Annotated in this window: 26 protein-coding genes, 1 tRNA gene and 1 pseudogene; 17 read left to right on the top strand and 11 right to left on the bottom strand. The window is 28.3% G+C overall.

The window, feature by feature from the left end; all coding sequences use genetic code 11:
* Window positions 1-100 precede the first annotated feature (100 nt).
* Window positions 101-871: a YebC/PmpR family DNA-binding transcriptional regulator gene (locus A35E_RS00130; RefSeq protein WP_014888651.1), complete on the top strand. Its 771-nt coding sequence runs from the start codon at window positions 101-103 to the stop codon at window positions 869-871.
* Window positions 872-1,746: 875 nt separating this feature from the next.
* On the opposite strand, the gene ihfB is transcribed toward A35E_RS00130, so the two are convergent.
* The 4 genes from ihfB to A35E_RS03105 all read right to left on the bottom strand — a co-directional run bounded on the left by ihfB (window position 1,747) and on the right by A35E_RS03105 (window position 5,308).
* Window positions 1,747-2,028: an integration host factor subunit beta gene (gene ihfB / locus A35E_RS00125; RefSeq protein ID WP_014888650.1), complete on the bottom strand. Its 282-nt coding sequence runs from the start codon at window positions 2,026-2,028 to the stop codon at window positions 1,747-1,749.
* A gap of 86 nt (window positions 2,029-2,114) precedes the next feature.
* Entirely contained in the window at window positions 2,115-3,794 is a 1,680-nt protein-coding gene (rpsA, locus tag A35E_RS00120) for a 30S ribosomal protein S1 (protein ID WP_014888649.1), read from the bottom strand.
* A 99-nt stretch (window positions 3,795-3,893) separates the two neighbouring features.
* Window positions 3,894-4,601: a (d)CMP kinase gene (gene cmk, locus A35E_RS00115; RefSeq protein ID WP_014888648.1), complete on the bottom strand. Its 708-nt coding sequence runs from the start codon at window positions 4,599-4,601 to the stop codon at window positions 3,894-3,896.
* A 125-nt stretch (window positions 4,602-4,726) separates the two neighbouring features.
* The gene (locus A35E_RS03105; RefSeq protein WP_014888647.1) at window positions 4,727-5,308 is read right to left on the bottom strand and encodes a 5-enolpyruvylshikimate-3-phosphate synthase; all 582 of its coding nucleotides are present in this window, start codon (window positions 5,306-5,308) and stop codon (window positions 4,727-4,729) included.
* A gap of 1,794 nt (window positions 5,309-7,102) precedes the next feature.
* Between A35E_RS03105 and ligA the strand changes: the two genes are divergently transcribed.
* Window positions 7,103-9,154: an NAD-dependent DNA ligase LigA gene (gene ligA / locus A35E_RS00105; protein ID WP_014888646.1), complete on the top strand. Its 2,052-nt coding sequence runs from the start codon at window positions 7,103-7,105 to the stop codon at window positions 9,152-9,154.
* A 1,382-nt stretch (window positions 9,155-10,536) separates the two neighbouring features.
* On the opposite strand, the gene rluD is transcribed toward ligA, so the two are convergent.
* Window positions 10,537-11,484, bottom strand: coding sequence for a 23S rRNA pseudouridine(1911/1915/1917) synthase RluD (gene rluD, locus A35E_RS00100; protein WP_014888645.1), 948 nt, complete (start codon window positions 11,482-11,484; stop codon window positions 10,537-10,539).
* Window positions 11,485-11,614: 130 nt separating this feature from the next.
* Between rluD and bamD the strand changes: the two genes are divergently transcribed.
* The 6 genes from bamD to rpmA all read left to right on the top strand — a co-directional run bounded on the left by bamD (window position 11,615) and on the right by rpmA (window position 20,449).
* A complete protein-coding gene (bamD, locus tag A35E_RS00095; RefSeq protein ID WP_014888644.1) occupies window positions 11,615-12,367 on the top strand; it encodes an outer membrane protein assembly factor BamD in 753 nt (250 codons plus the stop codon).
* 1,067 nt (window positions 12,368-13,434) lie between these two features.
* The gene (rpoH, locus tag A35E_RS00090) at window positions 13,435-14,295 is read left to right on the top strand and encodes an RNA polymerase sigma factor RpoH (RefSeq protein ID WP_014888643.1); all 861 of its coding nucleotides are present in this window, start codon (window positions 13,435-13,437) and stop codon (window positions 14,293-14,295) included.
* A 2,548-nt stretch (window positions 14,296-16,843) separates the two neighbouring features.
* Complete coding sequence (hslV, locus tag A35E_RS00085; RefSeq protein ID WP_014888642.1) at window positions 16,844-17,392, top strand: ATP-dependent protease subunit HslV; 549 nt, start codon at window positions 16,844-16,846, stop codon at window positions 17,390-17,392.
* The gene (hslU, locus tag A35E_RS00080; protein WP_014888641.1) at window positions 17,385-18,716 is read left to right on the top strand and encodes an HslU--HslV peptidase ATPase subunit; all 1,332 of its coding nucleotides are present in this window, start codon (window positions 17,385-17,387) and stop codon (window positions 18,714-18,716) included. The genes hslV and hslU overlap by 8 nt, the downstream gene beginning before the upstream one ends.
* A gap of 1,147 nt (window positions 18,717-19,863) precedes the next feature.
* The gene (gene rplU / locus A35E_RS00075; protein ID WP_014888640.1) at window positions 19,864-20,187 is read left to right on the top strand and encodes a 50S ribosomal protein L21; all 324 of its coding nucleotides are present in this window, start codon (window positions 19,864-19,866) and stop codon (window positions 20,185-20,187) included.
* A gap of 4 nt (window positions 20,188-20,191) precedes the next feature.
* Window positions 20,192-20,449: a 50S ribosomal protein L27 gene (gene rpmA, locus A35E_RS00070; RefSeq protein ID WP_014888639.1), complete on the top strand. Its 258-nt coding sequence runs from the start codon at window positions 20,192-20,194 to the stop codon at window positions 20,447-20,449.
* 1,054 nt (window positions 20,450-21,503) lie between these two features.
* On the opposite strand, the pseudogene A35E_RS03310 reads toward rpmA, so the two are convergent.
* The 3 genes and pseudogenes from A35E_RS03310 to glmU form a co-directional block, all read right to left on the bottom strand.
* Window positions 21,504-21,773, bottom strand: a pseudogene (locus A35E_RS03310) (peptidoglycan DD-metalloendopeptidase family protein); the annotation flags it as partial.
* A gap of 2,418 nt (window positions 21,774-24,191) precedes the next feature.
* Window positions 24,192-26,024 carry a glutamine--fructose-6-phosphate transaminase (isomerizing) gene (glmS, locus tag A35E_RS00060; protein ID WP_014888637.1) on the bottom strand — a complete coding sequence of 611 codons (1,833 nt, stop codon included), beginning with the start codon at window positions 26,022-26,024 and terminating at the stop codon, window positions 24,192-24,194.
* A gap of 152 nt (window positions 26,025-26,176) precedes the next feature.
* Window positions 26,177-27,553 carry a bifunctional UDP-N-acetylglucosamine diphosphorylase/glucosamine-1-phosphate N-acetyltransferase GlmU gene (glmU, locus tag A35E_RS00055; RefSeq protein ID WP_014888636.1) on the bottom strand — a complete coding sequence of 459 codons (1,377 nt, stop codon included), beginning with the start codon at window positions 27,551-27,553 and terminating at the stop codon, window positions 26,177-26,179.
* Between the two features lie 6,410 nt (window positions 27,554-33,963).
* Between glmU and lptM the strand changes: the two genes are divergently transcribed.
* The 3 genes from lptM (at window position 33,964) to A35E_RS00050 (ending at window position 37,937) form a co-directional block, all read left to right on the top strand.
* Complete coding sequence (gene lptM, locus A35E_RS03020) at window positions 33,964-34,107, top strand: LPS translocon maturation chaperone LptM (protein WP_014888635.1); 144 nt, start codon at window positions 33,964-33,966, stop codon at window positions 34,105-34,107.
* Window positions 34,108-34,317: 210 nt separating this feature from the next.
* Window positions 34,318-34,521: a hypothetical protein gene (locus A35E_RS03175; protein WP_014888634.1), complete on the top strand. Its 204-nt coding sequence runs from the start codon at window positions 34,318-34,320 to the stop codon at window positions 34,519-34,521.
* A 3,328-nt stretch (window positions 34,522-37,849) separates the two neighbouring features.
* Window positions 37,850-37,937 (top strand) — tRNA-Ser (locus tag A35E_RS00050).
* A 1,075-nt stretch (window positions 37,938-39,012) separates the two neighbouring features.
* Here A35E_RS00050 and aspS read toward each other — a convergent pair.
* Complete coding sequence (gene aspS / locus A35E_RS00045) at window positions 39,013-40,770, bottom strand: aspartate--tRNA ligase (RefSeq protein ID WP_014888633.1); 1,758 nt, start codon at window positions 40,768-40,770, stop codon at window positions 39,013-39,015.
* 1,582 nt (window positions 40,771-42,352) lie between these two features.
* On the opposite strand from aspS, the gene A35E_RS00040 reads away from it, so the two are divergent.
* The 6 genes from A35E_RS00040 (at window position 42,353) to A35E_RS00015 (ending at window position 54,287) form a co-directional block, all read left to right on the top strand.
* A complete protein-coding gene (locus tag A35E_RS00040; RefSeq protein WP_014888632.1) occupies window positions 42,353-43,354 on the top strand; it encodes an AI-2E family transporter in 1,002 nt (333 codons plus the stop codon).
* 1,309 nt (window positions 43,355-44,663) lie between these two features.
* Window positions 44,664-45,959, top strand: coding sequence for a polynucleotide adenylyltransferase PcnB (gene pcnB / locus A35E_RS00035; RefSeq protein WP_014888631.1), 1,296 nt, complete (start codon window positions 44,664-44,666; stop codon window positions 45,957-45,959).
* A complete protein-coding gene (gene folK, locus A35E_RS00030) occupies window positions 45,960-46,463 on the top strand; it encodes a 2-amino-4-hydroxy-6-hydroxymethyldihydropteridine diphosphokinase (protein WP_014888630.1) in 504 nt (167 codons plus the stop codon).
* 1,884 nt (window positions 46,464-48,347) lie between these two features.
* Window positions 48,348-50,099 carry a heme ABC transporter permease/ATP-binding protein CydD gene (cydD, locus tag A35E_RS00025; protein WP_044105052.1) on the top strand — a complete coding sequence of 584 codons (1,752 nt, stop codon included), beginning with the start codon at window positions 48,348-48,350 and terminating at the stop codon, window positions 50,097-50,099.
* 20 nt (window positions 50,100-50,119) lie between these two features.
* Window positions 50,120-51,856, top strand: a complete 1,737-nt coding sequence (gene cydC / locus A35E_RS00020) for a heme ABC transporter ATP-binding protein/permease CydC (RefSeq protein WP_014888628.1) — start codon at window positions 50,120-50,122, stop codon at window positions 51,854-51,856.
* Between the two features lie 2,005 nt (window positions 51,857-53,861).
* Window positions 53,862-54,287, top strand: a complete 426-nt coding sequence (locus A35E_RS00015) for a MarR family winged helix-turn-helix transcriptional regulator (protein WP_014888627.1) — start codon at window positions 53,862-53,864, stop codon at window positions 54,285-54,287.
* A gap of 871 nt (window positions 54,288-55,158) precedes the next feature.
* Here A35E_RS00015 and dnaN read toward each other — a convergent pair.
* Window positions 55,159-56,259 carry a DNA polymerase III subunit beta gene (gene dnaN / locus A35E_RS00010; RefSeq protein ID WP_014888626.1) on the bottom strand — a complete coding sequence of 367 codons (1,101 nt, stop codon included), beginning with the start codon at window positions 56,257-56,259 and terminating at the stop codon, window positions 55,159-55,161.
* A 2-nt stretch (window positions 56,260-56,261) separates the two neighbouring features.
* On the bottom strand, window positions 56,262-57,671 hold the full coding sequence (gene dnaA / locus A35E_RS00005) for a chromosomal replication initiator protein DnaA (RefSeq protein WP_014888625.1): 1,410 nt from the start codon (window positions 57,669-57,671) through the stop codon (window positions 56,262-56,264).

Here is a 57,671-nt window from a genome sequence, read left to right as displayed (position 1 = left end):
ACTTTAGATTTTTTTATTTTTTTTAATGAGTCACATGATTACATAAAATAATTACCTATATAATAAATTTAATTTTGATTAAAGGTTTGTAGGAGAAAATATGGCGGGTCATAGTAAATGGAGCAATATAAAACATCGTAAGGCTAAACAAAATAGTAAGCGAGAAAAGGTTGTTAGTAAAATTGTTCGAGAAGTAGTTGTTGCTGCTCGTTTAGGTGGAAGCAATCTTACCTCAAATCCCCGTTTACGTGCAGCGGTAGATAAAGCATTTTCTCATAATATGATGCGTAATACATTAAATCGAGCTATTGCTCGAGGAATAAATGGTGGTGACAATATACAGACGGAAAGTATTGTAACTTATGAAGGGTATGGTTCAGGCGGAACGGCTGTTATGGTTAAGTGCTGTAGTGATAATCATGATCGTACTGCATCTTTAATACGTGATGCTTTTTCTAAAACTGGTGGAAATTTAAGTGCTAATGGTTCCGTTTCGTGTTTATTTATTAAGAAAGGTATTATTTCTTTTTCTCCTGGTTTAATAGAAGATAACATTATAAGTGCTGCAGTAGAATCTGGTGCTGATGATATTATTGTGAATAATAATGGGTCGATTAATGTGTATACCTCATTTGAATTTTTCGAGAAAGTAAAGAAAATGCTAGAAACGGCTAAATTTATACCAATAAAATCTATCATTGATTGGATCCCATTAACTTATATTAATTTAGATTTAAAGGCTACATCTAGATTAGTTGAACTTATTGATATATTAGAAAGATGTGACAATGTAAAAAAAATTTACCATAACGGGATTACTTGTAGCAGTGAAAACGTTTTTTCTAGAGAAAAGAATTATCAGTTATCTTAATAAGATTTTTATATAAGTTTATACTTATTAAGTATCTCTTAATTTACTAAGTTTTTATATTTTAAATATGTTAAATTAATAATAATAATAAAATACTTTAAAATCAATTATGATTTTTTAAAAAAAATTTAAATGCTTAATTTTATTATAAATGTTCTATAAATAGAATCATTGTTTGGTTGATCAGATATAATTATTTATATAAATATAAACATGTTTTTTTTAAATTTCGTGGTAGGTTTTCGGTAGTTCTGTTTTTTTTTGTACGATAAAGATTAACAATGAATAAAAATATTTTATAAAAATTTCTATACATATAATTAGTGTAAAATAAATATACAATTTACCACTAATTAATATTAATAAAATTAGTTAAATTTAGCTAATTTTATTAGCTTATTAATTTATAAAAAAATAAAAATTTATTTTATTCTGTAGAATAAGAATTGGGTATAACCAAATGTATATGATTAACATAAAATATTTTAAAAAACATACATGTATATATTGTCTTATAAATTATAAGATTTTTATATTTAACAAGTTAGGTTAAAAATATATTTAAAGAGTATTTTTATATGTGTAAAAATGTTTTTATTTTCATTTTTTTGTAAAAATATTTTGATTTATAGTCTATATAAAAACAATACTTAAATCTAATATAGTTAGATTAATAATATTAATTATGAATTTTTTTAATAAAAAGGATTTAAAAATATAATTTTTATTACTAGTTGTACACATAAAATTAGACGATATGTTATATATGTTTCGTATGTGACTGTGAAAAAACATTAATTTAATATTATTAGAAAATGTTTAATCTTTACTAAAGATTAATTTTATATAACTGCATAGAGACTTATCCAAATTAATTAATAGATATTAGCGCGATTTCGTAAATTTTTACCGGGTTTGAAGTGTAGTACATATTTTTCATTTAGTTTTACTTTATCTCCAGTTTTTGGGTTTCGGCCAGTTCGGGGAGATCGGTAGTGAAGAGAAAAACTACCAAAACCACGGATTTCGATGCGTTGCCCATTAGAAAGTGTAGTAGTCATATATTCAAGGATTTCCTTTACTGCATCTTCAATTAATTTTGCTTGAAGATGAACATGTTGGCAAACAAGTCTATCGATAAGCTCGGACTTGGTCATAATTTCCTCCAAGATTATTCGGCTCTTATTGAGAGCCTAATAATCTTTTATTGTTAAAGCACGGAATTACTTCCGTTCCTTCATTATTATTCGCTTTTTGTTGCTGCCTTAAAAGCTTCGGTCATTGCATTAGAGAAAGTATTTTCTTCTTGTTTATTGCTAGGAGGGTTGCTGACCTCATCTTTTTCGTCTTCTTCGAACTTAGTATGAATAGATAAGTTAACAACGCGGTTTTTACGATCCACTCCAATAAATTTTACTTCTATGTTATTTCCAACACTTAAAATTGGTATAGTGTCGTTTATACGATTAAGCGAAAATTCAGAAGCGCGGAGGTAACCTTCAACACCGTCAGATAATTCAACTGTAACCCCTTTTGTGTCAACATCTTTGATCTTTCCGGTTACAATACTACCTTTTTTATTTAAATATAGATAATTATTAAATGGATCTTCGGCTAGTTGTTTTATCCCTAAGGAAATACGTTCGCGTTCTGCGTCAACCTGTAAAACAACTGCTGCAATTTCATCACCTTTTTTATATGCCCGTACAGCTTCTTCACCAGCTACTTGCCAAGATATATCAGATAGATGAACTAATCCATCAATACCGCCATTTAAGCCAATAAAGATTCCAAAATCGGTAATCGATTTAATCTTTCCTTCAACACGTTCACCTTTATGATAAGTTTCTGCAAACTGTTGCCAAGGGTTGGGTTTACATTGCTTTAGACCAAGAGATATGCGACGACGTTCTTCATCAATCTCTAAAACCATTACATTTACTATATCGCCAACGTTTACTACTTTAGAGGGGTGAATATTTTTATTTGTCCAATCCATTTCAGAAACATGCACTAGGCCTTCAACACCTTCTTCGATTTCAACGAAGCAACCATAGTCAGTCAGATTTGTTACTCGACCGGAAAGACAAGTGTTTTCTGGATATCGTTTTGCTATAGCAATCCAAGGATCTTCACCTAACTGTTTGAGACCGAGGGAAACTCGAGTACGTTCACGATCAAACTTTAGTATTTTAACGGTAATCTCATCTCCTACTGTTACAATTTCGCTAGGGTGTTTAACTCGTTTCCATGCCATATCCGTGATATGCAAAAGACCATCAACACCGCCTAAATCTACAAAGGCACCGTAGTCAGTCAAGTTTTTAACAAGACCTTTAACTTCCATGCTTTCTTGCAAGTTTTCTAGTAGTTGATTGCGTTCAGCGCTATTTTCTGATTCTATCACCGCACGTCGAGATACTACGACATTGTTTCTTTTCTGATCCAGCTTAATTACTTTAAATTCAAGCTCCTTTCCTTCTAGATGAAAAGTGTCTCTTACTGGACGCACGTCAACCAGAGATCCTGGAAGGAAAGCGCGGATACCGTTTAATTCAACAGTAAAACCGCCTTTTACTTTTCCATTTATAATACCAACTACGGTATCCGATTTTTCATATGCTTTTTCTAGTATTAGCCAGGCTTCATGGCGCTTAGCTTTTTCCCGGGAAAGAAGCGTTTCTCCAAAACCGTCTTCAACTGCGTCTAGTGCAACATCAATTTGATCACCGATTTCAACTTCTAATTCCCCTTGAGCGTTAAGGAATTGTTCTATAGGAATAGCAGATTCAGATTTTAATCCGGCGTCAACTAGAACCATATCTTTTGCAATAGATATAACGGTCCCGCGAACGATTGCACCCGGACGAGCTTCAATTTCTTTCATTGATTCTTCAAAGAGAAGAGCAAAAGATTCTATCATATTGGATAATCTTCAGATTTTTTCAATTAACGGCCATCCGGCATCCTGCGAGATGGGGTTGTTATACATGCTACGCTGCTGTTCCTCGTGGCAGTGTAATTATTGAGTTACTATACTACCGTTGTTACGATACCAAAGAATTTTATTAGCATGTGTCAGAGCTTTAACTATTACTTCATCGGTAGTGAGTTTGGTAGAATCAAGTATAAATGCATCAACTGCTGGTACTAACGGAGCTATTATACGATTGCGATCGCGATTGTCTCGTTCTTTTATCTCCGACAAAAGATGGTCAAAATTAACATTAAAGTTTTTTTCCTGCAACTGGCGTCTTCGTCGGTTTGCTCTTTCTTTTGATGATGCATTAAGAAAGATTTTTACAGGTGCGTCAGGAAAAACAACAGTACCCATATCTCGACCGTCAGCAATTAGTCCTGGCAAGGTGCGATATGCACGTTGATACTGTAGTAGAGCTATTCGTAGGCGGGGAAATGAGGCAATTTTTGATGCAGCATTTCCGATGGTTTCATTTCGAATTGTTTGAACAAGAGGCTTTCTACAGAAAATCTCATTTAATGTTTTTTCTTTACAATTGAAGTAAGTGGTTAGATTGGAGGAGAGAGATAATAAGGATGATTCATCTTCAATACTTATTTGATTATCTATAGCAAAATGCGCTAATATCCTATATATTACACCGGAATCTAATAAATGCCACTGTAATATATTGGCTAATGCTTTACAGAGGGTTCCCTTTCCTGAGCCGCTTGGTCCATCAATAGTAATCACTGGAGCTATAGTTGTCATTCTCTTTTCCTGTAAGCACAATAATAATAGAATAAAAGCTTAATAAATTCTCCAATTATGTATAGTTTTACATTATGCATATTGATGATGCATATGAACACTTATTTTAATCACCAATAATCTTATTATACAGGGATAAAAGACGGCTTGCTTAACTTGGGCGGTTGATTGAAAAAAAATAGAAAAGTTTTATGTGTACATTTTGGGTCAATAATAGTTATAAGGATACTGGATACTGTTACTAAGAAAAAGCGTATTACCATACGGCGATCGTTGTAGGTGCTGATGCAGGAACTCGTTAGTTCTTCGGGTGGAGTAATTGTTATAAAATCTGTGGATTCAAGTACTATTATGTCTAATTTCTGCAACTCGATAGAAGTAGCTGTTAACCTATCATTTTCTTTAACTAGCCAGTTAGCGATATTACGTAACGTAGTCATCCATATGGAACTAAATAACAAACTTATTGCAATAGTCATAGTCGAATCAGGGATCTGATCCATATCCACGTCGACCAAATGCAGTGATGAATGGTTAGATTCAATATAATCTTTATCCCTAAAAATAGTTGTGTCAATGTTTTCTAAGAGATTTACAAGATGAGTATCTTCTTGCACGTTATGTGGATTAATGCCAGTTAAACACACAATACCTCCTCGAATCGATCTGTCAGCTAAGAAAATATGATGTGCTGGACGATGTATCATCTTTGTATTAGATAATTTTCAGGTACTTAGTATATACCCTATTGCTTTCCAGATAAAACACTTCATAAGTGTCGTGATGTACTTCTCAATTACGAATATTTTCATCAACGTTAAATTAGTGTCTTTATAGGGGTAAAATACTAATTTCCTTTAATATAAACGCAATTTTTTTAGAGAGTTGCGCTGAGATTATTAATAATGCATTAAGAAACTGACTAGAAAGAATACTTTCTGAGTTAATATTACAACCCTGAAAACCACCGCCGGAAGCGGAGTGGGAAATAATATTTTTGCTCTAGCTAAATTTATTTCTGATCCGCCCTATTAAAGACCATCACTATATTTTTAATAGGTGATTTTTTCATGAGGGGGCTCCAGTTAATGTGCTCTGCATATCTTTCTAAGAGAGATATCTGTAGTCAATAGACGCATACTAGTACCAGAATTACCAAGAAACAAATAATATGTGGTTTTATTTATTCGTAAAGGGTTACCTATCCTATTTATTTTAGAGTCTTCTCGATCAATTGATAGACAGTAATTTACATTTAATTTACTTAATGTTGTTAGCATATAAGAGATATATAGCCACTATTAAGAAATTCGCTAAATGAGTAATTAGTAGCGTCTGCAGTTAGTAATAACGCGTGAATAGAAAAGCTTTTAGAATCAGATGAGTTAAGCTGCGCTATGAATTCGTTTGATAGATGTTAAAGTTGGCAATTTTTAACATATAAAATATTTTGTTTAACAAAAGTTGTTTTCTTTTACCCGACAAAATGCCTTAGTTTAATAATATTAAGTGAATAACCAAGTAAAAGGAAAAATTCTTATACATGGTTATTAACTATAGAATAATCACGTTTACAGATATAATCTGTTGTTGTTAGCAATAAAAAATTATAGATTGTTAGAGAAAGGATGGTACATAGCTTATAACACAAATGTAATGTTTATAAGGATGTCTGTTTTTAAGTAAATGTTCTTCGTGTAATCTTCTAAATATTATTTCGATATTTATAATAAAATTGTTTTTTATATAATTATATTTAAGTGGTTTTAAAGATTTTAATTTGTGTGTTAACAACATTCTTTATCTCAGTGTTAATTTTAAAATGTTTTAGGTTGGTTATAAATATTTTTAATAAAACAAATAACTAAAATATTAATCATAAACACACCGTAATGTGTTACATTTATCTGAGTTAATTATGATTTACGCTCAATAAGGAACTTAAAATAATTAAGGTATTATCTTAATCTGTGTTATTTTTTTTTCAATAAAACTCTTAACTTTAATTTTTATTAATGGTATAAATTTGTTTTTTTTATTTTAAAAATGGAGATCTTTGTTGTGTTTTAAATTTTTATAATTTTTGAATAGATAAAAATCCAAAAGGTATTAGTGTAATTTTGAATTAGCATAATAATGCTTTTGATATAATTGAATTTTAAATATCCAATTTATAAAAAATATCTCTTAATTAAAATAGATAATCAATATACTTAAAATATAATCTATTTATATCAGTCTTCTTAAATCTATTTGATGAGCATTTAATTAGTTATTTTATTATTTTAAATATTTATTTTTAGGTAAACATGACAGTTTTACCTAGGAATAATTGTTTATGCTTTTAAGCTCACGTTTGAAATTACTTTTAATGGATATGCGCTTATATTGATCTACAATAAAGATTATTTTTTTTTAATTTTGAAGAATAAAATGTCAATTTTATCTTAGGCCATACCGATCAATTCAAGGTGCGAGTATGTTTTTATGGATTCTAGATAATGAAAAAAATTAAACAACATATTCTAATGTTGCGAAAGCAACTTGAATGCTGGGAGGATCAGTATTATGTGGACGCTTCTCCTGAAGTACCTGATAGTGAATATGATCGGGTTATGGAAAAACTGCATTTTTTGGAAACTAAATATCCAGATCTATGCACTACTCATTCTCCAACGCAACGAGTAGGAGGAAAAGCACAAAGTGGTTTTTCGAAAATACATTATGCAGTTCCGATGCTTTCATTGGATAATGTTTTTAGAAAAACGGATTTTTTAGCTTTCAATAAGCGAGTGCGCAAAAATATCAAATGCGACGATGAAATAACCTATTGTTGTGAATTAAAGATAGATGGTATTGCGGTAAGTCTACTTTATAAAACTGGTAAGTTAGTGTGCGCTTCTACCCGAGGTGATGGTGTTATTGGTGAAGATATTACCGATAATGTGCGTACCATTGCCAGCATCCCCTTGGTGTTAAAAACTTACAATAAGTTACCGCATTTATTAGAGCTACGTGGAGAAGTGTTTATCTCGAAAACTGGTTTTTTATCTCTAAATAAGATGGCCCAACAAAAAGGCTCTAAAATTTTTTCAAATCCGCGCAATGCAGCTGCTGGTTCTTTACGCCAGTTAGATCCTGGTATTACTGCTATTCGGCCATTAAAATTTTTTTGTTATGGTTTCGGTCAGTTAGAAGGAGGAGCATTACAAGACAGTCACTGGAAAAGACTTCAGCAATTAAAAGATTGGGGGGTTCCGGTTAGTAGACACATTTATCGCTGTAAGGGTACTGCATCTGTAATAGAGTTTTATAAGAAGATGTATAAGATGAGGTCATCTTTTAATTTTGAAATTGACGGTGTAGTAATTAAAGTTGATTCTATAATGTTTCAAAAAAGCTTAGGAGAGATTACACGTGCTCCACGATGGGCTGTCGCTTATAAATTCCCGGCTCAAGAGCAGTTAACTCGCTTGCGCGATGTGGAGTTTCAAGTAGGAAGAACTGGTGTAATAACACCAGTTGGTCGTCTTGATCCAGTGCAACTATCTGGCGCAATTGTTAGTAATGTTACTTTACATAATGTTAATGAAATCAATCGTCTAGGTATTATGATTGGAGATACTGTCGTGGTGCGTCGTGCTGGGGATGTGATCCCACAAATTGTTAGTGTAGTCATCTCTGTACGATCAAAAGAGGCTTGTCCGATAATTGTCCCTATGCGATGTCCAGTATGTGGTTCTGTAGCAGAGAAGTCATTAAGAAAAGGGGTATTACGTTGCACTGGAGGTTTAGTTTGTTCAGCTCAGCGAAAAGAGGCATTGAGACATTTTGTTTCGTGTAAAGCGATGGGAGTTTATGGTATAGGTAATAAAATAATTGATCAGTTAGTAGAAAAAAAATTAGTAAACACTCCAGCTGACCTTTTTCAATTAACTGAAGAAGTTTTGATCAGTTTAGATGGTGTTGGAATTAAATCGGCAAAAAAATTGATAGAAGCCTTAAGAAAAGCACGAAAGACGACCTTGTCTCGTTTTTTATACGCACTTGGTATTCGAGATGTGGGAGAGGTTGTAGCACTTAGTTTGGCTACCGAATATCGCACACTTGATGCACTTGTTGCAGCTGATATTGATTCGCTGATGCGTATAAAGGATATTGGCAAAATTATTGCTAAACAAGTAAATCAATTTTTTAAAGAAAAACATAATATTAAAGTAATCCGAGATTTATTAAGTTCAGGTATTCAATTTGATGCTTATAAATCTATAGCTATTTCTTTTCCTGTGAAAAGAAATTTCTTTTTTGGAAAAACTATTGTATTTACTGGTGCTTTAAAAAGCTTATCACGGGATGAGGCTAGAATTCGCTTTACTAACCTTGGAGCTCATATTAGCTCCACTGTTTCCTCTAAAAGCGATTTAGTTATTGCGGGAGAGAAAGCAGGCTCTAAATTGTCTAAAGCATCTAAGTTGAATATTCCAGTGATTGACGAGAGGGAGATGATACGTCTTCTAAAATATTCCTCGAATTGTATAGGAAGTAAATATTAGAAAGTATTAGAAGTCTATGGAAAATAGTTTTTTTTAAAAAACATATGAAGATGTTATTTTCTAAAATTTATTTTTATTTCTCTAAAAAAAAGAAAATTTTTATTCTTAAAAGGTTTGATTTTTTTAAAAAGTATTTAAATAGAGCGAATCGTATTTTAGTAAAATTTTTATAGTAGAAAATTATCAACTATTATTTGTTTTTAATCATAGTAATATATGTAAAAATTATGATTTTGTTAATGATATATCCAAATTGTCTCATCTTTAATTCAATGAAAACATGGTTATATTTTAATCATTGAAAGGAGTATTATATTTCTTTTAAAATTATAAATTCAACAAACATAATTACTAATTTAGAATAATTAACATTTTTTATTTTTAGATTTTTACAATGCTTCTTGTTTAGAATATTTTGTTATATCAGTTAGATTCACTTGATAAAGATTACATTATTATTAAATAAGATAGTTCGTTTTCTTCTTTTTTTTATAATATCTATATGACTGTTATTATCATTCAGTATTCTTGATATTTTTATTAGGTTTAATTTACATTAATTGTTTTCAGATAAATATTCTCGTTATTGTAGTATTCTAATTTTTATAATAATTAAAAATTAGATCTGAATTTAGGTAGGTATTTTGACGTTATAAATTTAAAATTATTAGGTATGGTAATAAGTAACATAGTTTAGTTGATAACAGTTCCATTAAGGTAAATATATTTTTAATAAGTATATAATAATAAGTTAATTTCTTATTAAATTTTCGTGTACTTTAACCGATAATAATTAGAATGATGTTAGTTTTTGTAAAAAAAGAGGTTGTTTTTCACTATTCACTTTAACATGCATAAATAAAATTATCCTACAATCCTATTAACTTTAATGTGTTAGTTACATTAGATGTTAGGAGGAAGGGATAGATGAGGGTTTTTTAATATCTTAATTATGACGATGTATTATGACAAATCATTCATCATAACTTTATCATTAAGAAAAAATACAATAATAATACTAAACAGCATTAAACATAAAAATAGTTCTGAAAAAGAATTATGTTATCATATAAAAATAATTATCTATATAATATAAGTTAGCATGCATTGGTAATAAAGAAACATTCAAACTAGCCATTTTTTAGCTTGTGATCATGAAGTCGATTAAATCGATACCTTATATTAAAATCATGTATAAGTGTTTTTTTAAAAATTGTTTATAAATAGTTAAATTATAAATTTTTTATTTAAAATCTACTAATTTAGATATAAAAAGTAATAAATCTGCATCCAGATCACTCTTTTCTTTCATTTGTCTTCAATAAAATTGTTTAATTTAAAAACGAAGATCGATCATTGGTCTATGCGTTGTTTAAAAATGTTTAACCTGTTTTTAATGCAGAAATTAGCGATATCATATCTTCCGGTAATGGAGCATGGCATTCTATTTTAAGAAATGTGGTTGGATGGTAAAATCTTAGCATGCTGGCATGTAGTGCTTGTCGTCGAAAATTACGAAGAACGTTATTTACAGAAGAAGACGTTTTTTTGAATGAGGTTCGTAGTCTGCCATAAAGTGAGTCACCAACTAGTGGATGATGAATATATGCCATATGCACACGGATTTGATGTGTGCGGCCGGTTTGTAGCTGTAGTTTTAGATGTGTGTGATTGCGAAAAGTTTCTATAATATGGTAATGAGTTACTGCAGATTTACCCGTTGGGTTTACTGCCATTTGAGTTCTCTTGGTAGCATGACGTGCGATTGGTTGTTCGATAACACCTCCAGCAGTCATACTACCAATAGCAACAGCTTCATATTCACGAGTAATTTCCCTAGCTTTTAGTGATTTAACTAGACGCTCCTGGACTAATTTAGATTTAGCTATCAGCATAAGACCTGTCGTGTTTTTATCTAAACGATGCACTATTCCCGCACGAGGAACATTGAGTATAGGTGGAAAATAATATAGCAATCCATTTAATAGAGTTCCAGAAGTATTGCCCGCTCCAGGATGCACTACAAGGTTATTTTGTTTGTTGATTACCAGGATATCATTGTCTTCATAGACAATACGTAGTGGTATAGCTTGAGCTTCGTATGGTGTTGTTTCTTTAATAAAATATTTTATTTCAACATGTTCGTTACCACGTATTTTTTCTTTTGGTTGTGTTTTCACTTGTCCATTTATTCTTACTAGTCCATTTAAGATCCAATTTTTTATTTGTGATCGTGAATAATTAGGAAATAATTCAGTTAAAGTTCGATCTAAGCGTTGTCCAAACTGTAAGTTACTTACTATTCCGTTAAGATGTTGGTGATGTGTCATATACCATGCATTTTATAATATTTAGGTGATTAACTAAATTTTATTTAATTTTAGAGTAATCTGTTTTATTTAGTTTTAGGTATGGTTTAATGATGGTTTTTAAAACTATTTCAAGGATAGATAAAACGTTATGATCGATATTATGATCGATATAAAGTATAGGTTGATAGCTGTTATATGTTGCTTCATACTATCGAGCTGTGCTACTCACACAGATGTTGTATTTAATCATACCCCACTCCAAATTTATAGTTCTGCTCAAAAAAAATTAAAAAAAGGTAATTATATAGCTGCGATTCAAGATTTGAAACAATTAGAACAAGATTCTATCTTCAACCATGCTGTGAAAGCGAAAAAGGTTCAGATTGATTTAATGTATGCTTATTATAAATCTGGCAATTTCTCTACAGTGACCATAGATAGCTTTTTAAAAATGAACCCAACTCATCCACATGTCGATTATGTTTTATATTTGCGTGGTTTGAGTAATATGGAGATGCATAGTGGTGGTGTAGATGGTTTTTTTGGTTTACGTGTCGCTAGTAATAGCTGTAATTTAGAATATGCGCGTGCCGCGTTTTGCGACTTTAAACAATTAGTTGTCCATCATCCGAACAGTAAGTATAGCATGGATGCTAGTAAACGTTTAATTTATCTTAAAAACTGGCTAGCTAACTATGAATTATCTGTAGTAAAATACTACGATAGACGAGAAGCGTATATCGCAGTGGTAAATCGTGTAGAAAAAATGCTAAGCGATTTTCCAGATACCCAAGCTACACGTAAGGCAATTCCTTATATGGAGTGGGCTTATCGACAATTACAATTATCGGTGTTGGCAGACACCGTGCATAAAATACAAGTGGCAAATCCTATTCAATAATTGTTGAAATAGGTGCTGTTTTTATTAAACATGCGATATAAATTAATTAATAAGTAAGTTACTTGCAACACAATCTAATGTTCTGTAAATTTTTATGTATTTTTAATAGTTGACAGCGGTGATAAGTTAATAACTTTAATGAATATATATTATGAAGTATTTTTTTTATAGAAGTTTTCTATGTCGATGAAAATCGTTATTTTTTTTCAGAGGATCTTGAATCTCATTGATTATCTGCGTTGACTGGAAGTTTATTGTTCATAAATATATTAAATTTGACAATGAAGTCGTATCCATTTTAGACTTTTTGCTTAAAAAAATCACAATTATATCATAATACTTAAGTTATCTGCAAATATATGTTTTCTTAGAGTAGGTTTTATGGTTTAGTTGTTAAAATTAGATTTTGTTGTATTGCTCGCGAAGTTATGTACAAATGGTTTTTTTTGAATTTATTTTGTTACATAGTCTATTATTAGATTAAATCAAGTTATATTTTTAAATATATTAACTCAATGTCTTTATCTTTATTTTTTTTGAGAGAGCGAGATTTTGAATAGAAAATTATTATATAATTAAACCTAAAGTTACTTTAAAAGTCAGTCTCATGAGATTAGTCTTCACTATAATTTAATATGGCGACTTGTCATTAATTTTTTATATGCCTTAGTAATGATGTGCTTATGTTTCAATTTAAAGGTTTCAATATAAAATATAATATCACTCTTAAATATTATTTATATATTATTTATCGATGTACTAGACAGTTAAAAATATCAAATAAAAATGCTTTATAAGTAAGATTAAGCAGAAAATCATATCGCACTCAGTTGTGATGTATAATTGATTTAACAAGTAAAAAGGATGGTTATTGGTTTTTTTTATTTGTGTAACCGATTACTTTTTGGCATAATTAAATTATGAAAAAAACTGCTGTGGTTTTTAATCCACCAATTAAATATATAGTTTGCAATCATTAAAAGAAGTGTTTTAATAACGCAAGAAGCAAGTGCTAGTGCAGGCGTTTTCTCTTAAATGGCATTCAATTTTTTTTAGAGAGGTCATGAATGTTTAAAGATATGCAAGTGTTAGCGAATGTTTCTCAAGGTAGTATAGAATCCTATATGAGAGCTGCAAATGTCTATCCAATGCTTACAGCTGAGGAAGAAAAAGCTTTATCGAAACGACTGCATTATTACAGTGACCTGGAAGCAGCTAAGTTGTTAATTTTATCTCATCTACGTTTTGTGATTCACATTGCACGTAATTATTCTGGTTATGGTTTACCACAGGCTGATCTTATTCAAGAGGGTAATATCGGCTTGATGAAAGCTGTTCGGCGTTTTAATCCAGAAGTTGGTGTTCGATTAGTCTCTTTTGCAGTTCACTGGATCAAAGCGGAAATTCATGAATACGTTCTACGTAACTGGCGTATCGTAAAAGTAGCAACTACTAAGGCACAACGTAAACTTTTTTTTAACTTGCGAAAAACAAAACAACGTTTAGGCTGGTTTAATCAGGATGAAGTGGAGCTTGTAGCTAAAGAGTTGGGAGTAACCACTAAAGATGTGCGAGAGATGGAATCTCGTATGGCTGTTCAGGATATGACATTTGATCCTATACCAGATGGTGATGCTGCCAACCAAGGGAATCAAGTTGTATCAATGCTTTACTTACAGGATAAAGCTTCTGACTTTGCAGGTGGAATTGAAGAAGATAACTGGGGTGACCATGCTGCTGAAAAATTAAATTCAGCATTAGAAGAACTCGATAAGCGCAGCCAAGATATAATTCGTGCACGTTGGTTACATGATGATAATAAAAGCACTTTACAGGAGTTGGCAGATCGTTATGGTGTTTCTGCGGAACGTGTGCGTCAATTAGAAAAAAATGCTATGAAAAAAATGCGCATGGCTATAGAAGTTTAGCCTAACATGATAACCTGCTATTATTAACTTACAATCTATTGTTGAGTATGTGGTGATCCTTTATGTTTTTACTATTAGTAATTTTGTATTTGCTGTAGCCATACATTTTTGCTAACTTACGGGTATTTAATATAAATTTTTGGATTGTAAGATCATTCTTTGATATTACTAAAAAGTAATCTGACTGTTTTTCTGCGAAATAATCATCTGTAATCTTGATATTAATTAAGTTGGTAGAGTTTTAGATTCTACTTTGTATCAAAAATGGTTTCATTTATCATTCTTATGATTTGTTTTTATAATTCTTGTACATGGATATAACATATTTTTAATTTATTATTACAGGGAGTTTATTAGTTATTAAGTGATAGTTATATTAAATCTTTTCATGCTAAAGATTATTTAGGTAGAATTAAACAGTCAATAAACATGACTACTCGAATAACAATTTAAGTTAAAATTTTTTACTTTAATAATTTTATTTTTTAGAATGAATTAAATTGTAGTGATAAGTAATATTGAGGAAGTAGTTATTTTTTTCGGAAAAGTTTTTAAATTGTAGAGGGGTTCATTAACTTTTTTTGATTTCTTAATTTAAAAAAAAACACAGTAACATTTAATTAATTAATAAAAAGATGTTGTATAAACATATTTTCTTCATACAAGTCTATATCCCTAATACATCGTTTGTTTTGTCAAAGAAGAATATATCTTGACGATGAAGATATAAAAATACAACAATAGTGTTATAAAACATCTTAGATTTTTAATTCAAAGAATAAGAAATGTTTATATTAATGGCCTTATGTTGATGTAATTTTTATTATTAACTAACCTTGATATTAAGGTTTTCTATTAACCAGAATAAGATAATTTTACTAAAAAAATAAAAATGAATTATTTCATTTGATGAAAAGTAAGTATTACACTTAGTATTTTTATATAACTTTACTTATCATAAATATTATTTTTTTTAAAGTGATTTCGTAAAACTTGTTTAATAAGTACATGTTAAAAATTAATAATATCTAGAATAAACAATTTTTATCAACATTTAGAGTTTAATGTGGATATTTTTTTATGAAAAAAAGTTTCTATGCATAGAACGCTACCTCTATTTTTAGATATTTGTTTTTTTAATAATTAAATTCAATGTGTAATTTATTAAAGACTTAAAAATAAATCACTGATAATGTTAAACAACACCTTTATCATATAGTAATATGCTTATTTATTATATGTTAGTTTTAACTATTTTTTTTTGATATATCTATAAAAACCATATTTTTTACTACTTATATTTTAGATGATATTTCTAGGAATGCCTGTAGATTTGATTGTTTATTAATATAAATTGATTTTAATCATAGTTTATATCTAACTATCTAGTGTTGTTATTTAGATAATAATCAATATGATTAAAGCACTAGTTTTTAGTTAAGACATTAAATATTACCTATTTATAATAGGTCACTTGTTTTTAAACCAACTAAAATCTAGTGAAATACTATTATTTGTGGTGTAATATAAAAATACTAACGATATTTTTAATATTGTATTTTAGCGACATAATAGTGTTATAAAAAGACTATGTAAGACTTAATAAATTGTCTTCTACGCGCCGCGCGATTATGTATCTTAAAAATACTCTTCTTCATCTGGATATAAGAAGACAATAGAAGTACTTTTAATTACATTTATTTTTAGTTTTTCGATATTTTAGTGTAAATAATCAATCAGAAGATATGTTATTTATATCAGATTATAATAAGAATGTTAGTAATAAGTTACCTCTACACCAAAAGAAGATTATATAGAGCTAGAAAATTGTCATAGTTTTATATAAGTCAGAAAACCACTCAACATCTTGCAATGGGGTTTAATGTCAACATAGGAGTAACATTAATTGCTTAATCAAATGAAAGCCGGAGATCAGATATTTTAAAAATCTATAAATCTATATGAATATTAGTATAATAATGAAACAGTATAATGGTAAATTTATTTTTACGTATCTAAATATATTAGATTAACCTTACTCTTTTATTTAGCAATCTGCACAAAAGAATCTAGGAATCAAAATTAATGTTTGTGGTTTTAAAACTCAGTTAAATCTAAAAAAAAATTTTACTGAAAGATAATACAATAAATTAACAAATAATATATATCTTTCTTAAAGAATAAAAAAACAATCAAATTAGAGATTGATTTAATTTACCTAACTCAATAGGATATACTTAGTAGACAATTGCCAAAAAATTAGAATTTGATTTTATTGAAAAATTGTATTAGATGAATCGCCGATTATACTCTCTTACATTAATTCATACTGGTTTTTAAATAGTAATTAAAAGTCGTATTATAAAGAACATATTAAAAATGCTATACAATTATATAGGATAAGACAGGATATCTCCTTTATAATTAAAATTTATAAAAATAAGTTTTTTTAATTATTTACTTATTAAAATACTTGTTATTTATGATAATTATCAATTTTTTAATATTTTACGAATAAATTACTGTTTCTATTTAAATGAGGTAGGTCTTGACAACAATTGTAAGCGTGCGTCATAAAGGATACGTTGCCATTGGTGGTGATGGACAAGCTACTCTAGGTAGTACGATCCTAAAAGGTAATGTACGTAAAGTTCGACGTCTTTATAATAACAAAGTTATTGCTGGTTTTGCTGGTGGCACTGCAGATGCTTTTACTCTGTTTGAGTTGTTTGAACGTAAATTAGAACTCCATCAGGGGCATTTAGTGAAAGCAGCAGTTGAATTAGCAAAAGATTGGCGTACCGACCGGGCATTACGTCGTCTAGAAGCGTTGCTAGCAATCGGTGATGAATCAGACTCGCTATTGATAACAGGCAGTGGTGATGTCATTCAACCTGAAAATGATCTCATTGCTATTGGGTCTGGCGGTCCTTATGCTCATTCAGCTGCACGTGCATTATTAGAAAATACCGAACTAAGTGCACGTGAGATTGTAGAAAAAGCATTAGGAATTGCAGGTGATATTTGTATTTATACAAATAAATTCTATACTGTTGAAGAATTAATGTCAAAAGTGAAGGAGTCAAAGAATGTCTAAGATGACGCCTAGGGAGATTGTCAGTGAACTCGATAGTTATATTGTCGGGCAACATAATGCTAAAAGAGCTGTTGCTATTGCTTTGCGTAACCGTTGGCGTCGCATGCAATTAAATGAAACACTGAGGCATGAAGTGACTCCAAAAAATATTCTTATGATTGGTCCTACTGGAGTTGGTAAGACAGAAATCGCCCGTCGTTTAGCGAAATTAGCTAACGCTCCTTTTATTAAGGTTGAGGCTACAAAATTTACAGAAGTAGGTTATGTAGGAAAAGAAGTGGATTCTATTATTCGTGATTTAACTGATGCTGCTGTTAAAATGATTCGTCTGCAATCTATTGAAAAAAATCGTTTTCGGGCTGAAGAATTAGCTGAAGAGCGGGTCCTCGATGTTTTAAATCAATTAGCGAGAAATACTTCTGATCAAATAGAAGAGAAAAGTGAATCTGCTATTGCACGCCAGAAATTTCGAAAAAAACTGCGAGAAGGTGAGTTGGATGAAAAAGAAATTGAAATTAATCTTGCGGCGGCACCAATAGGTATAGAAATTATGGCGCCCCCTGGAATGGAAGAGATGACACATCAATTACAATCTATGTTTAAAAACTTAGCAGGGCGCAAACATAAACTGAGAAAGATAAAAATAAAAGAAGCCATGAAATTATTGGTAGAAGAAGAAGCAGCTAAACTAGTCAACCCAGAAGACTTGAAAGAAACAGCAATTGAATCGGTAGAGCAGAACGGTATTATATTTATTGATGAAATTGATAAAATTTGCAAGCGGGGTGAAATTTCGGGACCAGATATTTCCCGAGAGGGAGTGCAGAGAGATCTCCTACCATTAGTAGAAGGGTGTACAGTTTCTACTAAACATGGTATGGTAAAAACTGATCATATTTTGTTTATAGCTTCTGGTGCTTTTCAGGTTGCTAGTCCTTCCGACTTAATTCCTGAATTACAGGGTCGTTTACCGATTCGTGTTGAACTTGAGGCATTGACAGCTAAAGATTTTGAGCGGATCTTAATTGAACCAAGTGCTTCGCTTACCACTCAATATATCGCACTCATGGCAACTGAAGGAGTGAATATTAGCTTTACCGCAGACGCTATTAAGCGGATTGCTGAAGCAGCTTGGCAGGTAAATGAGCGTACTGAAAACATAGGTGCTCGTCGTTTGCACACTGTGTTAGAACGTTTAATGGAAGATATCTCTTATGATGCTAGTGAGTGGAATGGTAAATCTATTGTTATAGATTCTGTTTATATTCATCGATATCTAGATGAATTAGTGTCTAACGAAGATTTAAGTCGTTTCATTCTTTAGATTTTCTTTAACCTTGAATATTTTGTTATGCTATAACAACTTGTTGTAATAGACAATTATAATTATTAGTGTATATAATTTTTTATAACATTCTGTATGTACAACATAGAATTTAAATAAAAGCAACTTTTTATAAAGTGATTTTATCAATTAAGAGTTTTATATACAAATAAGAGAGTTTATTCAAAATAGTGTATACGATTTTTTTAAGTATTATTATTAATCATTTTATATTTACAATGAATGTTTCATATAATATATGTAAGTTATTTATGTATACTTAAAAAGGTATGTTTTTAATAAAAATAATATTAACTCTTAATAAGATGTTAGATTTGAAATCTAATGTTGAGAAACATGGGAAGCAAGGTCTAAATTTATATGGTAGTAAAATGTTGTTGAAGTTAAAGAGCTACCATAAGTATGGTAAATATTTCTTGTAATTATATTGTTTTATAAATCACCCAACAAATTTTTATGATTCTTTAATAAAGAAGATGTTGAGATTAACAAATATTGGTCGAAAGACAATATAGCATCTCGAAAGAACCTAATTCGCCTTGAGCTAAAAAAGATACTTTAAAACAGACGTGATTAAAACTTTTAAAAATTATCTATTTTGATAAATAAAATATTTAAGATAAATTTAGTGGTATCTGGTTTAATAATTAAAGCGCGTGTGTATAAGTGAATTGGTTTTATATGAAAGTGTCGTTTTTTTTTGAGAAAAAACTCTATATGTCGTTAACAAATCCTATGATACAGTTTTAGAAATATAAGTTAATTAGAAATAAATGATTAATACTATAGATACAATAAGCATTAATGTATTTTTATTAAATAATTTATATTGATTGTATAAAAATGTATTTGTGTGGTATTTTTAATTTGAGATAGATGATTAAAAGATTTACTTTTCCTAAAAATTTATTTTATATTTTTGTTTCGTTTAAATAAATTCTTATTCTTCTGAGATTCAACAATGCTTTACTAAATAAGAGTAGTTATATAACTAGATAAAATTTACATTTTATGTATATTATACTTCTTATTTAATAATCTTTAACTGTATATGTATGCATATATGTTAAAATATCGAAATGTTTTGAAATGATTGTAGATGGCGTATGCAAAACTGGAGTTTTTTATGTATGCAGTTTTCCAAAGTGGCGGTAAACAACATAGAGTTAGTGTAGGGCAGACTGTTCGACTTGAAAAACTAGATGTTGAAATCGGTAAAACTATTAATTTTGAAAAAGTTATGATGGTTGCTAAAAATAATAATGTTCATATAGGTCAACCTTTTATAAAAGATATAAAAATTATAGCAGAAGTTTTGACTCATGGACGAAGTCATAAAGTAATGATTTTAAAATTTCGTAGGCGTAAGCATTTTCGTAAACAGCGAGGGCACCGTCAATGCTTTACTGAGGTTAAAATAATTGGCGTTCATGGTTTAATAGGAGTGTAGGTTTATGGCACATAAAAAAGCTGGTGGTTCTACACGAAATGGTCGTGATTCAGAAAGTAAACGACTTGGAGTAAAATGTTTTGGTAGCGAAATGGTTAATGCCGGAAGCATTATTGTTCGTCAGCGTGGAACTTACTTTCATCCAGGAAAAAATGTAGGATGTGGAAGAGATTATACGATTTTTGCCTTAAAAAAAGGAAAAGTTCAATTTGAAACGAAAGGTTTAAAGAAACGTAAATTTATTAATATAACTATTAGTTAATTTTTTTTGTTCAAAAAAAAATAATATAATTTTTTTTAAAATTTTTTTTTGTAAATTCTTTTTACTTTTAAAAAATTATAGTAGATATTATTTTTTATTTTTTTTATAAATTCATAAAGTTTATTTTTGAATTTCTAACGTTAAAAATAACTGTTTTAGTTTTTTCGTTTTAAAAAAAATTTTGTATATAAAAATTATTGTTTAATTTAGATAAATAGTTAGGAGTAGACAAAAACAAGACTGTTATAAGAATAACGATTTTTTTATTTATTGAATATAATAATGTTTGATATTTTACTAATAAAAACACGTTTTAATTTTTTTTTGTTTTTTTTAGTGTTACATCACGTAAAATTTTTTTATTAAAACGAATAAAAATAATTTTTGCCCGTATAATTTATGCCAAAATTCAATGGCTGGTGATTATTGGGTAGAAAGTTGTTATGAAAATAAGAAAATATATGTCGATATGTAAGTTAGATATATAAAAAATTTAGTTTAAAACGTGGGTATTTTAAAATAAAATTGTATAAAATTATCTAAAATTAATATTTACTTTTCAGTATTGTCAGATATTTTTGAATCTTTAAGTTATCTTAATAAAGTAAGTTCTTTAAAAATAAGATTCTTAAAAATATTATTCGATCATATATACATTATATTTATTGATAATAACTTCTTAAAAAAAATGAAAGCCGGTTTTTTACAACAATTAATGTAAAATACTCTTTAAAATAATTTTCCTATTTAAAACTTCTATGTTCTGGTGGTGTTTAAAAGATATAAAATACATACTTACCAATGCAGAACGTAAGATAATAGTTATGATAAAAGTGATTGATGAAAATATTTTTAATAATCTTAAAGCATCTAAATAACCAAAACAATACATCCGCTTGAATATAAAATTTATCTATAATTTAGATAAAATTAATTTTACTCATAATAAACATTATATGTATTTTAAGTTTTATTAAAAATAAAGTTAAATTTTTATTAACAATATAATTTTATGTTATTATTTGTATGATGAAATTATTATGGTATTAGTTAATCATCTTAACCAGAGGATAGGATTAATAGCTTGCCCTTGGCGACGAATCTCGAAATAGAGCGACGATATTTTTTCATTATTATTAGTTCCTACTAGAGCAATAGGTTGACCAGATCTTACTTTTTCTCCAACATTTACTAATGCATTTTTAGTATAGCCATAAAGGCTCATGTCGCCTTTTCCGTGGTCAATAACGATCATTAAACCATATCCTTGTAACCAGTCAGCCATTATTACACGACCAGAAGCAATAGAACTTATTTCACTACCTTCTTTAGCTGAAATTACTAACCCCTTATAATATAATTCTCCTTGTTGAGGCTCACCAAAACTATGAACAGTACAGCCTTGCACTGGCCAACATTTTCGTCTCTCTGGTCGACCTAAACCCCCAGTATAAGTGATCAAATGATCCTTATTGCGTGTCGACATATCGTTATTGTTTAAATTCTTAGTTATGTTTTTTTGTTTAACAGATGTAACAGTATTACGTAGTTGTATTTCGTTTTGGTAGAGTTTTTCTAAACATTTTTTATTTTCCACGATAGATAAATTAAGATTTTCTAAAGCTTTTTTTCGATTATTACGGTTACGTTCTAAGATTATTTGTTGTTTTCTTTGAAGTTGTAAAAATAGTTTTTGTTCATATTTTTTCTTTTCTAGTGAGTGTTTTCTTTCTTCTAAATAACTTTTGGCATGATGCAGGTTATTGATTTTTTTACTACGTTCTGCATTAAAATACCATAAATAGATGAGCATGCGTTTATTGTATAAGTTGTCTTGATTATTGAAGATAAGTTTAGATTTTGCGTCTGACTCCTTTCGAAAAGTTATATTTAATTGTAGTGCTAGCAATTGTTTGTGTTTGGTTTTATATGCATGTAATTGATGAATGGAGAGAGCAAGATGATCAATATCAGATTTTAGCTTTTTTAAAGTATTCTGTGTATGGCGCAGGACTCTTACCGACTTATTAATGGAATATTCTTGATTTTTTAAATAAGAAACTAATTTTGTATGTTGTTGTTGTTGCTTCTGAAGAGCATCTTCTTTAAAAGAAATATTTTTCTGTATAATTTTCAATTTTTCTATGTTACTGTCCGCATGGCTTATATTTAAGAAGCATAGAATACAGATATATAATAGTGCTCTTATTTTTGTGTTGCGATGTTGATTTTTTCTATAAGCAATATAGATAGTTTTTAATCTTATATTTCCTATCATACAATCGAGTATATTATTTTAATTGATGTTTTTATTGTTATTTTAATAACGAAGTATTCGTTTTTTTTGTTTTTATATTTAATAAGATCTTTCTATAAAAAGTTATTTTTATAAAATTATCAGATTAATCACAACTTCTAATATTAGTAAAAATACTATATCCTAACATAATAAATTAATTTTTATAATATACTGATGATTCAAAAACTGCTCTTAAAGTAAAATGAGTTGAAGAATTATGGAGTGTTAGCATGGTTAGAAATAGATTTAAACGGAACAGTAAATTATTAAGTTAATATTAAGATATCATTAACAACTTACATTATAGTGAATTTTTTTTCTTTTAACTTATCCTTTTAGTTGGAGGGAATCTTTTTAATTTTGTTTATAAAACGTTAAAGAAGTAGAGCTTTTTCATTTTTTTTGGTATACTATATAAGTAGAAATTTTATAAAAATAGTTTCAGGATTAATATGGAATGCTAAAACAGTTTTATATTTTTTTATTTTTTTCAATAAAAATATTCTAATTATCTTGAGATGAAGAAAAAAAAGAAAAGTTAATGAAAAAGATCTTATAGTCATTACTATTAAAGACGGTTAGTTATGCAGCTTGCCGTAATTTTAGAATTAGTGGTAATATTTACATAAAACATTAAAATAAGTATTTATCTACCGATAATGATATTTGAAAATTTTAAGAATCATATAAAAGTTAATACATCTTATATCTACATTTTTATCTTTAATAAGAATGATATTAATTTAAAGAAATATGATAATTGATAAGAATCAAGCTTTAAGTGATAGTTAAATTTTGAAAATTATCGGGAGTGCTAAAAATAAAATATTGTTTATAAAAAAAAGTATCTTTGTAGAGGATTGTGATTTTTACGAAGAAAGAACATAACAACCTTGTTGTCTCTAATAAACCTAGTATGGGTAGATAGTTTTAATATATTAGTGAATTGCTTTTTTATCCCACTGTTTGTCATTTTTTTTGAAAAATTTTCAATTAATTTAAGTGTTAATCTTATGTAAATAGTAACTTACTTAAAATAGCTATTTTATAATTTTTATATAAGATTGCAATTTATTAAAATAAAATTGATTGTTTTAAGATGTTAATGGTTAATTTTTTTTATTTTTATTTAAAGTTGATGATTTTAATCTTATAGCAATAAGATTAGAATCAATTGTTTGATATAATTACGCTATATAAAAATAAATTTTTATTTAAATAATAAAATTATATATAAATTTATATGTGAAACATTCAACTTATCAGAAAATAAAATTTTACACAACGGTTTATTTTTCTTTAAAAGAAAAATATAAAACAATTTAAATTAATATCCTTTTATATAAAACAAGTGCATGAAAACTCACTAATCATTTTAATTTGTATATAACAGAGCGTTATTAATTAATTATTAATTTTTAATTGAATTAATATTTAATAAGATTATTCTACTGTTACGGATTTAGCTAAGTTTCGGGGGTGATCAATATCAGTTCCTTTAATTAGGGCGATATAATAAGCTAATAGTTGCATTGGTATGCTATAAAAAATAGGTGCTACGCTCTGCGCTATAGTTGGAAAAGATATAACTTTCATATTTCTTTTTGGACTAAAACCAGCATTTTGATCTGAAAATATATATAATAGAGCACCTCGTGCACTTATTTCCTCAATATTAGATTTTACTTTTTTTAATAGTTTATTGTTTGGTGCTATTACAATAACTGGCATATTAACATCAATTAATGCCAGTGGACCGTGCTTGAGTTCTCCAGCAGCATAAGCTTCTGCATGGATATAAGATATTTCTTTTAATTTTAACGCTCCTTCCATCGCAATAGGATAGAGTTCGCCTCTACCTAAAAAAAAGGCATTTTCTTTATCGAAGAAGCTTTCCGCTATAATTTGAATAGATTTAGATAAAGAAAGTATATGTTTAATATGGGTCGGTAATGTTTGTAGTGCATTCACAATATCTGATTCTAGCCATTTGCTCATACCACGTAGGCGACCAATACGTAATACCAGCATTAATAATACTATCAGTTGCGTAGTAAATGCTTTAGTAGAAGCCACGCCAATTTCGGGTCCTGCCCGAGTCATTAGTGCTATATCTGATTCACGAACTAAAGAGGAATCTGTAACATTACAAATAGCCAGTGATCCGAGATAGTCCAGTGTTTTTGTTAATCGAAGAGCAGCGAGTGTATCAGCGGTTTCGCCAGATTGAGATAGATTGATTAATAAACTTCCTTGGCGGACTACGATTTTTCGATAACGAAATTCAGAAGCAATTTCAACATCACAGGGTATGCCAGCTAACGACTCGAACCAGTATCGGGCTACCATTGCAGAATGATAAGATGAACCGCAAGCAATAATTTGTATATGTTTTAGCTGTTTCCATATTGCATTTTTATCTTCATTTAATTCTGTAAGGATTACTCTTCCTTTTTTGACACGTCCTTCTAGAGCATTTGTAATTGCTTCAGGTTGTTCAAAAATTTCTTTCTCCATGTAATGCCGAAAAATCCCTTTATTTCCGTAGTTGTATTTGATATCAGATTCGATTATTGGTCGATGTACAATTTGGTGATTCTTATTCCATATCTGAACTGTATGGCAAGTTATCTCTGAAATATCACCATCTTCAAGATAAATAAAGCGTCTTGTGATTGGTAGTAACGCTAGTTGATCGGAAGCTAAAAAGTTTTCGCCAACACCTAGGCCGATAACCAATGAACTACCAGAACGTGCTGCGACTAATACATTAGGATTTCTAGCATCCATTATAACTGCCCCATACGTGCCACGGAGGGAGCTGACTACTCGTTGCATTACCGCGACAAGTATACCGTTTGTATGGGATTGCTCCCAATGAATCAGGTGAGCGATGACTTCTGTATCAGTTTCTGAGATAAAAGTATAACCGCATGATCGAAGTTGCTCACGTAAGAGTTTATAATTTTCTATTATGCCATTATGAACAGCAACGATATTTCCGGAAATATGTGGATGAGCATTTCTTTCTGTTGCTGTTCCATGAGTTGCCCAACGGGTATGGGCAATTCCAGTACTTCCGAATAATGGATTAGCATTTACTGCATCGGTTAAGTTATTCACTTTTCCTACGCGGCGTAGGCATTGTAGGTGCATGTTTTTATCTAGAACTGCTATTCCCGCAGAATCATATCCACGGTATTCAAGACGACGTAATCCTTCTAAAAGAATTTCGACAACATTACGTTGCGCAACTGCGCCTATTATTCCACACATCTCATTTATCCCTGATTAAATGGAAGTTACGTGTTGTGATGCGATAGAAAAATTTGATTGCTGCATCATACAGCAGTTTTTTTCTTTTTTATTAACATGAAAGATTAGAAATCTACCTGTAATCAAGGTATGATTTCCCCCCCCCCTTTTTTTTATGTTTTTTTAATGGGTCGTTTCCAGTTAGGTATAGGGAATTGACGTATGCGGCTGATAATCATTTCATCTTTTAAAACATCTTGTGTGACAGTGGTAGATGCACCTATAGTAGCACCGTGGCCAATAGTTACCGGTGCTATCAGTTGGGTATTAGAACCAATGAAAACATTGTTCCCAATACAAGTTTTATGTTTATTGGTTCCATCATAATTACATGTGATAGTTCCAGCCCCAATATTAACTTTTTCACCAATTTCGGCGTTTCCTAAATAGCTAAGATGACCAGCTTTTGAGCCTTTACCTAGTCGTACTTGTTTTAGTTCTACGAAGTTTCCTATATGCACCTCTTCTTCTAGTTCACTGTTAGGTCGTAGATGAGAAAAAGGGCCGAGACTACTGCGTGCCGCTACTCGAGTTCCTTCAATGATTGTATAAGGTTTTATGATCACATCATCACCTATCAACACATTTTTTAGAATGCATCCGGCTCCAATGATCACTCGATCACCTAAAGTAATTTTTCCCTCTAGAATAACATTTTGATCAATAAACACATCTCGACCATGGTGTAATTCACCGCGCAGATCGAAACGATCAGGATCTGATAAGGTTATACCTGCTAATAGTAGTCGCTCTGCTTGTTCTTTTTGAAAACATCGTTCTAGTCTAGCAAGCTGTAATCGATTATTTACGCCTTCTACTTCAGTTTTTCGATTAGGTTGTACTGTATGAATTTTACAACCTTCTTTCCAGGCTATGGAAATCATGTCTGTTAAATAAAATTCGTTTTGTGCATTCTTGTTAGTTAATCGGCTGAGCCAAGATTTAATGTCTTTAGCATTAGCAACAAGAATGCCAGTATTTATTTCTTTTATTTTTTTTTGTTCTTTATTGGCATCTTGATCTTCAATAATGCCAGTGACTGCACCATTAACACGCAAGATACGGCCATAACCTCCAGGGTTATTAAGAGTAACTGTGATTAGACCAATCCCCCCTGGAGGTTGTATTATAAGTAGACGTTGCAGTGTTTCGAGAGAGATAAGAGGTACGTCGCCGTAAAGAATTAAAACTGTTTCTTTGTCTTGCAGGTGGGTTAAAGCTTGGTGAACGGCATGGCCAGTGCCGAATTGTTCACGTTGCAGCACCAAATTTATAGGTGCACTTTGTTTAGCACAATGTTTACGCAAAAGCTCACCACCATGACCGTAGACTAGATGAATATAAGCTGGATGAAGCTTGATAACAGTGTCTATTACATGTTGCACTATCGCTTTTCCTGCAAGAGGATGCAGCACTTTTGGTAAATCAGAAAACATACGATTTCCCTTTCCTGCTGCAAGGATAACTACGTTTAATGCTCTATTTGACATGACTATCTTAATAGAACCCTATTTATCAGATTATTAGAATAGTGATAGTTACAGCGGTTTTTCTATATATTCTGCTATTCAAGGATCTTGAATAAGCGATTTACATAAGTTGAGGTTATGTAATATAAAAATATTAAACAGTATTATAGCAAGAAATTGAAAATACAATATATGTATGTTAATAGGGGGGAGACCCTCTTTAGCGATAATATAAGGTTGCTGCTAACTCCATAACTCCTGATTTTATTTTAGTAAAAATTTTTTAATTAAACTTGATTACTTTCTATCAGATATTCATCTTGAAAGAGATTGATCTTTTATCGTATAAAATTCTATTAATTAATAGTCTGTAATAAAATTAATACTTGTTGAAAAGTTTTCTTTTTTTTTGAGTTCAATAACTTTGATTTTTATTAAAAATATACTAGATCTGACATTGCTGGTAGTCAATAGTATAATGATTGTATTGTAAATAAATTTAGTAATTTAGTTTCAATTAATTTAGATTGATTATTAACAAGATGCTAGTCCTTTTTTTTGTCTATCATCCCTTTATCTTAGTTTTTCTACAAATAAGAAGTGTGGTTTTACGATTTGCATATTATAGTTGTATATTAATTAATATGGTTGTATATAATCTTGCTAAATCAAGATAATTTTTTATTATTTATGATTGATAAGAAGAAGTTGATTTCTCGTAGATTCTATTATGTCATGTAAGTGATGTTTTTTAAAATTTTTAGTGAAATTTATTATTTAAATCATATCTAATATTGCATTTTTATCTTATAGAAAAATAAATGAGCGTATTTGTTTTATTTCATACGTGAAAAGATAATCAAAGTACTACAAGTACAGTTGTTTATGCTTTTGTTAGTCTATTGAATGAATTTTATTATATAAAGTAGACATGAATGCACAATTGACATGATGGTTAAGAAATAAAATGAAATAGATTATTTTTAATTTAGTCACAAAAGTTTATAGAGGAAATTCGGGTATTCGTGATTTTTTTTCTAGGTAGTTTATTCTAATTGATGATTTCAAATAACTTTAGTTTTTTCTATGAAGATAGATATGGAACTTTAATATAAATATTATGTCTTTATTTAGATTATTACTCAATATTGATACCTATTTTAGAAAATAAGAATTATAGATATGTTGTATTAAATTGATTATTAAATAATGTTGTTTTTTTAGTTAATATAATTAATGAAGAAATTTTATTTTAAAGTTTAGCGTTTTAATATTTTAAATAAAAATATTTTATTGTAATAATTTAATGTTGAATTGCATTGAATCTTAATTACAAATCAAAGATTTTAATTCGTTATTACAGACATGATAAGGTTTTTGAATTTTATCTGCTTGAAAATCTAACATATTGATTAAAGTTGTTTTTATTTTGCGATAATTATTTGTTAATTTAAAGATTCACTAAAGTTTTATTATGTTGAAAAAACATAGATAAATATAGTATATTAAAATTTAATAAGAAAGATCAAGATAAAGAATTAATAATAACAATATAAAAGATAGATTTATGTTTAAATATGAAAAACTATCAGTTATATTTAATATAATCAATACATTTATTATTAAGATAGATTGTTCTAAAGATTTCTTTTAAGACATTGATTTATTATAGTTAAGTGAATTTATAAAGTTTTTAACTTTGTAAATTTTTAATAAAATTGTAAATATCTTTGCTATAAAGTTATAAATTTTAATGAAAAAAATAATTATCGTTAAATTTTTTTTATAAAGAAAATCTTTTGTTTTCTTGTTGAATAAATTTAGTATACTAAAAATTAGTAAAACCGTTTTATATATCTAATAACTTATTCGCTTTAGTTAAGTAGTATTATGTTGTTTGTTAATTGTGAGGATGTTTTTATTACATTTATTTTTATTTATAGATGAATAGTTTTATTTTTTATTTTTATATAATATAAAATACAAATATCTCTTAATGATTTGTTTATATAAGGATTCTATTTTTTCATTTATCTACATTTATAGGAAAAATAGAATTTTAATATGGACTATATTATTATAATATAGTATAATATATATATATATTTAAATATGATATATATATTTTTTTGCAAACGTTGCGTGTTTATATGATTAAGAGATTAATCATAATTAGTTATACTAACTTATATTATTAAAGATTGAGAGTCTTTATCGGTTGTGGTCTAACTAAAATAGGCTATTTATAAACCATTTTATCGTCAGATATATTTATTTAGAAGTAAAATGATGTTTGTATATGCACATATATTTATTTAAAATAATAATTGAGAAAAATGTAAATGTATTAAGAATGTTTAAGTCAACATAAAAATATTCTTTGATAATAATAGAATTAAAAAAAATAATTATTGATATAACAGAACTTGATTTTTTTATTATATATTACGTAGTTTAATACTATTATGCAATATAATTTTTAATATGATTTAATTAACATATAGGTGTAGAGAATGTAATTAATAAGATTATCTATGTCATTATTTTTCTTAAATCAGGAGGTGGAGAGAGATAAAATGTTTCTCATTAGGTTAAGATAAATTAAACAATATTAACCTGCCTTCTTTATAATAATTCGTTCAATATAGTTAAAATTATTCACATTTTTTATATGTTAGCTTACGATGTTTATAGAGTAATATTAAGTTTAATATGAATATGAAATTTTAGAATAAATTTAGTTGTATTTAAAAAATCTCTAATTTAGTGCATTAATATCTAAAACAGTTAAACATCAATTTAAAACCTATATAAATAATTGCATTATTTTACTTGGATATATAAAACTTGAGCACAATATGAAAGCATAAAAATGTTTTTATTTGAATATCAGAAGAATATATTGATCTTGATAATAATCAACTTATTAAAATTAAACACCAACCATTTTTTTATATCTTTTATAGATAAAATTTTACAGAAATTTATAAAAAAATTTTTGTTAGGGCAATAGAAATTATAATGTTTCTGAACATAGAGAGATACACATCTTTAGGAGAAAAATATGACAACGTTAAATAATTCTTTCTAACTTGACAATAGATTTGATTGTTAAGCGTTGTCTATATTATTACAATATAAATCAGTGCTATCAAATAATATATTAATACCCTGAACTTAAAACAAAGAAATAATTTACTATACTGCAAAAGTTGTCTTTGCTTCTTGTTGAAGCTGAAGACATAAATAGTAGGATTGCATCCTATTTAAATTAATATAATTTTATAAAAATAAATTAATTCAAGAATAAGTATTAAGCTAGCCTTTAAGATATACCAGTAATCATTATAAATGAAATTTTTAAGAATTAAGATGTGATAATTTATCTAGAGGGTATAAGAAAAACAAAAAATTAATTAAACAAGATTAGGTAAATTATTAGTTGTTCATAAAATACGGTTGTCGTGTTGTAAAATATTTCTAATGAGATAGAATGTATATTTGCATTATAAAAAAACTATATCTAGTTATGATGTTTGATAATATTTTTAATGCTTATAGTTAAATTATTACATAATAGTAATGTATATGTTTTTATTTGATTTAACATTGATGATATTAAACAGAAATATTGCAATTATGGAATAAATTAAGACTGTTTGCAATAAAAAATCGTAGGTTACTTTGATTCTTAAAGATAGTGCTCAAGCAATAGTAATTGTTTTATAAAAGGTGTTGGGATGTAGTGATGGTAAGATCTATTGTTAAGATAAAAAAATATACACATATTTTCAAATATATAAGTTAATAAGAAACTGTGTGTTTATAAATAAAAAAATAAATGATTCCAACTTTTTTAAGTCTTTTTTTTGTAAAAAGTAAATATTAACATAGAATTGTTTTTTTTACAAGGGAAAGAAAGTTAAGGTACAATAATTTAACATGTTATATTGCTATTTTTTATGAAATGTTTGCTAATTATCTATTGTTATCGTAATAAGATAGAGTTTTTTTTAATTTTTTTACCTAAAACTTTGATCACTTCCCTGTAGATAAATGTATATTGTTCTTTATAGTATAAATGTAAATAATTTTATTTTAGACTTTTTTTTGTGATGTCGGTATAAGAGTGAGATTTTTTTAATAAAACTGTTTCTGGATTTACATATAGTTATTAAAATTATCTACATAATATAAAAAATCCATAAAATATCTATTTGGTAGTATATGGATTTCGATAATTATTTTAAAGTGCTCAAATCTATCTCTCTTTAAGAGCTTTTAACATTCAAGATTTAAGTTTTACTATTAAGTAAATTATTTTATTAATTCTACCTTAATCTATGATGCTAAAGGTGTTTTATTAAGTCGATAGTAGTCTTTAGATTTCCATCTAGATTAGATTTTTTATAAACATATTATCTATTTAAATTATATTAAATAAACCTTTAAAATATACTATATGATAAACATCACTTTATTTTTTTTCGTCCATATAAAACATTAATTTTATATTAATAAAGTGGTGCTGTTTTTTATTAATTCTAGTAAAATTTATTGTGTTGCTTAGTTAAATAAATGAATATCTTAAAATAAGATGATTAGATATGCTGCTTTCAAAATCTTTAATCTAGTAATTAAAAAAATAAATCAGGTGTAATTAATTCAGTGCACATAGCAGATAGAATATATGGGATGGGTGATAGGAATAACAGTAAAGTTTTAAGACTTATATTGTTGATTAACATATTTAGTAGAATTGAATTATTCAATGATTTTAAGTTATCTGGGAGAAAATGTAGATAAATGATATTTATCGTATATTTAAATTTATTACATCAGATTATAAATATGATATAATAGTTAGTATTATAATTCTTATATAATGAGAATTATATAGGTGGTGAGTTATTCTCCAGTAGAGAGTAGATTTCATCGGAAGGATTATTCTATTTCTATTTTAGATATCGAGCGTATGCCCTACGAGTTAGATAAAAATTGCTACAGATATAATATAAATATATGGTTTTTTAAAATATTGTGCAGATTACTGAAGTGTTAATATAAAATTTTTTATGAATTACAAATAAACTCACCTTGTTATAAATGACGATATATTTCTTATCAGGGAGCTAAAATTGAAATCAAAATATTTTTTAAGTTGTATAAAAGTAAAAAATCATTGTTTTAAAAGGTACATTTAAAAAAATCGCACTATTAGAATTTTATAATAGTATCCTTACACTGAACTATGAGCAATAAAAAATAACACAATGATTCTCGTCGTTGCATGCCCTACTTTCTTCGATATTTTTATTGCATGACCTCGATAAAGATTAGTGATTTTTTTTAATTTAATAAATTATATAAAAATTTTTACATAAAAAGTTTTTTCTTTTAAAATAAAAGTTTATAAAAGTTGTTTGAAAATTTAATAGAATATATATATCATTATGTTTTCAAGAACGCTGAGAGGCTCATTTTTAAAAGTCGTATATACGATTTAAGATTTTTAGTAGTAACACTTCATTAATTAGATTGTGTTGTATAACAGATGATTGAATCTACATTCAATGTTTATTAATTATTCTAACGAAAGCAGCGCATATAATATATATTTGTTTTGGATAAACAACTATTATGTTGTATGTATAAAAGATATAATTTAGTTAAAGATTTATTATGTCAACTTATATGTAAATATTAATAAATAAAATTTATCATTATGTTAATAATATAAAGTATAATAGTAATTGTATTACTAATTTTTATTGTTTAGTTTTTTCTAAAGATCTAAGAAGTAATTTTAGAAGATATACAATATTGAGGATATCAGGATTGAACTTATGTTCAGTTTGATATTAATTATTTCTCATTTAACACGTATCAAAATTTTTTTTGGAGTTTAAGTTTGTGGACTCTTAAATAAAAGTATGTTAATTTTTCAGTGAAATATCTAATAGAAGAACTAAATGGAATTTGTTTGCTTAGATATAGAGTTAATCGTTTGATTGTCTACATCTAGATATTGAGTTTAACTTTATTAAAGTCTCAAAAAATAAATAGAAAATAGTTTATTAATTTTAATCAATATTTAAACTTTTACATCTAATAAGTTTGTTTTTTTAAAATTAATTTAATAAATGTGTTAGAATATTATCAATTATAATAGAAGTATTCAATATTGCATTATTTTGTAATTTTTCTTGTTTATATTTAATGCCGTTATTCAACAAATAGCATATCTTGATAATGTTAAGGTAGATAATATTTAATACTTATTATGACTAAACATCTTTTTAACTGTATGTTTATAATTTGTTTAATTGTTTTTTTTTTGATCAAAATATCATTGATGATATTGTTGTTATGCTAACTAAAATGATGGGAATTCAAGATAGAGTAAGAAACAGGAAAGGTAAGTAAATAGCATGAAAAGTGAATTAAGTCTTATAGGGTTTGGATTAATCCTTTTTGGAATTTCTGGTTGTGGTTTAAAAGGTCCACTTTACTTTCCCTCTCCCAACCAAAGTATGCAAAAGCATGAAATAACATCTGCACCTTTGTTACGTTAATAATAATTTTTTTGGCTATTTTATTAAAAAACATAACTTAAGAGATTATAAGAAAACAGTTTTAATCGAGAGTTGACTTTTTCGTATTAGAGGTGCTCTCTATATTATAAGATGTTAATGTGAAGTAGGAATATAGGAATCTCTATAATAAACGGTTTAAAAATGATTCTATGATCGTAGATCGTATAATCTAAAATATTTTTATCTAGAATGATTTCCCGTCTATCAGATAGACGTTGCGAAGTAGGGCTTTCGTGTTGGCAGTTAGTAGAATCAACCTATGATTTGGAGTTAGATTTTCATTATCGTGTTTTTAACCCTTATGGCCATGAAACGAGGAAGTTAGGTGATAGTGTTCGTTGTTTTTTTTTGGGTTATTCAGATAAAAAATTTAATAAAAAATGTAAAGTTTAGAACAATACAAAAAAAAAGCGACGTATAATATTAAGTACAATAACAGTCGATATAACATAAATTAATATGGGTAAATTGTATTTTTACGAATAAAAAGTGTTTCTCTTATAAAGAGCATATTAAAAAATGTATTATGTATGAGGATCAAAATATTTTTCGCTTTATCATTGCTTATCTTAATGACCTGCATTATCTAATTTGTGTAGATAGATTCATAGATAATGTTTTAATCAAAATGTTGGGTTCATTTTTAGAGAATTATAAAAGTTTTTAAGAAAGAGCTAATGTCAATATTATTTATATTTTAATAGGAAATCATATTTATTTTCGGATTTATAAATGTGGGGAGTTGAAATGAATATCAGTTTTTGTTATATCGGAGTTTGCATTACGGTTGTGGTAGGAATTTTCTAGGAGTTGGCGTTTAGAAGCAGATCGTATAGAAATAAAACTGATAGGTGCTCGATGGTGCTATTTAGTCGGAGTGGGATTTAAGTATGTTCTCTCCATAAGAGCTGAAGTTATTTATATTCATGATAAATATATTTGATATTTAGTCAATCTAGAGAATTAAAAGGGTTGATTATCTAAAATTTATTACTAAAAAATTATTTTTTTATAATTTTATAGTAATAAATTCTCATAGTTCTAAGAAAATTGATAGAAGAAATAACATGCTATTAAGCAGATTTATTTTAAAATAATTTACACATTCTTCAAAATTTCAAAGAATATTGTTTTTTTTAGTAGCTTTATTGCTAACACGATTGTATATTTTTTTATTTATAAATGATATAGTATATTTACTATGAAATATAGGTTTTTTAATAAAGATTTTTAATAAACATATAGCTTCTTTAGCAAATTTTATTGACTAGAACGGTTTATTTATAAAAACGGTATTTTACGTATATTAAGTTAATGGTATTTGTTGTCTATATATTTCGGTTATAGTTTAATTATTCTTAATCTTTATTTCTTTTTCTTGACATTTCTAGTTAGTTTAAGGATAAGCAAGTATGTACGCTCTTACCTTAGGGTAGATGTTTAAATATTAAGTTTTATTATTTTCTTTGTGAATTGGAGTACAAAAATTTTCTAATAAAAAAAACAAACATAACTAATTATTATAAATAATAAAGTCATTTATTATAACATATTTATTATTAATAATGATGACTAATAAAGTTAATAGCTAGATTAATTTTTATAAAAAATTTATTTTTATTTTATGAAAATAAAAATTTGAAAATTATTAATAGATCTTTGTTTTAATATTATTTCACTATAATTAAACATAGTTGAATCGGATTCAAAATATTTTTGTATTAAAAATATAGCAATATTTAAAGAAACTAAATTGTTCATTGTTAATATTGAGTGATAATCGTTAGATTTTTTATTTCGTTTTATTGAAAAGTAGACTTTTCTATATAAAAATATAAATTTCATATTGTTAAAGATAAAAGCAATACTATTATAAAGACGAGAAATATTAGAAGTAATTTAAAGAAAACAAGATCTAAAATTTTTTACATTTAGTGGTAAGCAGTTATTATTTCTAATATCTTAATATACCTTCCCCATAAAAATTAATAGACATTTCTTTAACATTGTCTTGCTGATCGTTTTATTATACAATATTTATTTTTTATATTAAAGATATTGAATTTTTCAGTTTATCTTTTTTCTGTAATTTAATAGAGAAATAATAAAGTTTTTTAAAACCTTGCTGTAAAATCATTTTTTATCAAAGTGATTATAAGAAAAAGTCATTTTCTTCGATTTTAGAAATTTGAGCTCTTGTAACCAGTAAGAGTGAGAATAAAAGTACAGTGTTTTTACCTTGCCTGTATCATAATTTCTTAATAAAGGTTTTAATAAAATATTAATTTATAAGAGAATAATCTTCTATTTATGTTCCGTTCTTCATGTTTTTCTTTACATAAGAAGTTTAGATTGGTAAAGATTTTTAATAAACAGCCTGATATAGATTACTTTTTTGTTATATTATGCATTGTTTAAGTGTGAAAAAGAATATAATAAAGTTGAAAATTGCCAATTAAATCGCATCGATAACAACTTAATGATTTAATAGCTTTGTTTGATAACAGGCAATTGTCTTATTAAATATAGAGATTCTGAGTCTAGATAGAAGACTTTGCATATTAGATGCTCGATTCAGGTGTTATTATGGAGTAATATAAAAATATTATTGAAAGAAAAAATAAATTTAATATATTCTTTTTAATATGATTAAAATTTATAGTTTATATATTTATCAAAATACTTATCATTTAATTCAAATTTCATGTGAAACTAGAATCTAGTAGAAAATAGTATAGTCTGTAAAGCTCATTAATAATAGTCTTTTTTTTAAATTGTTATTAAATATAAAGAATTATTGGTAAGTTTTATTACTTGTTTTAATAAAAAATATGGCAAAAATAATCCAGGATATTAGGTGGATCATAAAAATATTTAGATACTTATATCGTATAAAATAAAATTTGATCTAAAAGATTTTTAAATTATGTCCTATTTTAAATAGATCAGAGAATGCTTGTTAGTAAGTTTTGTTTTGATAAACATTGGATATAGATTACTTGATTAAACCCGTATGTAATCATTGATAATTCATTTTAAGTGTCTGAATATTATATTCATAGTGTTCAGTGTATTAGTTGTAAGGTTATTACTAATAAAGTGTTATGTTTCTTATATTTTATATCTATAAATTTAGGATTTTAATTGAATCTTGAATTCTATTAAAAATATTAAAATTTGTTTTTACCAAAAATATAAAAGTTTTATATAAATATACTTAGTTAATAATGCTTAGTTAATAACTGCTTAATGTTTAATAACTAAAATTTTTTAGTTCGTTGAGCATTCGAATCAGTTGTCATATTCATGCTCAAATAAATGAATTGAATGATCGTTTGTTTTTTTTGCATTATTTAGATATATTTTTTTTATGCGTTAAAAAAAAATAATTTTTATTTAGCTTTTTGTATGAATTTAATAGTGTTAGTTTCCTTTTTTTTTGGAGAGAAAATAGGTGTTTTTTATTTATACTAATAACCAATTAGTCTACAATAATAAAAAATTTATATAAAAATAAAATATTTATTAAAAATTTTTCTTTCTAAGAACAAGGTGATAAAAAGATCACCAAAAGTGGTGAACAGTGTTCAAACATATCAATAATTAGTTAATAAAAATTTGATTTAATAAAAAAATATTAGATAATCATAGATATTTTTAATAAAAAATTTAAAGGTGAGCTTTACAAGCAAATAAACACTGTTTATAGTGCATTTATTATGGAGGAGTGGTCGAGTGGTTGAAGGCACCGGTCTTGAAAACCGGCGAAGGGTTACCTTTCGTGGGTTCGAATCCCACCTCCTCCGCCATAATGTGGATAAGTGATACTTATTAAATAAATATATAAAATATTCTTAAAAAAGCATCTATCGAACATAAATAGGATTATAAAAATTTAAAAAAAAAAATAAAATATATTTAAAAATATACATATAATATCTATATTGCTTATTGATTGTTTTAAACATCTAATTTTTAGATCTCATTCCTTGGTATATGAAAAACTTTTAATTACATATGATTAATAGATAAAAAGATATCATAATTATGATATCTTTTTACTTTTTTATGTTAACTACCTTATTTTCTTAATCGAAATATATATATTTTTATACTTGATGCAAGTAAAATGGTAAATATAATTAAATATTAATTATTATAATTTATATTATTTGTATTTATTTTTCAAATAAAAAGGCATATGTTGTCGTTAATTATTTTATATGTTTTTCTAAAGTTACTTTAGAGTTTTATTTAGTCTTACTTTTCTTTTAATGGAAAAGTTATTGACTCATTAAACGATAATTTTAAAAAAAGTGTTATGAGATTGGTAGACACAGATGTCATGTTTCACACATGATATAGATATTAGACATTAAAGTTACATTAGATTTATTAATATTTTATCTCTGTACAAGATTTTAATTTATTTAATGAATCTTAGACGCGATTATAGATCGATTGTCAAGATTTATAAAAAATAAATTTTTACATCTTATTTTACTGAAATGTTTTATATTTTACTTAAGTAAAAACTGGTTTTATAATATTATTGGCGATCTTTCTAAAAAAGTGCAATTTTATTAATCTTATAGTCCGAATACTTTAATAGATATAGTTTATTAGACAATGCTAATATTAATATTGTATTATATTATAAATTTTGATTCTTTAAAATCAGGTTAAAGTTGGCCAAGGCAATATCTTTAACTCGAGTTTTTCAAGTATTTTAATAATTTCTATAAATTTGATAACTAATGAATAGTTATGATTTGATAGCCTTTTGAGTATTAATAATTTATTCACAAGACAAAATATTTTTAACAAATGAAACATAACGTTTTTATAAGTTGTAAAACCACCTAATCTTAAGTGGTGTTTTTCTCAGTTATTTACTATAATTGATAAGTCGTTAAGTATTTCAATACTAGCAAAACTCGGAGTTTCAGTCATTAGATCTGCTGCTGCGGTAGTTTTTGGAAAAGCGATAACATCGCGAATATTATTAGTGTTGGTTAATAGCATAACGAGTCTATCAAGACCAAAAGCAAGACCCCCATGCGGTGGAGTTCCATATTTTAATGCATTGAGTAAAAAGCTAAATTTTTTTTGTTGAACTTGTTCGTTGATCCCCAGTATCTCAAAGACTGTTTTTTGCATATCAGGTTGATAAATACGAATTGACCCGCTACCTATTTCATAACCATTGATCACCATATCGTAAGCGTTAGCAATTGCCGACATCGGTGATGTAGAAAGTGTTTTAGTGTCTAGGTTTTTTGGGGCTGTGAAGGGGTGATGCATTGGAGTGAGTTTACCTTGTTCATCTTCTTTAAACATAGGAAAATCAACAATCCAAAGAGGTGCCCAACGATCAGTACATGTAAGATTTAAATCATATCCCAATTTTATTCGGAGTGTTCCTAATACATCATTAATTAGATTTTTCGAATCTGCACCAAAAAAAATAAGATCACCATCAGTGGCTCCTGTACGTACAAGGATCTGTTCAATTACCACTTCTTCTAGTAGTGTAGCAAAAGGACTTTGTATTCCTTGTATTCCAGAAATGCGTTGATTTACTTTTATCCAATTGAGCTTCTTAGATCCACATGTTCCATTATATGAACTATATTCATCAATCTGTTTTCGACTAAGGTAAGCACCCCCGGGAACACGCAATGTAACAACGCGACAATTTGTTTTATTAGCAGGAATAGCAAATACATTAAAGGATACGTTTTTAACTAGATCAGCTATGTCAATTAACTCCATGGGATTACGTAAATCAGGCTTGTCGGATCCAAAACGACGTATAGCATCAGCATATGTTATTTGAGGGAAAACTCCTAAGTCAATTCCAATAATTTCATGCCATAAGTTACAAATTAGACGTTCCATTAATTTTCGGATCTGACTTGCTGTCATAAAAGAAGTTTCAACATCTATCTGTGTAAATTCTGGCTGTCGGTCTGCACGTAAGTCTTCATCTCGAAAACATTTAGCAATTTGATAATAACGATCAAAGCCTGATATCATCAATAATTGCTTAAACAACTGAGGAGACTGTGGTAAAGCATAAAATTTACCTTGATGAATCCTGCTTGGTATTAAATAATCGCGTGCACCTTCCGGTGTTGTTTTGGTGAGCAGAGGTGTTTCAATATCAAGAAAACCTTCCGTTTCCATAAAGCTGCGAATAAAGCTAGAAATATGCGCTCGTGTTTTTATGCGGTGAGCCATAATAGGGCGACGTAAGTCAAGGTAACGAAATTTGAGGCGGTTTTCTTCACTATTATTGTTATGATTATCAATGGGTGGTGGATTAGAGTAGTTCAGAATACATAATTCAGTAGCTAATACTTCAACATCTCCGGTAGCTATTTTTTTATTTCTTTGTTTAATTGGGCGGAGACGAACAATTCCGCTTATTTGAAGACAGAATTCATTTCGTAGTTTAGTGGCGAGAGCAAAGATATCTTTGTATTCGGGATCAAAAAATATTTGAACTAGACCTTCCCGATCACGCATGTCGATAAAAATTAGGTTACCTAGATCACGACGTCGATCAACCCAACCGCATAATGTGATTTTTTTGGTTATATGTGATAGGTTTACCTGCCCACAATATAAAGTACGCATATGATATCCTTGAAATTCATCCATGTGGTAGATGTAGAAATAATATGAGAAAGAGATTTTATTTATTAATGATTTTTCTGAGTTAAAGCAGATAACTAATATATTAGTTAATTTTAAATTATTTAAAAATAAAGACTTTATAAAAAAATCTTAAATTTAGAATAAGCTTCTTAGAGTTAGATGTACAGTAATTAGTATAATTAGCGTTTTTTAATGAAAACAAATAATGTAACCTCATTGTTTCTTATATTTAATAAATATTTATTAGAAAAAAATAGTAAACATCAATTGCTTGCTAGACTGATTTTTAGTTAATTTCATATTATTTTAGTATTTTCAATTGAGATTATTATTTTAAATTTTTCATATTAACAATGTCTTATTTGACTGCGTTAGTACTGGGTGATGATATAAATGGTTTTTTTAATAAATTTAATCTAAAAAATTATTAGTTATTTATTGATTTGTAATTATTAAAAATTGTTTTTTTAAAGGTTTTTTCTTAATTATTAGGGTGTTTATATCATAGTTATATTAATAAAATTAAACGTTATTTTTTTTATGAGTATTAGTATTTTTATCTACAAACTATACTGTAATTAAAATTAAAAAGATTCTAAGGAAGGGTGGTCATTTTTTAAACTTTTAGTAGTAAAGTGCTGATAAGTTATACAAGCAAACTAAATATTTACTAATATTTCTAGCATTAAGAAATACATAATTGTAAACAAAAATGTTTATATTTTAGTTGTCTTAAATTTATTATTTTACCTATCAACGGTTTTTATTTTTCAATTGTGATATTTATCTCGTTTTTAAGTATTTGATATAATAAGCCATTTCTTACTCTGATCAAATAATGTAAATAATATTTAATATTATTGCTTGTAAGTAAATTATATATCTGCATTTCTAATTTATCTACAAATGATTAATTGAACATCTAACTAGATTAATAAATACTAAAAAGTAAAATCAAATCAATGAAAGCAATAATATAATCTTCTATTAACTTAAAATAAAATACATGTCGAGCATAATATCATAATATAATGATATGTAATTGGTGCATGGGTTATTTACCAAATGGTATAGCGTATTTTAGTGTTTTTTTTAAAATAGTCATTTATGATTTCTTACGAGTGAATGCGTTATATTAAGACCCATTTCAGACCTAAGAATAATCCTAAGGATATTTTATCAATTAAAGTAATTTATAATTTTTAAGATTTTCTTTAGTTTTTCGATGGTTTTTAAAATTTACAAAGAGGTAACAGTAATAGGTATATAATTTCTTAAATTTAAATTTTTCAAAAACAATATATAGTTAAAATTTTTATGAAAAATAATAATAAGTCTTATGGCTACTATGCTCAAATATTTGAAAATTTTAATAATTATAAGAAATGGAGAAAATTAGTAATTTTAAACTCATAGATAAAGTTTGCGTTCTTAATAGTTAATAATAATAAATTTTTTTTGTATGATGTCACTAAATTAGGATTTATTATGCAATAAATCTACTCCCTGTTGTTTGCTTTTCCCACAATAAAGGAATCTGCAAGTAATGAAAGGAAAAAAAATGGGTGTACCTGAAATATGGCTTAAGGCAATCTCTTACCTGTTGATGTTTCTTTTTGTAACCCTGATCATTCCACTACATTTATTTCCCTGTTTTTTGGCCAGTTTTCTAGCATATGAATCGATTACCTCTCTAACACCTTATTTTGAACGTCTAGTAGGGAGTAATTGGGGTCGATGGGTTGTAATCACGTTAATTACTTTTTTCGTGGTTTTTAGCATGACCTTAGGAATCCTCAGTGTGGTTAGTTTTTTAACTTCGGACGTGCAGCGTAGTATGGATATAATTGCTGAAACTAACCGTATTTTTTCTGATGTAAAAAATCATTTGCCTGATTATCTTCCTTCGTTTTTACCAGATAGTGCAGAAGAGTTAAAGGACCAGATTTTTACTTTAGTGGAATCCAATTTCATCATGCTTAGGAATATGGGTCGTTCTTTTCTTCATGGTTTAATTACGATTTTTATCGGTTTAATTATTGGGGGAATAATTTCTTTACATAAGCCGTCTTCTTCTAATACCTATTTCATACAGCAGTTGTTAGAACGTCTTTATTATCTCTCTGAGGCATTTCGCAATATTGTTTTTGCTCAAATAAAAATATCTATCGTTAATACTTTTCTAACAGGAATGTTGATTTTAGTCTTATTTCCTTTATTCAATGTACATCTACCTTTTGGTAAAACTTTAATTGTTAATACTTTTATTTTTGGATTACTTCCAAGTGTCGGTAATCTTATTTCCAATATCATGATTATTATTTCAGGATTATCATTGTCATTAGGTATAGGTAGTATAATGATGATATATCTTATATTAATTCACAAATTAGAATATTTTCTTAATGCTGAAATTGTTGGAAGTCGAATTAATGCAAAATCTTGGGAATTATTATTAGCAATGCTTCTCTTCCAAGCGATCTTCGGTTTAGAAGGATTAATAGCAGCTCCGATTTATTATGCTTATTTAAAAACTGAATTACGAGCACAAAAATTAATTTAATGAGTGATAGTACTGAAAATATACGTTTTTATTTTTAACCATAATATATTGTTATAACAACACTTTAAATAATAAGATAAAAAGGTTTTTATATAGTCTAGTCGTCGTCCTCCTCCAAATAATGATGTTAGCTTAATTATAAGATTATTTATATAAAATTAAATTTTTTAATTAATTGTTATATTTGTAACATTATGAATCACCATAACAGTTTTTTTGTTTTATAAAAAATAAAAATTATTTTACAACTAAATTAGATTGCTGGAACAACTAGTGCTTAAAAAGCATTCGTGTTTAAAAAAATCTATCTATGATTGAGTGATTTTAAGCGAATGTATGTTGTAATAATTATTTTTATAATATTTACTTGTCTGTATCTATTGGATTTACCTAATCAATGTTATGTTTATTGCCGGAGAGAAATTAGCTCTCTCATCTCCATGACTTATTAGATTAAAATCGATAATAATATTTTTTTAGTATTATGCATAATTAAAGTTGTTTAAATTATTTGTTAGATGTGAATCTATAAAGGTTAGATAAATGTTTATTTGGCTGTATATTTTTTATTCTTATGGTTCTTTTTAGTTTTATTTTATTAATTAATCGATGTAGTTTTTTTTGCAATTGAGCTTTATACAAAAAGATGTTTTTCTTTATGTAAAAGTTGTTAGCTAATAATATTTTAAATAATATTTAAGATCTATTTAAAAAGATAAAGAAAACACTTTTTTGATATCAATCAATATCGTAACAAACAATATAGTTTTGTTTAAAAATATTTAATTTTATATTGATAATGTATTTTTTAACATCTAATGAATAGACATTCATCAATATTCTAGCTTTAAAGTCTAGTTAGCTTCAATAGTGATATTTTCACGAACACTAAGATTGTTATTTTAAGTTTTTTAATAGCTCCTAATATGAAAATATGTATGTTTATGAAAACAATTAATAGATTGATTATAAAATAGGTATAAAACAAATTTTATTTTTTTGGATATACTTGATTATTGAAATATTGTTAGGTGCTAACTGTGTTGTATGAAAAAATCTTTATTGGAGTTTAAAATTAAAAAATGGTTTATTGAAATCTAGGACTAGAATATTGTCTGTGTCACGAAACAATGTAATTAGCTTCTAAAATTTATAGAGATCAGCTATAATTATCGTTTATAGATCGGAAGATCTTACTGTTTATCTATTATTTTTGAAAAATGTGCTAAATATTGTAAGTTGATTCATATTGCCGTAAGGTGATTTGTAGTTACCTAGGGAGACGGCATCTAAGGATAGACTCCATTTTATGATTGTCCCACGTGACCAGCATAGTATTTCCCGTAAAGAGATCAGTGAAAATGCGTTAAAGGTTCTTTACCGTCTACATAAAGCGGGATATGAAGCCTACTTGGTCGGCGGTGGGGTTCGTGATCTTCTTCTTGGAAAAAAACCTAAAGATTTTGACATCACCACTAGTGCAACTCCAGAGCAGATGCGCAAACTTTTTCGTAATTGCCGTCTAGTTGGGCGTCGTTTTCGGTTAGCGCATGTTATATTTTTACCCGAAATTATTGAAGTCGCCACCCTTCGAGGGCACCATCAGATATTGCAAGCAGAAGAAGCTTCCAAGGGAGCAGCTTTAACTAATCATAATGGCAGGCTACTTCGTGATAATATTTTTGGATCTATCGAGGAAGATGCTGAGCGCCGTGATTTTTCTGTAAATAGTCTTTATTACAGTGCAGCTGATTTCACTGTGCGTGATTATACTGGTGGGCTAAAAGATTTAGAAGAAGGAACCATTCGGCTTATTGGTGATCCGGAAACTCGTTATAGGGAAGATCCTGTACGCATGCTTCGTGCAGTACGCTTTGCCGCTAAATTAGATATGACAATAAGCAATGAGACCGCTGCACCTATTCCTAAGTTAGCGGGATTACTGCATGAAATCCCACCTGCACGACTTTTTGAAGAAGCCCTTAAATTACTACAGGCTGGTTATGGTGAAGCAACTTATCGCTTGCTATGTGAATATCAACTTTTTCAGCCGTTATTTCCTCTTATTAGTCGTAATTTTACCGAGAACGGTGATAGCTATATGGAACAGATGTTAATACGCGTTCTCATTACGTCAGATAAGCGTTTTCATAGAGATATGATGGTTAATCCAGTTTTGTTATTTGCCGCTATGTTGTGGTACCCGCTACTTGCGCATACTCAAATACTTATACAGGAGAGTAGTCTTTCTTATTTTGACGCCTTTCCTTTGGCGATGAATGATATTCTTGACGAGCAATGTCGAACGTTAGCTATACCGAAACGATTAACTGTTTTAATGCGCGATATGTGGCAATTACAATTTCGTTTATCACGTTGTCATGGAAGACGAGCAAATAAGTTAATAGAGCATCCAAAATTTCGTATTGCTTATGATTTGCTTATACTTCGAGCTGAAATTGAAAAAAATACTGAATTGCAACGGTTTAGTCGATGGTGGGGTGAGTTCCAAGTTGCAACACGTCCAAAAAAACAGAAGATGCTTGTGCATCTCGATCATGAAGATTTTACATCTTTTTATCCTTTACTGAAGTCGGGTGTCTAAGTGCGAAAGTGTGTCATAGAAAATGTTTGGTTAGCGATTGGAAGTAACCTGGGAGATCCGACAAAACAAGTAAAAGCTGCTCTTATGGCGATAGGAAGTTTACCTAATACTCGGTTATTGGTTTGCTCGTCTTATTATCGCAGTCTTCCTTTGGGTCCGCAGGACCAACCAGATTTTTTAAATGCTGTTTTATTATTAGAAACAAGTTTAACACCTGACAAGTTTCTTGATTATATCCAAGCTATTGAACGATGTCAGGGTCGCAAGAAACATGTTTATCGTTTTGGACCTCGCACATTGGATCTGGATATTTTATTATTTGGAAAACGAATTATTACTACTCCTCGATTAATCGTTCCGCATTACGATATGTATAATCGTGAATTTGTCCTGTATCCTTTGTTAGAAGTTGCTCCGAACTTGATATTTCCTGATGGAACCTTATTAATACAACGTTTAAGTCGGATATCGCGTAAAAATCTCACCTATTGGGTTAAAGAGTAAAATATTTTTATTACCTTCAATTGAGATCTTTGAGTTATCTAGAAAACTTAATGTATTTTTTTAACGAAAAAGATTTCTCTACTTTGAATATTCAGGTAAAGTTTTTTTGATTTGTTTTAATCTATTAAACATATTGATTATTTTTAATAGGATTATATCGTGTAATTATTCCTCTATATTTTCAAAAATCTTTAAAAATATAATCTTAACTGATAAGATGATTTTAATAGATTGATAATAAAGATAAAGTAGATTTTTTATACTCTTTGAAATCAAAGTTTATTAAAAATAATAGTGTTTATAGTTTTATCTACTTAGGATTAGGGATGGTCGGATGAACTTGATTAAAATATTTACATTTTTCTTATTTAGATACAAACTATTCTAGTCATCATTGCTCAATGTGCAAACAAAATTTAATATTTTCAATATTGTTATTTACAGTATTTTTAATTTTCGTCTGATTGTAATTTATCATGTAGGGCGGATCTTTAGTATCAGTTATATTTTTACCTTAAGAGTTAAGTTGTTAGGGCGATATTTTTGATACAAAATAGTAGTTAAACATTTTCTTTTTCGAAATATTACCAATAATTTAAAATTTTTAAATATTTTTATATTTATTAAATTTTCGATTGAACGATTAATTGCTATTTGAAACGACTATATTTAAGAGTATATAAGGGAGTTAATTTTTTTTTTGATTTTCATTCTGAATCTATTAAGATTAAGATAATCAGATGATTTGTCAATCACGATTCCATTAAAATTATTACATAAAGTTGAAAATACGTATATCTATTTGATATTGCATATTTAATGGTTTGTGTAGATCAAAATAAAGGTAGATAAGTAACTTCAAAAAAATTAAGAATTTATAATTTTGTATAAAGATTATAGGAATAAACTATATTTAAGTATAAATATAGTGACTACAGTATATCAAATGATTTTTTAGTGACTCATCATCTGCGCTTATGGGTAACTGAGTTTTAATTTTTTATTAACGTTAACATAATTACTTATGCATATTCAATAAATATACTGCATTTTAATAAAATAACAATAAAACTATTAATCAGAAAATACATCTATTTTGTTTATTAATGTAAAATACACATGATGTGGTTTAAATTAAATCTAGTGAAATTAGATAAAATATATCAGTTTTTAAAAAACTAGATCCTGTGATGAGTAATAGTTTTTTTAGGCTTAGCGAGGAAATTTTTCATTAAAACTTACTAATAAAGATTTCCAAAATTTAAACTTAATATTGTTAATGGAGATTTTCTATATTTGTTGTGAGTCAATGGAATGTAAATTCTAGTATTAATTTACTAAAAGATATAGAATTATAAATTACTTATAAACAACATTATTAGCAATATTTAATAAAGATTTAATTTAATTTCGATCAATTTTTCTATGAGAAGAGTATGGTATTTTTTTTGCCATAGAATATCTAATTTAAGAAAGATACAATTAAAAATGTTTGTTGACTTACATAGTCAGTATGACAATATTATTTTTAATAAAATGTTTTATAGCACATGCTTTAATAACTACATAATTAAATAAAATCTAGAGCTTGACATGAGAAAAATAGTTTGCCATTTTAAATATAAATTTAAGTTTACTCTACAGTTTATTACATTGCAAAATAAAAAGTTAATGTTAACATCTATCTAGATTTATGTTTGATCTGGTTAAATGTTAATTGCATCTCGAATGTAACCTAGTTTATAGAAAAAAATTTTAACTATAATTGAATGTTAAAAATTAATGTAATCCTATCGGATTAGCTTAAAAACTAATCTCGATTTCTTTTTTTTCGTAAAATCTCAATATCAGGTATCTGCCGCTTTGGCTAGAAAAACACTTAGAATGAATAAAAATCGGCAACATACTCTTCTATGTTGGCTTCGTTTGCAAAGTAAACAAACGCAAGGTTATCTTCATCTTTCTCTTTTACTTGGATTGATAAGTGCCACGATGATTATCGGGCAAGCTTGGATGCTAGCAGGTTTACTTCAATCATTTATTATAGATAAAATACCTCGAATAATACTGATAAGAAATTTTTTTTTCTTAGCTTTGTTTTTTATTTTACGTGCATTAATTAATTATGCGCGTGAACAAGTAGGTTTTATTGCGGGGGCTCTTCTTCGGCGCCACATTCGAGTTCAATTGCTAGATCGACTTGCTCGATTGGGTCCCGCGTGGATTCATAATCAGCCCTCTGGCAGTTGGAGCTGCATGTTGCTTGAACAAGTTGAAGATATGCAAGAGTTTTATGCTCGTTATTTACCTCAATTATCTCTTGCGGTGATGATACCGTTGATGATGTTGATTGTAACTTTTTTTATGAATTGGGTTGCTGGTATAATACTTTTTTTAACTGCCCCGCTTATTCCTATCTTCATGGCATTAGTTGGTATGGGGGCTGCTGAAGCTAATCGACGTAATTTTTTAGCACTTTCGCGTCTTTCTGGTTACTTTCTCGACCGATTGCGTGGACTTAATACTTTGCGTCTTTTTTTTCGCGCCGAAGTAGAAATGCAAGAGTTAGCTCGTGCGACTGACTTGTTTCGTCAGCGTACTATGGAGGTATTACAGATTGCATTTTTATCTTCTGGAGTGTTAGAATTTTTTTCTTCTATTTCTATTGCGTTAGTAGCAGTTTATTTTGGTTTTTCCTACCTCGGAGAATTTAACTTCGGCACTTATGGAAGCGCAGTTACACTTTTCTCTGGTTTTTTAATATTGATTTTAGCTCCGGAATTTTTTCAGCCTTTACGTGATCTAGGGATGTTTTACCATGCTAAAGCTCGTGCATTAGGAGCTGCTGAATCCTTAGTCTCTTTTTTAGAAAATAATGAAGATCAATTTCAAGGAATCGGAAAAGAGGTACTGAATCCTGGATTGGTGAGTTTAGTTGCTAATAATCTATGCATATTATCTCCAGATGGAAGCATACTTGTAGGTCCATTAAATTTTTCTGTGTCTGCGGGTCAGAGAGTAGCAATTGTTGGTATTAGTGGATCAGGAAAGAGTTCAATTTTTAGGGTACTATTAGGTTTTTTACCTTACAGCGGCTCAATTTTAATTAATGGTAAAGAATTACGTACGCTTGAACTTAACTTATGGCGTAAACGTTTGAGTTGGATCAGTCAGAATCCTATCTTGCCGGCATCAACATTACGTGAGAATATATTGCTCGGAGCACCACAAGCAAATCATGCACAATTAATGAAAGTCGTTAATGTTACTTATATAAAAGAGTTTTTATCTGTTTTATCTGATGGACTAGACACTAAGATCGGAGAAGATGCTAAATTGCTTTCTGTAGGTCAAGTGCAACGTGTTGCTTTAGCTCGTGCTCTTATTCGCACTCCAGACTTGCTTCTCCTTGATGAGCCAACTGCCAGTCTTGATGCTCTTAGTGAAAAATTGATTATGCGTGCACTGGATCCTGCTATGCGTCGTCAGACCACATTGTTTATTACTCATCAGTTACAAGTTATTACAGATTTTGATTTGATTTGGGTGATGGACGATGGGAAGATAGTTCAACAAGGGACTTATAAAGAGCTCTCATCTAGAGAAGGACCGTTAGCTGCTTTTATTTCTTCTTAAATACAGGATGGCTATTTAGTATGCGTGCGTTATTTCCTTATTTGCGCCTTTATAGGCTTCATCGTGGACAATTATTGCTTGGAATTCTATTGGCTATTATTAGCTTATTAGCTAGCAGCTTTCTTTTGATCCTTTCCGGGTGGTTTCTTTCGGGTACAGCAATAGCAGGAGCAGCTGGTCTTTATACTTTTAACTATATGCTACCTGCTGCAGGTGTGCGTGGTGCAGCAATTATTCGTACCGTTGGGCGCTGGGTTGAGCGGGTAGTTAGCCATAATGCCACATTCCATCTTTTGCAGTATCTTCGTCTTTATGTTTTTAAAAGCATTTTTCCAATTTCAACTTCTACTACTAATATTCGCTTGTTCCGAGGGGAACTGCTCAATTGTCTCGTCTCAGATGTAGACACATTAGATCATATTTATCTTCGACTTATATCCCCCTTAGTAAGTGCATTAGTAATTATATTGATAGTAACTATAAGTCTTTGTTTTTTAGATCTACAGGTAGGGTTAATTTTTGGAATGATCATGATATTAATTTTACTTATTTTTCCTGTAGGGTTTTATTGTGTTGGTAAACCTGTTGGTGAAGCACTGAGCACTCTTCGATCTGAGTATCGTTTACAGTTTACTACTTGGCTTTTGGGTAACGCAGAGCTTACCTTATACGGTGCTTCTGGATATTATCTTAGTTTATTAGAGATTACGGAACAGCGTTGGCAGATTCAACAGCGCCGACAAAGCGAACTGAGCGCTGCTTCACAAAATTTACTTTTAATATTGACAGGTCTAACATTAACTTGGGTATTATGGATTGCGTCTGAGAAAAACAATATCTTATCTTCTCCTCTAATAGCGATTTTTGTTTTTGCAACACTGTCAGTGTTTGAAGCGTTGAGTCCAATAGCAGTTGCATTCCAACATCTTGGAGAAGTTATTGCTTGCGCTATGCGTCTAAATAATCTTATGCAAAAACCAGTCGAGATTGTTTTTCCAATTTTTGGTCCTTCGGTGGTTTCAAATGTTTCTCTTAGATTTCATCAAGTGCGATTTTCCTATCCAGGAAAATTAGTCCCTTCTATTAATAATTTAACACTAAAGGTTTCTTCGGGAGAACATGTTGCTATCCTCGGTCATACTGGAAGTGGAAAATCTACTCTATTAAAATTATTAACTCGAGCTTGTAATCCCCAAAATGGAGAAATTTTGTTAAGTGATATTTCTCTTGATCAATGGAGTGAAAGCGCTTTACGTAAGATGACGTCGGTAGTTGAACAGCGCCTTCATATTTTTAGTGCTACACTACGTGATAATTTACGTCTTGCAGCGCCAGATGCTAACGATGAACAATTAAGCGCTATTTTGATGAAAGTTGGTTTGGGGAAACTACTTAAAGGTGAAGGGCTCAATATGTGGTTAGGCGAAGGTGGTCGAGCTCTTTCTGGTGGAGAAGAGCGTCGGATTGGTATTGCGAGGGCATTGTTGCATGATTCCCCTTTGTGGCTTTTTGATGAACCAACTGAAGGTTTAGATTCTGTAAGTGAGCATCAAATACTGAAACTAATTTTTACAGTTGGAAAAGGAAGAACTCTTATTATTGTCACTCATCGTTTGCAGGGTCTAGAAAATTTAGATCGTATTTATATTTTAGATGAAGGCTCCATTATCGAAGAAGGAACTCATCAAAGTTTAATGAAACAGCGTAAACGTTATTATTATTATCATATAAACTTGTTAAATAAATTAAAATATTAAAATAATATTTTAATTAATAATTATTGTATTTAATAATCTAGATATTTATAGAAAATTCTTTCACAAAAATCTTTTTGTTTAAAAACAAAAAAATGAAATTTAATAAAATTTTTTAAAATATGATTTGTAAGTTTGTTTTTTTTGTAAAACTAAAAAAAATTAAAAAATTTTATTTAGCAAATTTTCCCATATTTAGTGGAATTTTTGTTTTTCAGGTATTATAAGTATTAATCATTATTAATGATATCTCAATGAATAAACTACAATTTTTATATTTATTGACCAGTCAAAAAAAATCTGAAAATTATCTTTAGATATTAGCAAAATTTATTAAAAAATAACAATTATATCAGGAAAAACTCTTTAATTATTAATAATTAATCATTAATCTCAAATTAATGTTCTTTTTTTTAAATAGACTTTTATTCTATATTTAATAAGACATATAGTTAGTCATAATTGTTATTATGAAGCTTTAAATATAAAAATTTGTTAAGATTATTAAAAATTTATATATTTTTATGACTTGTTTATTTATTCTAAACATCAGCTTATAGGTGTATGTGTTAAATTTATTTTTTTAGTAGTGATTATTTTTAAATTAAATAACTTCATTAAAGTGAATATGTAGTAAGTAAATAAAAAGACTGTCTTATATCTTAAAACTTTGTTGCATAAATTAGAATTTTAGTTAATTATATCTTTAACATAACCTCCATTATTTCAATTTTCAAGACCTTTTATACGAGAAAAAAAGTTTCATTGAATACATTAAATGACTTTTATCGGAAGGGTATAGTAAGTTGTTGAAAATATTTTAAAGAAGTTGTAAATATTCTTCTACTAGGAAGAGAATCCATAGGGTATCATTCAGATTTTTCATTACCTACATATCAGTATCATCACGTTTTAGTTATATGATGGAAACGTTTCTACTTTTCTTATGATTTTAAGAAAGATATGTGAAGTTTTTGTTAATAAAATATAATTGTTATTAAAATATTGAGATTGCTTTACGATTAAGCAGAAAAAATAATTCCCATTAATATGTAGAATTTTTTTTATAGCAAGATCATCTATATGTATTTTTTTTATTAATTAAATAAAGTTTAATATGTATTGTAATAGTGAACGTAAAATATGAATAGATTGTACTGTCCACAAGACGCAGAGTATATCTGTAAAATAAATATAATTTGTAGATTATCATGCAGTATATGACATGCTATATAATGATTCATCTATTGATGGTTAACTTTTTAACATTCTTCCATTCTAATATATTCTACTCAGAAAAATTGAGAATTCTTGTTTGAGTATGTTTTTAATTTTTTCTATTTTCTGATGAGAATTTTAATGATTTAGATATAACTATTAATCTTTCTTATTTATAATAAATAAGACAATATTTAATTATATTAACATTGTTTCTTAATTTAATTAGACGAAAAAGTATTATGTTTTATAAAAATGAGAACATTCTTAAAAAGAAAAGTAATTAGTTTAAATTTTTAATGGTTAACAAATAATTATTTAGTTTAAATATATAAAAAACTATAAACTTATGTAAGTGAGTTATTGAAGAGGTTTAAAGTAAAACCATTTTTTTAAAAAAAAATTATTAAGTATTTATAATAATGTCAAGATATTTTAATAATAAACTTGCTTACAGCAAATATACTTACTAGTTGTTATATATGAAACGAGTGAGTACTTTACTAAGTGTTGATAAAAGATTATGCGTAATTTATATTTTTCTTATTATAAATTAGCATGTAATAGTCTTAAAGAGAACTGATGAGCATTGTTAGAGATATATATCTTGTTAGTTTCACTATAACAATGTAATCTATTTAAAGATATATCTTTCTCTTAGTATTACCTATTTTATAATAGTATTGTATAAACTATAAGACTCAAAGTAGGAGTAATTAAATTTCTTAATAACAATCTAAGAGCTTTAAGAACAATTTTTTGCAAAGAAAGAATATATGGAGATTGAAAAATGGATAAATTAACTAACGTGTCTATCATGGTAGAGTCTCTGTCACGTATTTACCATCGCCTGAGAAAAGAAGTAAATGGCCAGTTGGTAAATGAAGGTCTTTCCATGTCAAAAATGAAAATTTTACAATTAATCATTACTGGAAAAACCAGTGCAACTGATATTAAAAATTATATGGGTTTTTCATCTAGAACGGTGGTAACAGTTCTCGATGCTTTAGAAAAAGAGGAAATGTTACAGAGAAAGCAAAGTCCAACAGATAGACGGGTGAAGTATGTTCATATTACACAGAAAGGACTTGAAAAACTAAGTCTTGCGGAAGAGATCCATAAAGTTATTTTAGATCGTATTTTTTCACCTCTATCTGAAATACAGTTAAAAAATTTTAGTGAAATTTGTAAATCCCTTGAATTTCAAAAAAAATAGAAAAATTTAAGATTTTTTTCAGTTTTTAAAGTATTAACTAAAAGCCGGACAGTTATACTCATCCGGCATATAATAGTAACAATGAAGATAATTATTTTAATTAGTATAAAATATGTTAAATTAAATAATGTTTTTAATATTTCATGCAGTAATAATACTATTTTTGTCTAAAAATTGAATTCACAACTAAAATGTAAAATCGTAAATTATTTTGGTTACTAAGAAAACCTTGACCAAAACGCTCGTTTTTTTAATTGTTTTATTTTTCTTAGTTAATTTGAATATTATAATTATATATCTTGTATTTTTTTATAAATATTTTTAATTAATTAAATTTTTCCTCATAAGTCTTATTAAACTCTACAGACATATTCTCGATGAGTTATCTTATTTCGGTAGTGTTTATTGAATCTTACAACCTTTTTGCAATAAATGTTATAAAGCAATGATTTTTTTTATCATGTTCATTTAAAGATATTTTATTGAGATATATGCATTATATTTGTCTCAAGTAAGATACTGTAACTGATTTTTAATTAACATTAAATCTTAACATTACTGTATTGTAGATTCGATTATGTCGACAACATTATAAATAGAGTCTTTTAAATTTACTAGAATAAATTTTCTAAAATCTTTGGTTTTATGGTCAGCGTCAATTTGTAGTTATATTGAAAGAATCAGAAAAAAAAGAAGCAATCATTTATAGTTAGTAAAATATTTTTACGCAGTAATATCTGTTTTTTATAAAAAATTTCATAGACATGTAATTATACAGTATTATGTTTTTATTTAATTATTCTTTATAATTTATGTGTGTTGTTTTTATCTAAAAAATAGATTATCTAACATGAATCTACTGTGGTGGTGATTATATGCGCATTGGCATGATAGCATAGGAGGCTGCCTGATTAGCGCTATCCTCAATTTGAATGCTAGATATTTCATCGGTTAAAAAGAAACGAACCTCTTCGCATTTTAAAGTATTCAGAACATCTAATATGTAATTAACATTAAAACCAACCTCTATATCACTACCTTTATAAATAACATCTAAAATTTCTTCCGCTTCCTCTTTTTCTGGATTATTAGCGGTAATTTTTAGTTGGTTTGTACTAAGGTAGAGTCGAACACCACGAAATTTTTCATTAGAAAGAATAGCGGCACGAGTAAAGGCTTGTTTAAGGAGATCACATTTAGCTTCAAGAATTTTATGGGGATTTTTTGAAAAAACCCGACTATAATCAGGGAAACGACCTTCAACTAGTTTAGAAGTTAAAATGTAATCACCGACAGTGGCACGAATATTATTTTTTCCAATTTGTAGTTTTACTGGGTTTTTTCCGTTATTTAATATTCGTACTAACTCTACTACTCCTTTTCGAGGGACAATTACAGAATGTGAGGGTAGTGGTTGATTTATGGATATAGTGCAAAGCGCTAAACGATGCCCGTCAGTAGCTACCGTACGAAGCTCCTCTCCTTTGGTTTCAAATAGCATACCATTAAGATAATAACGTACATCTTGATGAGCCATTGAAAATTGTGTAGATTCAATTAGTCGTTTTAGAATAGACTGTGAAAGGGTGAATTCTACTTCTCGATGCCAATGATCTAAATTAGGAAACTCTGAAGCTGGTAGGGTCGAAAGAGAATAACGACTACGACCTGATCGCATTAACATACGTTCTCCTTCTAGTATGATAGTGATCTCTGCTCCTTCTGGCAATCCGCGACAAATGTCAAAAAACTTACGAGCTGATACTGTGGTTTCTCCTTCTTCATGGATAGCGTTTAGCCTAACCTGAGCTAGTATTTCTATTTCTAAATCAGTGCTAGTTAACAGCAAACGATTTTTGAATACCTGCAAAAGCAAATTGCCTAGAATTGGTAAGGTGGGGCGACCTCCCAACGGGCTGCTAACTTGTTGCAGAGGTTTTAAAACTAGATCACGTTGAACAATAAATTTCATAGTTATGAAGATAATATTTTGATTAATTGAGAGAAATCTTCTTTTATGTTAAAATTTTCTTTTCTCAACTGCTTGATTTTTCTGCAGGCGTGAAGGATTGTTGTGTGATCTCTTCCGCCGAAGGCGTGACCGATTTCGGGAAGACTATGATTTGTTAATTCTTTTGATAACGCCATAGCTATTTGTCTAGGGCGAGCTACTGATCGTGAACGTCGTTTAGCGAGTAAATCACCTAATTTAATTTGGTAGTACTCTGCTACAGTTTTTTGGATATTATTAATAGTTACCAATTTTTCTTGTAGAGCTAATAAGTCACGTAGTGCTTCACGCACAAAATCAATGCTAATTACCTGACCACTAAAGTTAGCATTAGCAATAACGCGATTTAAGGCACCTTCTAGTTCACGCACATTGGAGCGTAAACGCTGGGCAATAAATAGTGCAACTTCTCCAGGTAAGAAAGTTGAATTTTCATCAGCTTTTTTTATCAAAATTTCCACACGCGTTTCAAGTTCTGGTGGATCAATGGCAACTGTTAGTCCCCAACCAAATCGGGATTTGAGTCGGTCTTCTATCCCATAAATTTCTTTGGGATATCGATCAGATGTTAGAATGATTTGTTGATTACCTTCTAATAAGGCATTAAAAGTATGAAAAAATTCTTCCTGAGAGCGTTCTTTATTAGCAAAAAACTGAATATCATCGATAAGTAATGCATCAACAGATCGATAATAATGTTTAAATTCTTCTATAGATTTATTTTGCAATGCTTTAACCATATCTTGAACAAAGCGTTCAGAATGCATATATACCACATTGGGGTGCGCCTGTAACCCTAAGATTTCGTTTCCTACAGCATGTAGTAAGTGGGTTTTACCTAACCCCGTACCACCATAAAAGAATAATGGATTATACGTACTACCAGGATTTTCAGCTACTTTTTGTGCAGCTGCGCGTGCAAGTTGATTAGACTGACCTTCAATGAAGTTTTCAAAATTATGTTTTGGATTAACATTAGAGCGATAACAAACTTCTTTTTTTGTAGAGGGAACATTCCATTTTGTTAGAGAGGTTGAGTTTATCCACGGAGTAGTAGTAATCCGTTGAGACTGTGTGGAGTTGCTAGTGTGTTGTTGTGTGGATGATTGCAGCATCCCCACTTTTAATGGTTTATTACCCACCTCAAAACGTAACATGGGAGCGTTATTGCCACAAAAATCATTTAATAAGCCAGTAATATTGTTGAAATACTTATTTTGGACCCAATCCAAAACAAATTGATTGGGTGCATAAAGCGCTAAGGTGTTATCACTTAGCTCTGCCTGTAAAGGGCGGATCCACATACTAAATTCTGTGGAAGATAACTCATCTTGTAACCGGATGATACATTGTTGCCAAAGGGAAAGTGACAC

The sequence above is a fragment of the secondary endosymbiont of Heteropsylla cubana genome, from assembly GCF_000287355.1.
Lineage (GTDB): Bacteria > Pseudomonadota > Gammaproteobacteria > Enterobacterales > Enterobacteriaceae.
Note: the sequence above shows the minus strand (reverse complement) of the source record. Positions and strands in the feature narration are given on the sequence as shown.

Coding starts and splice junctions, on each gene's coding strand:
- A35E_RS00130 (WP_014888651.1), top strand. CDS start 101: ATGGCGGGTCATAGTAAATGGAGCAATATAAAACATCGTAAGGCTAAA.
- ihfB (WP_014888650.1), bottom strand. CDS start 2,028: ATGACCAAGTCCGAGCTTATCGATAGACTTGTTTGCCAACATGTTCAT.
- rpsA (WP_014888649.1), bottom strand. CDS start 3,794: ATGATAGAATCTTTTGCTCTTCTCTTTGAAGAATCAATGAAAGAAATT.
- cmk (WP_014888648.1), bottom strand. CDS start 4,601: ATGACAACTATAGCTCCAGTGATTACTATTGATGGACCAAGCGGCTCA.
- A35E_RS03105 (WP_014888647.1), bottom strand. CDS start 5,308: ATGATACATCGTCCAGCACATCATATTTTCTTAGCTGACAGATCGATT.
- ligA (WP_014888646.1), top strand. CDS start 7,103: ATGAAAAAAATTAAACAACATATTCTAATGTTGCGAAAGCAACTTGAA.
- rluD (WP_014888645.1), bottom strand. CDS start 11,484: ATGACACATCACCAACATCTTAACGGAATAGTAAGTAACTTACAGTTT.
- bamD (WP_014888644.1), top strand. CDS start 11,615: ATGATCGATATTATGATCGATATAAAGTATAGGTTGATAGCTGTTATA.
- rpoH (WP_014888643.1), top strand. CDS start 13,435: ATGTTTAAAGATATGCAAGTGTTAGCGAATGTTTCTCAAGGTAGTATA.
- hslU (WP_014888641.1), top strand. CDS start 17,385: ATGTCTAAGATGACGCCTAGGGAGATTGTCAGTGAACTCGATAGTTAT.
- rplU (WP_014888640.1), top strand. CDS start 19,864: ATGTATGCAGTTTTCCAAAGTGGCGGTAAACAACATAGAGTTAGTGTA.
- rpmA (WP_014888639.1), top strand. CDS start 20,192: ATGGCACATAAAAAAGCTGGTGGTTCTACACGAAATGGTCGTGATTCA.
- glmS (WP_014888637.1), bottom strand. CDS start 26,024: ATGTGTGGAATAATAGGCGCAGTTGCGCAACGTAATGTTGTCGAAATT.
- glmU (WP_014888636.1), bottom strand. CDS start 27,553: ATGTCAAATAGAGCATTAAACGTAGTTATCCTTGCAGCAGGAAAGGGA.
- lptM (WP_014888635.1), top strand. CDS start 33,964: ATGAAAAGTGAATTAAGTCTTATAGGGTTTGGATTAATCCTTTTTGGA.
- A35E_RS03175 (WP_014888634.1), top strand. CDS start 34,318: ATGATTTCCCGTCTATCAGATAGACGTTGCGAAGTAGGGCTTTCGTGT.
- aspS (WP_014888633.1), bottom strand. CDS start 40,770: ATGCGTACTTTATATTGTGGGCAGGTAAACCTATCACATATAACCAAA.
- A35E_RS00040 (WP_014888632.1), top strand. CDS start 42,353: ATGGGTGTACCTGAAATATGGCTTAAGGCAATCTCTTACCTGTTGATG.
- pcnB (WP_014888631.1), top strand. CDS start 44,664: ATGATTGTCCCACGTGACCAGCATAGTATTTCCCGTAAAGAGATCAGT.
- cydD (WP_044105052.1), top strand. CDS start 48,348: ATGAATAAAAATCGGCAACATACTCTTCTATGTTGGCTTCGTTTGCAA.
- cydC (WP_014888628.1), top strand. CDS start 50,120: ATGCGTGCGTTATTTCCTTATTTGCGCCTTTATAGGCTTCATCGTGGA.
- A35E_RS00015 (WP_014888627.1), top strand. CDS start 53,862: ATGGATAAATTAACTAACGTGTCTATCATGGTAGAGTCTCTGTCACGT.
- dnaN (WP_014888626.1), bottom strand. CDS start 56,259: ATGAAATTTATTGTTCAACGTGATCTAGTTTTAAAACCTCTGCAACAA.